Annotated in this window: 46 protein-coding genes and 2 tRNA genes (1 of these 48 cut by a window edge); 18 read left to right on the top strand and 30 right to left on the bottom strand. The window is 46.5% G+C overall.

Features of this window, described 5'->3' with window-relative positions; translation table 11 throughout:
- Positions 1 to 11: 11 nt before the first annotated feature.
- The 12 genes from ACXAH1_RS08395 to aspS form a co-directional block, all read right to left on the bottom strand.
- Positions 12 to 87, bottom strand: a tRNA-Lys gene (locus ACXAH1_RS08395).
- Between the two features lie 38 nt (positions 88 to 125).
- Positions 126 to 201, bottom strand: a tRNA-Lys gene (locus ACXAH1_RS08390).
- A 158-nt stretch (positions 202 to 359) separates the two neighbouring features.
- Complete coding sequence (ybgF, locus tag ACXAH1_RS08385; RefSeq protein WP_475195787.1) at positions 360 to 1,115, bottom strand: tol-pal system protein YbgF; 756 nt, start codon at positions 1,113 to 1,115, stop codon at positions 360 to 362.
- A gap of 16 nt (positions 1,116 to 1,131) precedes the next feature.
- Positions 1,132 to 1,665, bottom strand: coding sequence for a peptidoglycan-associated lipoprotein Pal (gene pal, locus ACXAH1_RS08380; protein ID WP_253044182.1), 534 nt, complete (start codon positions 1,663 to 1,665; stop codon positions 1,132 to 1,134).
- A gap of 41 nt (positions 1,666 to 1,706) precedes the next feature.
- The gene (tolB, locus tag ACXAH1_RS08375) at positions 1,707 to 3,065 is read right to left on the bottom strand and encodes a Tol-Pal system beta propeller repeat protein TolB (RefSeq protein ID WP_475195780.1); all 1,359 of its coding nucleotides are present in this window, start codon (positions 3,063 to 3,065) and stop codon (positions 1,707 to 1,709) included.
- A 9-nt stretch (positions 3,066 to 3,074) separates the two neighbouring features.
- On the bottom strand, positions 3,075 to 4,016 hold the full coding sequence (gene tolA, locus ACXAH1_RS08370; protein ID WP_138549815.1) for a cell envelope integrity protein TolA: 942 nt from the start codon (positions 4,014 to 4,016) through the stop codon (positions 3,075 to 3,077).
- A complete protein-coding gene (gene tolR, locus ACXAH1_RS08365) occupies positions 4,016 to 4,444 on the bottom strand; it encodes a protein TolR (RefSeq protein ID WP_138549814.1) in 429 nt (142 codons plus the stop codon). The genes tolA and tolR overlap by 1 nt, the downstream gene beginning before the upstream one ends.
- The gene (gene tolQ, locus ACXAH1_RS08360; protein ID WP_138544346.1) at positions 4,431 to 5,135 is read right to left on the bottom strand and encodes a protein TolQ; all 705 of its coding nucleotides are present in this window, start codon (positions 5,133 to 5,135) and stop codon (positions 4,431 to 4,433) included. Before tolQ ends, tolR begins: the two co-directional genes overlap by 14 nt.
- A gap of 1,010 nt (positions 5,136 to 6,145) precedes the next feature.
- Complete coding sequence (ruvB, locus tag ACXAH1_RS08355) at positions 6,146 to 7,156, bottom strand: Holliday junction branch migration DNA helicase RuvB (RefSeq protein WP_475195764.1); 1,011 nt, start codon at positions 7,154 to 7,156, stop codon at positions 6,146 to 6,148.
- Between the two features lie 21 nt (positions 7,157 to 7,177).
- Entirely contained in the window at positions 7,178 to 7,795 is a 618-nt protein-coding gene (ruvA, locus tag ACXAH1_RS08350; protein ID WP_138549812.1) for a Holliday junction branch migration protein RuvA, read from the bottom strand.
- A 2-nt stretch (positions 7,796 to 7,797) separates the two neighbouring features.
- Positions 7,798 to 8,319: a crossover junction endodeoxyribonuclease RuvC gene (gene ruvC, locus ACXAH1_RS08345; RefSeq protein WP_054014007.1), complete on the bottom strand. Its 522-nt coding sequence runs from the start codon at positions 8,317 to 8,319 to the stop codon at positions 7,798 to 7,800.
- A gap of 122 nt (positions 8,320 to 8,441) precedes the next feature.
- Positions 8,442 to 10,217, bottom strand: coding sequence for an aspartate--tRNA ligase (aspS, locus tag ACXAH1_RS08340; RefSeq protein ID WP_475195750.1), 1,776 nt, complete (start codon positions 10,215 to 10,217; stop codon positions 8,442 to 8,444).
- A 178-nt stretch (positions 10,218 to 10,395) separates the two neighbouring features.
- Between aspS and ACXAH1_RS08335 the strand changes: the two genes are divergently transcribed.
- A complete protein-coding gene (locus tag ACXAH1_RS08335) occupies positions 10,396 to 11,244 on the top strand; it encodes a DUF72 domain-containing protein (RefSeq protein ID WP_475195747.1) in 849 nt (282 codons plus the stop codon).
- Between the two features lie 67 nt (positions 11,245 to 11,311).
- Positions 11,312 to 11,473 (top strand): hypothetical protein, encoded by a 162-nt coding sequence (locus tag ACXAH1_RS08330; protein ID WP_171045361.1) that lies wholly within the window; start codon positions 11,312 to 11,314, stop codon positions 11,471 to 11,473.
- Positions 11,474 to 11,613: 140 nt separating this feature from the next.
- Here the strand turns inward: ACXAH1_RS08330 and ACXAH1_RS08325 are convergent, their stop codons facing one another.
- Positions 11,614 to 12,021, bottom strand: coding sequence for a GFA family protein (locus tag ACXAH1_RS08325; protein ID WP_475195742.1), 408 nt, complete (start codon positions 12,019 to 12,021; stop codon positions 11,614 to 11,616).
- Between the two features lie 71 nt (positions 12,022 to 12,092).
- Between ACXAH1_RS08325 and ACXAH1_RS08320 the strand changes: the two genes are divergently transcribed.
- On the top strand, positions 12,093 to 12,617 hold the full coding sequence (locus ACXAH1_RS08320) for a M48 metallopeptidase family protein (RefSeq protein ID WP_475195740.1): 525 nt from the start codon (positions 12,093 to 12,095) through the stop codon (positions 12,615 to 12,617).
- Between the two features lie 2 nt (positions 12,618 to 12,619).
- Here ACXAH1_RS08320 and ACXAH1_RS08315 read toward each other — a convergent pair whose 3' ends face one another.
- The 3 genes from ACXAH1_RS08315 to ACXAH1_RS08305 all read right to left on the bottom strand — a co-directional run bounded on the left by ACXAH1_RS08315 (position 12,620) and on the right by ACXAH1_RS08305 (position 15,144).
- Positions 12,620 to 13,417 carry a M48 family metallopeptidase gene (locus ACXAH1_RS08315; RefSeq protein ID WP_253044161.1) on the bottom strand — a complete coding sequence of 266 codons (798 nt, stop codon included), beginning with the start codon at positions 13,415 to 13,417 and terminating at the stop codon, positions 12,620 to 12,622.
- A 112-nt stretch (positions 13,418 to 13,529) separates the two neighbouring features.
- Positions 13,530 to 14,141: a nucleotide exchange factor GrpE gene (gene grpE / locus ACXAH1_RS08310; RefSeq protein ID WP_138549805.1), complete on the bottom strand. Its 612-nt coding sequence runs from the start codon at positions 14,139 to 14,141 to the stop codon at positions 13,530 to 13,532.
- 58 nt (positions 14,142 to 14,199) lie between these two features.
- Entirely contained in the window at positions 14,200 to 15,144 is a 945-nt protein-coding gene (locus tag ACXAH1_RS08305; protein WP_475195734.1) for an HrcA family transcriptional regulator, read from the bottom strand.
- Positions 15,145 to 15,236: 92 nt separating this feature from the next.
- Between ACXAH1_RS08305 and nadK the strand changes: the two genes are divergently transcribed.
- The 3 genes from nadK (at position 15,237) to recN (ending at position 18,524) form a co-directional block, all read left to right on the top strand.
- Positions 15,237 to 16,121: an NAD(+) kinase gene (gene nadK / locus ACXAH1_RS08300; protein WP_138549803.1), complete on the top strand. Its 885-nt coding sequence runs from the start codon at positions 15,237 to 15,239 to the stop codon at positions 16,119 to 16,121.
- 62 nt (positions 16,122 to 16,183) lie between these two features.
- Positions 16,184 to 16,759, top strand: coding sequence for a hypothetical protein (locus tag ACXAH1_RS08295; RefSeq protein WP_475195730.1), 576 nt, complete (start codon positions 16,184 to 16,186; stop codon positions 16,757 to 16,759).
- Positions 16,760 to 16,847: 88 nt separating this feature from the next.
- Positions 16,848 to 18,524 carry a DNA repair protein RecN gene (gene recN, locus ACXAH1_RS08290; RefSeq protein ID WP_475195727.1) on the top strand — a complete coding sequence of 559 codons (1,677 nt, stop codon included), beginning with the start codon at positions 16,848 to 16,850 and terminating at the stop codon, positions 18,522 to 18,524.
- 601 nt (positions 18,525 to 19,125) lie between these two features.
- On the opposite strand, the gene ACXAH1_RS08285 is transcribed toward recN, so the two are convergent.
- The 3 genes from ACXAH1_RS08285 to ACXAH1_RS08275 all read right to left on the bottom strand — a co-directional run bounded on the left by ACXAH1_RS08285 (position 19,126) and on the right by ACXAH1_RS08275 (position 25,884).
- Positions 19,126 to 20,541, bottom strand: coding sequence for an FAD-dependent oxidoreductase (locus ACXAH1_RS08285; RefSeq protein WP_253044153.1), 1,416 nt, complete (start codon positions 20,539 to 20,541; stop codon positions 19,126 to 19,128).
- Between the two features lie 8 nt (positions 20,542 to 20,549).
- On the bottom strand, positions 20,550 to 25,010 hold the full coding sequence (gene gltB / locus ACXAH1_RS08280) for a glutamate synthase large subunit (protein ID WP_475195720.1): 4,461 nt from the start codon (positions 25,008 to 25,010) through the stop codon (positions 20,550 to 20,552).
- A 526-nt stretch (positions 25,011 to 25,536) separates the two neighbouring features.
- Positions 25,537 to 25,884, bottom strand: coding sequence for a Grx4 family monothiol glutaredoxin (locus tag ACXAH1_RS08275; RefSeq protein ID WP_475195717.1), 348 nt, complete (start codon positions 25,882 to 25,884; stop codon positions 25,537 to 25,539).
- A 272-nt stretch (positions 25,885 to 26,156) separates the two neighbouring features.
- On the opposite strand from ACXAH1_RS08275, the gene ACXAH1_RS08270 reads away from it, so the two are divergent.
- The 4 genes from ACXAH1_RS08270 (at position 26,157) to ACXAH1_RS08255 (ending at position 31,957) form a co-directional block, all read left to right on the top strand.
- The gene (locus tag ACXAH1_RS08270; protein ID WP_054014023.1) at positions 26,157 to 26,738 is read left to right on the top strand and encodes a Fe-Mn family superoxide dismutase; all 582 of its coding nucleotides are present in this window, start codon (positions 26,157 to 26,159) and stop codon (positions 26,736 to 26,738) included.
- A 466-nt stretch (positions 26,739 to 27,204) separates the two neighbouring features.
- Entirely contained in the window at positions 27,205 to 29,127 is a 1,923-nt protein-coding gene (locus ACXAH1_RS08265) for a PrkA family serine protein kinase (protein ID WP_054014024.1), read from the top strand.
- Positions 29,128 to 29,150: 23 nt separating this feature from the next.
- Entirely contained in the window at positions 29,151 to 30,431 is a 1,281-nt protein-coding gene (locus ACXAH1_RS08260; RefSeq protein WP_253044146.1) for a YeaH/YhbH family protein, read from the top strand.
- A 14-nt stretch (positions 30,432 to 30,445) separates the two neighbouring features.
- A complete protein-coding gene (locus ACXAH1_RS08255) occupies positions 30,446 to 31,957 on the top strand; it encodes a SpoVR family protein (RefSeq protein ID WP_475195711.1) in 1,512 nt (503 codons plus the stop codon).
- Between the two features lie 185 nt (positions 31,958 to 32,142).
- Here ACXAH1_RS08255 and ACXAH1_RS08250 read toward each other — a convergent pair whose 3' ends face one another.
- Positions 32,143 to 33,114 carry a sensor domain-containing diguanylate cyclase gene (locus tag ACXAH1_RS08250; RefSeq protein WP_475195708.1) on the bottom strand — a complete coding sequence of 324 codons (972 nt, stop codon included), beginning with the start codon at positions 33,112 to 33,114 and terminating at the stop codon, positions 32,143 to 32,145.
- A gap of 4 nt (positions 33,115 to 33,118) precedes the next feature.
- Positions 33,119 to 34,123, bottom strand: coding sequence for a response regulator (locus ACXAH1_RS08245; protein WP_475195706.1), 1,005 nt, complete (start codon positions 34,121 to 34,123; stop codon positions 33,119 to 33,121).
- 203 nt (positions 34,124 to 34,326) lie between these two features.
- Here ACXAH1_RS08245 and tpx point away from each other — a divergent pair, with 203 nt between their 5' ends.
- Entirely contained in the window at positions 34,327 to 34,914 is a 588-nt protein-coding gene (tpx, locus tag ACXAH1_RS08240; protein ID WP_475195703.1) for a thiol peroxidase, read from the top strand.
- A gap of 80 nt (positions 34,915 to 34,994) precedes the next feature.
- On the opposite strand, the gene ACXAH1_RS08235 is transcribed toward tpx, so the two are convergent.
- On the bottom strand, positions 34,995 to 35,429 hold the full coding sequence (locus tag ACXAH1_RS08235; protein WP_475195701.1) for a GNAT family N-acetyltransferase: 435 nt from the start codon (positions 35,427 to 35,429) through the stop codon (positions 34,995 to 34,997).
- Positions 35,430 to 35,477: 48 nt separating this feature from the next.
- Positions 35,478 to 36,221 carry a sporulation protein gene (locus ACXAH1_RS08230; RefSeq protein ID WP_475195698.1) on the bottom strand — a complete coding sequence of 248 codons (744 nt, stop codon included), beginning with the start codon at positions 36,219 to 36,221 and terminating at the stop codon, positions 35,478 to 35,480.
- A 214-nt stretch (positions 36,222 to 36,435) separates the two neighbouring features.
- Here ACXAH1_RS08230 and ACXAH1_RS08225 point away from each other — a divergent pair, with 214 nt between their 5' ends.
- Both ACXAH1_RS08225 and ACXAH1_RS08220 read left to right on the top strand, forming a co-directional pair.
- Positions 36,436 to 38,007, top strand: a complete 1,572-nt coding sequence (locus tag ACXAH1_RS08225) for a cation:proton antiporter domain-containing protein (RefSeq protein ID WP_475195695.1) — start codon at positions 36,436 to 36,438, stop codon at positions 38,005 to 38,007.
- A 284-nt stretch (positions 38,008 to 38,291) separates the two neighbouring features.
- On the top strand, positions 38,292 to 38,576 hold the full coding sequence (locus ACXAH1_RS08220; protein WP_475195694.1) for a hypothetical protein: 285 nt from the start codon (positions 38,292 to 38,294) through the stop codon (positions 38,574 to 38,576).
- Positions 38,577 to 38,633: 57 nt separating this feature from the next.
- On the opposite strand, the gene ACXAH1_RS08215 is transcribed toward ACXAH1_RS08220, so the two are convergent.
- From ACXAH1_RS08215 to ilvY, 6 genes are all read right to left on the bottom strand, one after another.
- Positions 38,634 to 39,611: a sterol desaturase family protein gene (locus ACXAH1_RS08215; protein WP_475195691.1), complete on the bottom strand. Its 978-nt coding sequence runs from the start codon at positions 39,609 to 39,611 to the stop codon at positions 38,634 to 38,636.
- A gap of 108 nt (positions 39,612 to 39,719) precedes the next feature.
- Positions 39,720 to 41,948 (bottom strand): TonB-dependent receptor family protein, encoded by a 2,229-nt coding sequence (locus tag ACXAH1_RS08210; protein ID WP_475195828.1) that lies wholly within the window; start codon positions 41,946 to 41,948, stop codon positions 39,720 to 39,722.
- Between the two features lie 10 nt (positions 41,949 to 41,958).
- Positions 41,959 to 43,308 (bottom strand): imelysin family protein, encoded by a 1,350-nt coding sequence (locus ACXAH1_RS08205; protein ID WP_475195690.1) that lies wholly within the window; start codon positions 43,306 to 43,308, stop codon positions 41,959 to 41,961.
- A gap of 85 nt (positions 43,309 to 43,393) precedes the next feature.
- A complete protein-coding gene (locus ACXAH1_RS08200; RefSeq protein WP_475195689.1) occupies positions 43,394 to 45,196 on the bottom strand; it encodes a DUF4856 domain-containing protein in 1,803 nt (600 codons plus the stop codon).
- Positions 45,197 to 45,516: 320 nt separating this feature from the next.
- Positions 45,517 to 46,227, bottom strand: a complete 711-nt coding sequence (locus ACXAH1_RS08195) for a winged helix-turn-helix domain-containing protein (RefSeq protein ID WP_475195686.1) — start codon at positions 46,225 to 46,227, stop codon at positions 45,517 to 45,519.
- Positions 46,228 to 46,289: 62 nt separating this feature from the next.
- Positions 46,290 to 47,180 (bottom strand): HTH-type transcriptional activator IlvY, encoded by an 891-nt coding sequence (gene ilvY, locus ACXAH1_RS08190; protein ID WP_475195683.1) that lies wholly within the window; start codon positions 47,178 to 47,180, stop codon positions 46,290 to 46,292.
- Positions 47,181 to 47,307: 127 nt separating this feature from the next.
- Between ilvY and ilvC the strand changes: the two genes are divergently transcribed.
- The 4 genes from ilvC (at position 47,308) to ACXAH1_RS08170 (ending at position 53,176) form a co-directional block, all read left to right on the top strand.
- Positions 47,308 to 48,780 carry a ketol-acid reductoisomerase gene (ilvC, locus tag ACXAH1_RS08185; protein ID WP_253044118.1) on the top strand — a complete coding sequence of 491 codons (1,473 nt, stop codon included), beginning with the start codon at positions 47,308 to 47,310 and terminating at the stop codon, positions 48,778 to 48,780.
- A gap of 219 nt (positions 48,781 to 48,999) precedes the next feature.
- Positions 49,000 to 50,907, top strand: coding sequence for a methyl-accepting chemotaxis protein (locus tag ACXAH1_RS08180; protein WP_475195678.1), 1,908 nt, complete (start codon positions 49,000 to 49,002; stop codon positions 50,905 to 50,907).
- 192 nt (positions 50,908 to 51,099) lie between these two features.
- The gene (locus tag ACXAH1_RS08175; RefSeq protein WP_475195677.1) at positions 51,100 to 52,305 is read left to right on the top strand and encodes a tetratricopeptide repeat protein; all 1,206 of its coding nucleotides are present in this window, start codon (positions 51,100 to 51,102) and stop codon (positions 52,303 to 52,305) included.
- A complete protein-coding gene (locus tag ACXAH1_RS08170) occupies positions 52,286 to 53,176 on the top strand; it encodes a M20/M25/M40 family metallo-hydrolase (protein ID WP_475195674.1) in 891 nt (296 codons plus the stop codon). Before ACXAH1_RS08175 ends, ACXAH1_RS08170 begins: the two co-directional genes overlap by 20 nt.
- Here the strand turns inward: ACXAH1_RS08170 and ACXAH1_RS08165 are convergent.
- Positions 53,116 to 53,424, bottom strand: coding sequence for a GIY-YIG nuclease family protein (locus ACXAH1_RS08165; protein ID WP_475195672.1), 309 nt, complete (start codon positions 53,422 to 53,424; stop codon positions 53,116 to 53,118). The genes ACXAH1_RS08170 and ACXAH1_RS08165 overlap by 61 nt on opposite strands.
- 130 nt (positions 53,425 to 53,554) lie before the next feature.
- Here ACXAH1_RS08165 and ACXAH1_RS08160 point away from each other — a divergent pair, with 130 nt between their 5' ends.
- Positions 53,555 to 53,675: the 5' end (the start) of an outer membrane protein assembly factor BamE gene (locus tag ACXAH1_RS08160; protein WP_475195670.1), read on the top strand. 239 nt of this gene lie beyond the right edge of the window; only the first 121 of its 360 coding nucleotides appear in the window; its start codon is at positions 53,555 to 53,557; the stop codon falls past the right edge of the window.

Below are 53,675 nucleotides of genomic sequence, written 5' to 3'. Positions count from 1 at the left end.
CCAAATTTGAATGGTGGGTCATGATGGACTCGAACCATCGACCAATGGATTAAAAGTCCACTGCTCTACCAACTGAGCTAATGACCCGCTCTGGCTTTACTTAAAGTAAAAATAACAAATTTGAATGGTGGGTCATGATGGACTCGAACCATCGACCAATGGATTAAAAGTCCACTGCTCTACCAACTGAGCTAATGACCCACTAAATTGTTTCGCTGCAAGATGTGTGTAACACTATCGGCTGCTGCGGGCGCTTATAATACTTATTTAAAAATCTTGTGCAACCGAAATTGCCTGTTTTTTTCAAATTTCGCGTCTAAGCGCCTAATTTTAAATCATTCTGAGAAAATATCAGCCATTTATATTTTGCTCAGTCGCTCCGTTGCCAATTTTGCAGCCGTTGTGCTGGGATATTCTTTGATTAGATTCTCGAACAAGGTTTTTGCTTGTGCAGATTGTCCTGTCTTCTGGAGCAAGGTTCCCAGCTTTAACATCGCATCTGGTCGCTTATTTGAATCAGCAAACAGATCTACCACAGTACGGAAGTGCACCATGGCCTGAGTGTCTTGATTCTTGATAGACTGTAGCTGACCTAACCAATAGTGTGCGTTAGGTATATAGACGGAATTGGGAAACTGCTTAAGGAAGCCTTCGAATTCAGGGATAGCCGCATCGTAGCGCTTATCTTTCATAATCAACGCAACGGCTCTGTCGTACGCTTCATTTTCCGACAAGTCAGTGCTCACGGCCTGCGCAGTTGCACTGTCAGATGTCACTGCGGGCGCTAGCTGCTTGCTCTGCTCATAAACCTGCGTGACTCGCGTTTCTATTTCCTGATAAAGCTCACGCTGGCGCTGTAACACTTTTTCGAGCTTGTAACTTTGCTCTTCCGTTACACCACGGATCTGGCTCACTTCGTCCTGTAGTTGGTCAAGTTGCGTTTGTAGCTCCGCCTGGATCAAGTTGCGGTTTCGCATCAGGCCCTCAAGCGCAGACAAACGTTGTTCAATAGTTTGGTTAGAACCAGCAGCATCAGATACAGCAGCGGGAGCTGCCCACAATTGGGAGCTCCCGCTGACTAAGATGATCGCTGCCAAAAAAGTATTCGGCTTCATAGCATCTCTTTAACGATTAGTATACCAGTACCGCGCGGCGGTTCTTAGCAAAGGCTTGTTCAGTGCGCGCTTTGTCCATTGGCTTTTCTTCACCATAACTTACAACAGACATTTGGCTGTCAGACACACCCAGGCTCTGCAGATACTTAGCAACCGCTTTACCACGGCTTTCACCTAGTGCGATGTTGTACTCAGGCGTACCGCGCTCATCAGCGTGACCTTCGATCAGTACTTTAACGCTTGGGTTTTTAACCAGAAAGTCAGCGTGTGCTTGCAGAAGCTCTACGAACTCGCTGCGAACAGTAGACTTGTCGAAATCGAAGTATACGATTTGCTCTTGACGCAACGCTTCATACTTTTCTTTCAGTAGCTCTTCAGCTGTTTTCTGACGTGTAGCTGTGTTCACATCAACGTTGCTGCCATTGTCCGCAGTTGCTGCGTTTGTTTCGCTGCCAGCGCCTGCATCAGTGCCCGATGAAGAGCTACATGCAGCCAGCGTCATCACAGGCAACGCGACCAAAAGGGCCTTGAGAGTTTTGTTAAGTTGCATCGAGTATATTCCTATATCTTTTATAAGTCTTACCAGCAAAATTACTGTAAAAATGGCGACCAAGCTGGTGCCTTAACCTGTCCGTCTAACACCGGCAGGCGGGCCTTAAAGCGGCCATCCATCGACACCAACGCCAGTACCTGCTTATTATTATGCAAGGTACTATAAATAATCATAGAGCCGTTCGGCGCAATACTCGGTGATTCATCGAGTCTGGTGCGCGTTAATACCTGAAACAGCCCAGAATCCAATTCTTTCTTGGCAATATGGTAACGACCCAAGGTACGATTTACCATTACCAATTGTTTACCATCTGGCGTTATCGACCCGGCTAAGTTCATGTCGCCGTCGAAAGTTACACGCCGTGATCTTCCTGTATCTAAATTTAACTTATAAATCTGGGCATTACCACCCCTTTCAGATGTATAGACTATTTCTTTGCCATTTGGATGCCAAGTTGGCTCAGTATCTATACTACGGTGCTTAGTCAGACGCCTCTCTTTGCGCGTTTCCAGGTCAATTAAATACACTTCGGTTGCACCGCCTTTGTCTTTAGACAACACGATCAGCATTTGTGTACCATCCGGCGAAAACTGTGGTGCGCCATTGATCCCCGGGTAACTGGTTAAGATCTCACGCTTACCCGTATAAATATCCTGAATATAAATTTGTGACTGACGATTTTCGAACGTCACATATGCCAGTTTATTACCATCAGGTGACCAGGCCGGAGACATTAACGGCTCTTTAGAACGCAATAGTACCTGCTCGTTATAACCATCATAGTCAGCAACAACCAACTGATAAGGTTTGTCCTGCTCTTCACGTACAATCACATACGCAATCTTGGTGCGAAACGCCCCTTTTTCACCTGTCAGGGCTTCATAAACCACATCGCTGATCTGATGTGCGTAATAACGAAAGCTTTGAGCATCAATCACACTTTGACGTGCTTCCAAAACGTGATCCTGACTCTTCATCAACTGGCCGTTAGTCATCATGCGGGTCTCACCACCGGTGATCTGCGCACGGATGACATCAATCAGCTCATACTTGATAAGATAGCGATTCGCTGGCTGCTGGGTAATGGTCCCGACAACAACAGCTTCCACACCTAACTCAACCCAGGCATCGTAATCCACTTCTTCATCGGTTGTGGGTAACTGAGGCATTTGCTCTTCTGCTACTGGCTTGAACTTACCACTGCGGATCAAGTCCGCCGCAATCACTGAGCTTATTTCGGCTGGCGCTTCGCCGTTGCCAATGTATTTAAACGGAGCTATCGCGATAGGTCGGGCACTGTCGACCCCTTCTGTTATCACGATCTCCAATGCTGCGTAGGCGACCCCTTGCGCAGCGAAAGCCAGAACCAAGAGTAAATTTCTTAAATGGTTGTACATGGTCTTCCTTTATAGAGTTGGTTTTATCGTCAGGTTAATGTTTTTAAGCTGTTCGAAAACATCTTTATTCTCAGAAACAGGCAAGGTATCTGCCATTCGCACAGCACGCAAAGCGGCTTCACACACCAGCTTATCACCACCCAGTGACTCCGCTTGTGTCACCAGGCCATTAAAGCCCAGGCGAATATTCAGGCGACATTGCTTCCCTTTCATTTTCTCATCAATTAACAAGTTAGATTGGATCCGCTGCATAATCAGCGCCTTATACTTGTCAACTTCGGTCAGGACCTGCTGCTGGCGAATTTTCGCTCTCGCCGCTTGTTCCTGAGCCAGTTGCTCCTGGAGAAGTTGCTCTTGCAAAGCTTTCTGACGCGCCTCTTCGGCAGCTTGTGCTTTGCGCTTAGCTTCTTCCTCTTGCTGTTTACGTTTCGCCTCAGCCTGCCTCAGCCTGTCCTCTTCTGCTTTACGCTTCTGCGCAGCAGCTTTGGCAGCCTTTTCAGCAGCAAGCGCTTCCTGGCGCGCCTTTTCGGCTTGCTGGCGCTCTTTGTTTTGAATTTCTTGTGCGCGTTTGGCTTGCGCTTCAGCTTTACGTTTCTCTTCCAGCTTAGCAAGACGCTGTTGTTCCAGTTTCTTGATCCGTCTGGCTTCAGCTTCACGATCCTTTCGGGCCTGCACTGCACGGCGCTCTAAATCGCGTATCCTTTGCTCTTCCGCACGCTTCTGCTGCGCTTCTTTTTCGCGTAGCTGGGCAATTTTGCGCTCGACCGCCTGCTCGTTAACTGAGATAGCTGATACCGCTTTTACTTCTTCAATTTCGTTAATGGCAGGATTAAGCTGAACTTCCATTACAGTGGGACTGGAAAACTGAAAGTTGGCAGTCGCGAACAGTAGTCCGGCTATAGCGAAATGGAGTAAAAACGACTTTAATATTCCGCTGGTTAAAGCATCCATTAACTGTCCTCAAACGATTTTGTCATTAGCCCGACCGACGGTACGCCCGCATTTTTCAAAAAGTCCATTAATAAAAGTACTTCCTGATATGACACACGACCAGACCCTTTTATCATTACGGGGGTATCGGGGTTTTGCTGTAACTTAAGCTTGATGACCGCAGCCACTTCTACCGCATCCATTGGCGCTTCTGGGTCGGTTCCTACCGAAACATAGTAGCGGCCTTCAGCATCGATAGTAGCGATAATGGGTGGTGCATCTTTGGTCTCTACCAAATCCGACTCTTCCATCTGCGGTAGGTCCACTTTAACACCATGTGTGATCAGCGGTGCCGTTGCCATAAAGATGATTAACAACACCAGCATAACATCAATGTATGGCACCACATTGATCTCTGCGACAGGGCGGCGTCTCTTATGCTGGTACATTTTGCTTGGCCTCAGTTAAGCTGGCAGCCTGGCGATGCAGAATATTGGCGAACTCTTCCATAAAGTTGATGTAGTTTGATTCCAGTTTTTCTACATTTTTAGCAAAACGGTTGTACGCCATGACCGCCGGAATCGCCGCAAACAAACCCATTGCCGTTGCTATCAGAGCTTCGGCGATACCTGGTGCAACCATTTGCAGTGTTGCCTGCTTAACCTCTCCCAGGGCAATAAATGCGTTCATGATCCCCCAGACCGTTCCAAATAGTCCGATGTAAGGGCTGATGGAGCCAACGGTTGCCAAAAAAGACAACCCAGATTCCACTTTCTCCACTTCACGGGACAGGGCAACACGCATAGAGCGGTGTGTACCTTCTATTATCATGCTCGCCGAGCCTGTGTTTTGCTTCTTATGCCTTGCAAATTCCTTAAAGCCGGATACAAATAAGGCTTCTAAGCCACTTGAGCTACCGGCTCTTGCAGTAATTTCATTGTATAGCTTACCTAAGTCCATCCCCGACCAGAACTTCTGTTCAAATTTTTTCGCATCTGCCAGAGATTGCGCCAATATACTGCGGCGCTGAAAGATAATCGCCCATGACGCAACCGACATGCCGACCAGTGTCAACATAACAAGTTGTACAAGGATACTGGCTTCTAAAATGAGATCTATGAAATTAAGTCCCGATTCCACGTTGTTATACTCCTAGAAAATAATTGTGTTCTCGGCCAAGGCAGCCTTCACCGTATTGACTGTAAGCCAGCAAAAAGGTTCAGGTAGTTTAACCACACTAATAAGGGCTTACAATCTCAATGCCGTAAAATTCACTTAAATGCCGATAATTCGCACATTAAGCTACTTGACCTCTAGTTTTGACTCGATTGACACGCCCCGGCTCTATATTAAAAGTGAGTTGATTTCACGTAATATCCTGCCTAAATAGCCCTTTTATACCGCAAAAACGATCTGTACCCACGCGTAGATTGCAATGAAACATACAGCCTGGTGCGTATATGTGACAGAAATTTACTGTGGTCGGAGCTGTCTAACCTTCACGGTGTTTATTTATTTATGCAACCTGCATAAAAGCAATGTTTTATTCACTCTGATAGAATAAACCCTCAAAACTCGATTGGTAATACCAATTAACAACAAATAATCTAATATTCACAAATTGCGCATAATAAAGACAACTCCATATTTTACAAACACTTAAAAATATAACTATGCTTACGATTTGTGCAAAGGAAATCAACACAAAGCCTTCGGATTAGTTTTTTTTATAGCAAAACTGTAATTTTTCTAGTTTGATTAAATGCCCGACTGGCCTTATTATACTCCCCGTACTGAGCGAGCAGCATCTCTCAATGCAAATGCACAGTTACTTAGGCCGCAGAAGTCTGATTTATTCTGCAGTCATGATGAGAAACTTTTGGATAACACCTTAACGGACTCATCAGTTCCCTGGATTACTTCCTTCAACTTGTTGTTTTCGCCCGCACACTGTGCGGGCTTTTTTTTGCCTGTAATCTGTTCATTTATGGCTCACTCTCCTCTAAATGAAGACACAAGCTCTTGCGCTAACGTAAATGAAATAAAATGAGCGTTGAATGAATGGGTAGGGAAATAGAAGAAGTGTAAAAAGCAAAGAAGCGCTTTGGCAGCGCCTCTGTCTGATCAGTATATATGCCTGTCGGCCACCTTCATTCTGATGGCTTGGTTAAATCGAAATGCAAATAGGCTCTGTCAGAAACAATCCGTCCCCTCGGAGTTCGCTGGATAAACCCTTGCTGGATCAGGTAAGGCTCGATAACATCTTCTATGGTCTCTCGCTCTTCACCAATTGCAGCCGCCAGATTATCCAAACCGACAGGACCCCCAGTGAACTTCTCTATAATAGCAAGTAAGTACTTACGATCCATATAGTCAAAACCGCACTTATCGACGTCGACCATGTCTAGTGCCTGGCTGGCGATCTTCTCATCTACGCTACCATCTCCTTTTACCTGAGCGAAATCTCGGACCCGTCTGAGCAAACGATTGGCAATACGGGGAGTACCTCGCGCACGTTTCGCCACCTCTATCGCACCCGCATCACTGATCTCGAGATTCAAAAAATGTGCAGAGCGCGACACAATCGATGCCAGCTCAGACACAGAATAAAACTCCAGACGCTGTACAATACCGAAACGGTCTCTCAAAGGTGAGGTCAGTGAACCAGCACGGGTCGTTGCGCCCACCAGCGTAAAAGGTGGCAAATCAAGCTTAATTGAACGAGCTGCCGGTCCTTCGCCTATCATAATATCGAGCTGATAATCTTCCATCGCAGGATAGAGGATCTCTTCAACCTGAGGGCTCAGGCGGTGTATTTCATCAATAAATAACACATCCCCCTGCTCTAGGTTGGTCAGCATAGCGGCAAGGTCGCCGGCTTTTTCCAGCACAGGGCCAGAGGTGGTTTTAATATTCACACCCAGCTCATTCGCCACGATATTGGCCAATGTGGTTTTACCCAGCCCTGGTGGACCGAATATCAGCAGGTGATCGAGTGCTTCTTCACGACTGCGCGCCGCTTCAATGAAGATTTCCATTTGCTGTTTAACATGCTGCTGGCCGGTATAATCTGCCAACAGCTTAGGGCGTATTGCTCTGTCAACGGCCTCTTCATTATTGCCTTGCACTTCCGGCTCAATGAGTCTGTCTGCTTCTATCATAATTTACTTTATCAGCCTTTCTTACATCATAGATCTCAGAGCTTCTTTGATCAGCCCTTCGGTATCCATACCTGGTTTACTAACGGCTTTCAAAGCTTTTTGCGCCTGTGCAGGTTTATAACCCAATGCCAGCAGCGCAGCCAATGCGTCGTCTTCTGGCGTATTCGCCACGGTGGGATCTTCCTGAGGTGCCAAAATGGCATCATCGCTGAATGGGGTCAGCAGATCATGACCAAAGTTTTTCAACTTATCTTTCATTTCCAGTACCAGACGCTCAGCTGTTTTCTTGCCAACACCGGGAATTTTCACCAAAGTAGATGCATCTCCCTGATTAACACAGTGAACAAACTGCTCTGCTGACATACCCGACAAAATAGCCAGTGCCAGCTTGGGACCAACACCATTCGCCTTAATTAGCTCACGAAACAGTGCTCGCTCGGTTTTATGGTTAAAGCCAAACAATAGTTGTGCATCTTCTCGCACCACAAAATGAGTATAGATGGTTGCCTCATTACCCGCCTGAGGTAACTCATAAAAACACGTCATCGGCATTTGTACTTCATAACCGACGCCACTGACGTCTAACAGGATCTCTGGTGGCTGTTTTTCTACCAGAATACCTTTGAGTCTGCCTATCATAATTACCTCAATCTTCCTCGTACGGTTTTTTTCGCGTTGCCAGCCAGCTTGATCAAGTTTTGCTCGGAGTGCGCATGGCAAATTGCGATGGCCAGCGCATCAGCGGCATCGGCCTGGGGTGTGCCCGGGAGCTTTAATAATCGCTTAACCATTTCCTGAACCTGCGACTTATTCGCCCCACCGGTGCCAACAACCGCTTGTTTAACCTGCCGGGCTGAATATTCAAACACCTCAATCTCTTTCATTGTGGCTGCGACGATAGCTGCCCCCCGCGCCTGACCAAGCTTTAAAGCGGAATCTGGATTATGTGCCATAAAGACTTGCTCAATGGCAAACCCCTGTGGATTAAACTGTTCGATGATCTGGCTAACGCCCTGATAAATCATCTGCAATCGTTGTGGAAATGGCTTATCACCAAGCCGAATACAACCACTGCCCAGATACTGAAACTGGCTACCCTGACGTTTAACGACGCCATACCCTGTCAGCCTGGAGCCTGGATCTATGCCTAAAATTACTGCCAAGGCGCATTCTCTCGTTGTTTTTTCGCTATCATGCCAAAATACTGTATGAATTTCCAGTTATCTAGGATTTGCAGAATAAAAAAAGCGGCGCAATCGCCGCTTTTTCATTCTTTTCGCTGTCGTTACTCAGCGTCTTTTTGCTGTGCAGTCACTGTTACCGCAAGCTCCTTTAACGCATCCGGGTTAGCGACACTCGGTGCGTTGGTCATCAGACACGATGCCTGTGTGGTTTTCGGGAAGGCAATCACATCACGGATGTTGTCTGTGCCACACAGCAACATCACCAGGCGGTCAAGGCCAAACGCCAGACCTGCGTGTGGTGGCGTACCATACTTCAGAGCATCCAGCAGGAAGCCAAACTTATCTTGCTGCTCTTGTTCATCAATGCCCAGAATACGGAAAGCGGCTTGCTGCATATCGTTGTTGTGGATCCGCACCGAGCCACCACCGACTTCGTAGCCGTTCAGTACCATGTCGTACGCATCTGAAATAGCGCCAGCAGGATTGGCTTCCAGCTCTGCCGCTGAAATGTCTTTAGGTGCGGTGAATGGGTGGTGAACTGCATGCAGGTTACCTTCGTCGTCTTCTTCAAACATTGGGAAGTCAACAACCCACAATGGTGCCCACTGACCAAGGTTGGTCAGCTCAAGGTCCAGGCCTACTTTCAGGCGTAATGCACCCATTGCTTCGTTAACCACGTTGCGCTTGTCAGCACCGAACAAAATGATGTCGCCGGTCTGTGCGTTAGTGCGTGCAAGAATACCTTTGATCACTTCTTCATTCAGGAACTTAGCAATTGGCGACTGAATACCTTCAAGGCCAGCGTCCAGGTCGTTGACCTTCATCCAGGCCAGGCCTTTTGCGCCATAGATGCCAACAAACTTGGTGTATTCATCAATTTGCTTACGAGATAGTGATGCACCACCCGGTACAGTCAATACCGCCACGCGGCCTTTTTCATCGTTTGCAGGGCCTGCCAGTACCTTGAACTCAACGTCCTTAACCAAGTCAGCAACATCAATAAGCTCAAGCGGGTTACGCAAGTCAGGCTTGTCTGAACCATATCGACGCATTGCTTCTTCGTAGCTCATTACCGGGAACTGACCCAGATCTACCTCAAGCAGTTCCTGCCACATTTCGCGGATCAAACGCTCTGTGATATCACGCACCTGATCAGATGTCATGAACGACGTCTCTAAATCGATTTGTGTGAATTCAGGCTGACGATCCGCACGTAAATCTTCGTCACGGAAACATTTCACGATTTGATAGTAACGGTCAAAACCAGACATCATCAGCAGCTGTTTAAACAGCTGAGGCGACTGTGGCAACGCGTAGAAGCTGCCTTTGTGCACACGGCTTGGTACCAGATAGTCACGCGCACCTTCTGGGGTTGCTTTCGTCAGTACCGGCGTTTCGATGTCCAGGAAGTCATTGCTATCTAAGAAGCGACGGACAAAGCTGGATGCTTTTGCACGCAGTTTAATGCGGTCGCTCATTTCCAGACGACGTAAGTCAAGGTAGCGATAAGTCAGGCGACGCTCTTCCGAGTTTTCCTGGTTAAAGTCCAGAGGCAAAGGTTCCGCACGGTTGATGATTGTCAGGCCAGTGCCCAAGATCTCAACTTCACCAGTTGCCATATCCTGATTGATTTGGCTCTCAGGGCGCGCACGGACAGTACCGGTAACCTGAACGCAGAACTCCTGGCGTAAAGTGTTTGCAACATCCATCAGGCCTTCTACTTCAGGATCAAACACGACCTGGACCAAACCTTCGCGATCTCGCAGATCAATGAAGATCAGGCCACCCAGATCACGACGTTTGTTGATCCAACCACATAGCTCCACTTCCTGACCTACATGGTCCTTGTTTAATTTTCCGCAGTATATTGAGCGCATAATAATCCTATTTGCCTACTAACTCTTAAGGGCATAATGAATGATAAATTTAATCGCCAATTATATAAAATTGCCACGCTTTGTCATCCCACAAAGCGGGGATTCTTTCGCAGTTACGATTTTTTCTCCATCTGGACTTTGTTAGACTCTTCTCCAAGTCAGTTAGGGAGCAAATTTCATGCTGTATTTGGGGTGTCCTCAGTGGAGCTCTGCACACTGGAAAGGTCGGTTTTTCAGCAGCGACTGCAAAGCCGCGGATATGTTGAGCGAATATGCACAGATCTTTAACAGTGTTGAGGGTAATACCAGCTTCTATGCCAGCCCAAAACCAGAAACCATCACTGCCTGGTCAAACGCAGTGCCCGACACTTTTCGCTTTACCTTTAAGATACCCAAAAAGATTTCTCACGAGCTGGCATTGAATCAGTGTCAGCAAGAACTTAAGCAATGGCTTGAGCTGTTTTCGCCTTTATTTTCAAGGTTGGGGATGGTGTTACTGCAACTGCCTGCCAGCTGTAGCCCTCAATATCTCGGCCGGATAGCCGACTTTATTGCACAAATACCCGAGGAGCTGACGCTGGGGATTGAAGTCCGACACAGGGAGTTTTTTGCCAAAGGTGATGCTGAGAAGCGTTTTAACCAGCTGCTGATACAGACCGGAGTGAATCGCATCATCATGGATACTCGCCCTCTGTTTAGTGAGCCGGCCAGTACTCCAGCCATTATTGATGCACAGCAAAAGAAACCGCGCGTGCCGGTCAATGTCATTGCCACCGCTCAGGCTCCGATGTTGCGCTTTGTTGGGTGCTCAGATCTGGCTGCAAACCGCACCTTTTATGCCCCCTGGCTTAACAAAATTCGTGGCTGGCTGAACGAGGGGCGTACCCCTTATGTCTTCTTTCACACCGCCGACAACTATGATGCGCCTCTGCTCGCCAGGCAGTTCATTCAGGACTTAGGGGTTGCTCATCAGGTGCTTGCTCCGTTTCCGGCTGAGTGCCAGCCACAGCAACACACATTAATTTAGCCACTTGACAGCGTTAAAGTTTTACAGGATGTTAGAAGGCGAATAAAACAACAATAAGGAAAATACTATGTTATTAAAACTCACTAAAAAACCTGTAAAACAACTCTCTGATGACCAGTCTGCGTTACCTGCCAAAGCGACCCGTGCCGTCGGCGCAGGCAGAGCAGAGATTCAGAAAAGCGGTGGTAATTCTCGCGCCTCTGATTGTTGTGCGATGACAGACAATTAAAACCAAGTGCACTTAATACGTGTTCAAACTGAAGGCACCAATATGACTGAAGCTGTGTCATATTTGCTTCAAAATGGCACACTTAATTAAGTACAATGGAATAAGTTAAAAGAATCGGGGCCAAAATATGGTCCTGTTTACTATTCCCTGCCCGGCTCTTTCCCCTCATAGTGAGGTAGCTTGGCATCTAATTCTTCCCAATTTGCTTTTGAGGTCACGTAATTGTGTGACATTGGCCGCTCCGTTATATCAGAGTCGAGTATACCGAGTCGTAGCCTGAGTTTTTCAGGGTCATCCTGATTAGAGCTATATAAAGGAGAGGCACACACTCCACAGAAGTGACGTAACCTGCCAGGTTTAAACGCGTAGTGACGGACAAGCTCCTCTCCGGCAACGATCTGCAGATCGTCACGATCGACAAATCCATTCGTCGCATATGCAGTACCAGATGACTTACGGCACAATGAACAGTGGCAGTGGATGATACTGGAAATGGCTCCGTGCAATGTCAACTTGACCGCACCGCATAAACAACTTGCCTGATACATTTATTGTTATTCCTGTTATGATCTTAAGTACACCAGCTTAGAATTTCCGTATCAGGATTACTACCGTCAACATGAATTATTTGCCGTATTTTCAGCACTACCCTCCTGCGTTGCAATCCCAGATTAAAACCTTGCTGGAACCTGATAAACTTGCAGCTTATTTCAAAAGTAAATATCCGCAGGGTCATCAGCTCCAGAGTACACAAGCACTTTATGATTACTGCCACGGCTACAAAAACAAATATCTTAAGAATGTGCCTCGTCTGCATAAGGTAAGCTATGCAAAGGGCCGGGATCTGATGACGGGAACATTAGGGCATCATAGCCAAACACGTAAACAGCACGGCGGAAAAGTAAAAACTCGCTATGAAATTGCCCTGTCTCAGCAGTTAAAATATGCGCCTGAAGCCGTTTTACGTGCTTTGGTTGTTCATGAACTCGCGCACTTCAAAGAGCTGGATCACAACAAAGCCTTTTATCAGCTCTGTTGCCATATGGAGCCTGAGTATCATCAGCTGGAACTAGACCTCAGGCTGTTTATTGTGCTCAATAAGCTGGGCGCAAGCTTTTATGAGCACCCCGCCCAACCAGGTTAAATTTATTGACAGGCAGGACTACGACCCTGGCGGTTAGCGTCCTGCGCAAGTGTATTGGCCTGCGCCATTTTGCTTTGCAGCAGCGCAATGCGGTTTTGCGGAGACGGGTGAGTCGACAAAAACTCCATCGGCCGCTCTCCCCCAGCTTTTTCCATGTTTTGCCACAACTCGACGGCTCCCTCTGGTTTAAAGCCCGCTTTGGCCATTAAGTCGAGACCAATGACATCCGCTTCACTTTCATGACTGCGGCTAAATGGCAGTGCAATTCCGTACTGTGCCCCTAGCCCTAAGCCCTGCATGATGGCATTACGATACTGCACATTGCCCATTTCAAGTGCCGCATTGCCAGCTTGCAGACCCAGCTGCAACAGGCTATTTTGAGACACCCGTTCGTTGGCATGCTCAGCGATAACGTGTCCCACTTCATGCCCCATGACGGCAGCGAGCTGGTGTTGGTTTTGTGCTACCTTCAGCAGCCCGGTGTGCACCCCTATCTTGCCACCGGGCAAAGCAAAGGCATTTGCGCTGGGGTCCTGAAATACTACCACTTCCCATTGCTGCTGTGCATACTGCGCTGGAAGCTGCGCAATCAGGGCATCTGCTATGCAGTTTACGTAGCCGTTGATCTTGGCATCATTTTCTATCGTTTGCTCCTGCTTCATTTGCTCGAAGCTGGCAACGCCCATCTTATCCATTTGTTGTTCTGAATACAGGGCTATTTGGGTACGTCCGGTAGGAGAGGTTTTGCAGCCAGCCAGAGTGATGGCTATAGCAGCAATAGCAAGAAGTTTTTTATTCATGGACTTATGCCTAAGTGATTTCACTGTTTTTATTTTAAAAGGTGACTCGGACTGATGCAAATCAGATCAAAAAAGCCCGCTGTCGCGGGCTTATAAATCAGGTAGTTACAGCTTATTCAGCTGCTTTTGACACCATAACCATTGCTGGGCGCAGCAAACGGCCGTTCAATGTGTACCCTTTTTGCATTACCGCTAAAACGGTGTTAGGCGAGACATCGTTGCTAGGTTGCATTGACATTGCCTGATGTAGCTCTGGGTTGAACGCTTCACCTTGCGGGCTCACAGCCTCAACACCAAACTTCGCCAGCGCATCGTTAAATGACTTCAGCGTCATCTCAATACCTTCAAGGATTGACTTGGTCGCTTCATTGTCTTTGTCAGCAAATTCAATTGCACGCTCCAGGTTGTCGACCACAGGGAGCAACTCATTAGAAAACTTTTCTAATGCAAACTTCTGCGCTTTCTCAACATCTTGCGCTGCACGACGACGGACATTCTCGGCATCTGCGGCTGCACGGATCACGCTGTCTTTCTGACCTTCAATTGTTTGCTTAGCTGCTTCCAGTTCTGCATACAGGCCTGCAATCTCTTCTTCTGGGCTCAACTCAGCTTGCTCAGTCTGTGCACTCTCCTGCGCTTGTTCAGCTTGCTCTGCAGCACTTTCCTGTACGTCTTCTTGCACTAACTCTTGTTCCTGCTCTTGGGCTTTTGTCTGCTCAGACATGAAAAATTCTCTCCGATTCTTTACAACTGCCGTAATTATGGGGATTCAAATTTGTTATTCAAGCATCTTTTTTTGGGATTTGTGTAAATTCACCGATTATTGCCTCAATCGGCGCATCAGCGGGACAAATCACGCAAAAACGACTCTGGTACTCGCTCGACGTAAAGTAAGGTACACTCAAGACCACAAATCGCTCCAGATTCAGATAACTCAGCTCACTGCCCAGCAACACCGACAGGCCATTCTTTAGCGCTAACTGATCTTCCACCTGATGTAAAAAGCTCACCCCCAGATTAAGTTCGTTATTTCCTTCCAGGCGGTTATAAAGATAACGCTCTCCGACTACTATGCTATTGTCGGTTCCCAGCTGCAGGCTTAACTCGCGGCTCCACTGCATTAAAGAACCACGGCAATCCGCCATCGCACTTTTCGCCATAGCGCGCATTCGGTGCAACCCTTCTTTGAGCGTTTGCGCACTGAATACGGTGTTCATCCAGGCCGCAAACTGGTATCTGACCTGGTCAGAATTGGATTCAGGCTTGTTGATAAGAATATTATTGGATTGACCGGTTCTGTCTATCAGAAGTACCAACCAGTGTTTGCGATCAAAATCCAGTACCTCAACCCGAAATATGGTTTGTTCACTCACCTGCGGCAAACCAACGATACAACACACCTGATATGTCTGGCTGAGAGTATGCGCAAAACCAGTCAGTTCTTCGCGCTCTGGCTCCCAGTAAGGAGCAATGTCTTCTAAGCCAAAATACTCCTGTAACCAATACTTAATTCCCTGATCAGAGGGCACACGCCCCGCCGAAGTATGCGGTGAAAAAAGCAACCCCTGGTTTTCCAGACGTGCCATGGCATTACGGACCGTGGCAGAGCACACCGCCATGCCTTTTAATTTTGCTATCTTACTCGATGCCACAGGATGCCCTTCACCATTACAGTAAAGACTCATTACAGCAGAGAAGACTTGTTTATCACGTGCACTAAGTTTCATAACATCATAAATAAGGTTAAATTTGCGAGTTTCAAGCGAATTCATTTTAAGATAATCTTGGCAATAGAAATTTTGCCAAGGAAACTCACTGAATGAGCGCACCATTTAAAACCATCGGCCTGATTGGTAAACCAAACCATGATGGCGCCGCCCTGACATTACAACGCCTGTATACATTTTTGCAAGCACTTGGCTATGAAGTTTTTGTTGAGCAACGCGTTGGCAAACAAATCACTGAGCTGCCTGAGACAAACATACTCGATGTTGTGGCTCTGGGAGAGCGCTGTGATCTGGCTGTGGTGGTCGGCGGTGATGGCAATATGTTGGGGGCTGCCCGTGTACTGGCCCGATTTGACGTTGCCGTGATAGGTGTTAACCGGGGTAATTTAGGATTTCTGACCGATTTAGACCCCGACGGTTTTGAAGCAGAACTTGAGCAGGTTCTGAGTGGCAAGTTTGTAGCAGAACAACGCTTTTTGCTTGAAGTTGAAGTGTTCCGTCATGCAGAACTTAAAAGTGCCAACCTGGCAGTAAATGAAGCGGTATTACACGCTGATAAAGTCGCCCACATGATCGAGTTCGAAGCTTTCATTGACGATCAGTTTGTTTTTTCTCAGCGCTCTGACGGCCTCATTGTCACCACACCAACCGGTTCAACGGCTTACTCTTTGTCCGGCGGAGGTCCCATTTTGACGCCTGAGCTAAACGCGATGGCTCTGGTCCCCATGTTTCCGCATACACTGTCTAGCAGACCTTTGGTCGTTGATGCAAATAAGCAGGTCAAACTGAAGCTCAGCCCCGAAAACACGGCAAGCTTGCAGGTAAGTTGTGACAGTCACGTCGTGCTCGCGTTGCTTCCGGGTGATGAAGTGGTCATAAAAAAAGCAGAAAAAAAACTACGTTTGATCCACCCTGTCAGTTATTCCTACTACAATGTTCTGAGACAGAAATTAAATTGGGGCAGCAGGCTTTACTAAGCGATCGAAGTTCAGCAAAATAAGTAAAATTTATTTTCTATTTTAGGGAAAAGTAAACCAACATGAGCTACGTTGTTTTCGTATCTATTACCTTATTGATCACCATTTTGGGGGTTTATGTGGTGATTGAGAATAACCGTAAAAAAGCACGCGAAGCCGAAAAGCGGGTGTTCAATGAACGTCTGAAAGAGATCAGCAGTCACTTCAAAAGTAAAATTAGTGAATTCGTAAGTTACAAGCTGATCCGCCCCAAGCACGCGCCTCAATTTAACGCCATTGTCGGCAATTTCTTTGTTGTGCAAGCCCACAATGACGAGAACCTGGAAGCATTGGAGCGTGTTACTGATCATTTGCTCGCCACAATTGGCACTGAACTGAATAAGTGTCGTGAAAATGGCAATTTGGAGCTCTTGGCCGACCAGCTATTTATGTTTGTCAGCGAGCTTCCCTCTGCCGGGATAGCTTATAACAAGGCATTTTACAGCGAAATTTTACCTGCGTTGATTTCACGGATCCAGACACCAGATACACCTGTGCAAACCGACACGCAGGAAGCTGGCCAGAGTGAGGAAGAAGCGTCAGCTCAAACCGAGAATGACGACCCCTCGGGACAGCAACAAAAAGCCGCCGCCCTGTAAAAACCTGGGTAACAAAACGCAATTTCAAGTTGCATTTCTCAATGATGCTGTATAAATTAACAGTAATTATACTGTTTGGATATACAGCATGCTTCTTAGTCTGCAAATCAAAAACTTTGCCATTGTTAACGAATTAACCATTGACTGGCGATCAGGTATGACTGCCATCACCGGCGAAACCGGTGCAGGTAAATCCATTGCAATCGATGCACTCTCTTTGTGTCTGGGTGAACGGGCAGACGTTGCCAGTATTCGCCCTGGTGCGACCAAAGCAGAGATAACTGCTCAGTTTGATATCAGGCAACTTCCCAATGCTCAGCAGTTTTTGAACGATTTAATGCTGGACGATGAAGAGCAAAACTGCATTTTACGTCGTGTTGTTATGCAAAATGGCCGCAGTAAAAGCTTTATCAACGGCAACTCTGTAACGGCTGCGCAATTAAAAGAACTCGGCCAGCGACTCATTGCCATTCATGGTCAGCACGCCCACCAGCTACTACTTAAGCCCGAGCATCAGCTGGGTTTACTGGATGCCTATGCAGGTCACGATAACCTGTTGCACGCCGTACGTGCTCAATATCAACATTATCATACGCTACAAAAAGAGCACGCAGAGCTCATAAAACAACAACAGGCGCAGGCGGCCAAAAAACAATTGCTTGAATACCAAGTTCAGGAACTGGATGAGTTTGCGCTGGAAGAAGGCGAGTATGAGCAGATTGAAACTGAGCATACACGATTGAGTCATAGTCAGACGCTGGCTGAAAGCTGTCAGCGTGAACTGATGTGCCTGTCTGAGCAAGATGACCAGACCGTATTAGGGCAACTTCAACACAGCGTACAAACCTTTATTGAACTAAGCAATTATGACCCTAAACTGCAGGAGATCAGCCAACTGCTGGGGGAGGCTGCGGTGCAACTCGAAGAAGGCTGCCGAGAACTGCGTGCCTATGGTGAAAACATCGAGCAAGACCCGGAACGTCTGCAGGCTGTCGAAGACAGGCTGGCACAAGCAATGACCTTATCACGTAAACACCAGATCAGCCCCGAGTTGCTGCATCAGCATCATCAACAGCTGCACCAAGAGCTAGCATCTATCTGCTCTAACAATGAGCGCATCGAAGATCTGCAACACGAAATAGCAGAGGCACTACACGCCTATCAAATCTCAGCGGCACAGCTTAGCGAAAGCCGTGCGCAAGCTGCACTGACTTTGAATGATTTAATCAGTGAAAGCATGCATGAACTGTCAATGGAAAACGGCCAGTTTGCTATTCAGCTTAGTCAACATGAAGACAGACGCCCCAATGAGCTGGGCATGGATAAGATCGAGTTTCTGGTTTCGACCAACCCGGGCCAGCCTCTGCAAGCGCTGGCCAAAGTAGCATCGGGTGGTGAACTATCACGGATCAGCCTGGCTATTCAGGTAATTATCGCGAACCGAGTTACCACCCCTACTCTGATATTTGATGAAGTAGACGTTGGTATTTCGGGTCCCACGGCCTCACAGGTTGGGAAACAATTACGCCAGCTTGGTAACTCAACCCAAGTGATCTGTGTGACTCACTTGCCCCAGGTTGCCTGTAGTGGTCATCATCAGTTCTTTGTTTCCAAGCGTGTTGAAGACGGTGAAACCTTTACGTCTATGCTCCCACTAGTTCAGGAGCAACGCATTGATGAAATCGCCCGCTTGCTTGGTGGCGACAAAATCAGCAGCACCACACTTGCCAGTGCTAAAGAGCTGCTTGAGGTACAGGGGGCGTAACATCAGGCGGGAGCGGCTCAATAAAGCATACCTGAGTGCCGAAGCTTCTGCCCTTATTTAATGTTGTTGATACTTCGATAATAGCTGTTTAGGGGTTGGTTGTCCGCTCAGTACCTATGGAAAGGTACGAGCGGGCCAGGTGTCAAAAGCATGCACAATACTTTAAATTATGCCCGGTGTTTGACTTCATATCCCAAAGTTAGCCGCTCTTACTAGGGCAGATTCTGCGCCTTAATGCTATCTTACCTTGTGAGATTTCGTGTGCTCTGAGAAACGAATTTATCAGACCGCACAGGTACAGCCTTTAACTCATAACATAATACCCGCGATTTTCACTCTACCTCCCTATAAGGGGTTACTCCATCATTAGCGATTCGTTTTCCTTCAGCCAGTAGACTATTTGTTCATTTGCTCGATAGTTCATAATTCCTTCAAATGTAACCAAACTCCATGCTTAGCCCGAGCCTACCCTAGTTAGTGATTTAATCCAAGTGCTGTATGAATAGGTACACCCAAAAAGCAAAAAGCCCGCGATTAACCAAAATGGTTAACTGCGGGCCAATTTTTATGATGAAACCATACTCAGCCAGAGTAAGCGACTTTACACTCCTAGATAATCCATGATCCCTTCTGCTGCGTTACGGCCTTCAAAGATGGCGGTAACCACCAGATCAGAGCCGCGAACGGCATCGCCACCAGCAAAGATTTTCTCATTGCTGGTTTGGTGTGTAAATGCGCCCTTTTCTGGCGCTACAATACCGCCCCACTCATTGATGGCAACGTCATAGGCTGCCAGCCAGTCAAGATTGTGGGGTTTAAAACCAAACGCCATGATAACGGCATCGGCTTCAATCAGGTGTTCGGATCCTGGCACCTCTTGTGCACGTCTGCGACCATTTTCATCCGGGTCGCCCAGCTCAGTCCGCACCATGCGAACACCCGCCACCTGACCATGTTGATCGAGTTCAATGCCTTTAGGCTGAACATTGAAGCTAAACTTAACGCCCTCCTCTTTGGCATTCTTAACCTCACGACGCGACCCCGGCATGTTGGCTTCGTCCCGGCGGTACGCACAGGTCACAGACTGTGCGCCCTGACGCACAGAGGTACGCACGCAGTCCATTGCAGTATCACCACCGCCCAGTACCACCACCCGTTTACCAGCCATATCTATGTACGCCTGTTTGCTTTCGTCATAACCCATGACCCGATTAGTGTTACCAATCAAAAATGGAAGCGCATCATATACATGCTCAGCATCTTCATTGTCCAGTCCGGCGCGCATGTATTGGTAGGTACCGACCCCAATAAATACGGCATCATATTGTGCGAGTAGCTCATCCATACTGATATCTTTGCCAATCTCAGTATTAAGGCAAAACTCCACACCCATTTCCGAAAAGATCTCGCGGCGCTTCTCCATCACCGATTTTTCCAGCTTGAATGACGGGATGCCAAACGTCAGTAACCCCCCAATCTCCGGGTTACGATCAAACACCACAGGTTTCACCCCGTTACGCACCAAAATATCCGCACAACCAAGTCCGGCAGGACCCGCACCGATAATGGCCACCTTTTTGTCAGTCCAGGTGACATAAGACATGTCGGGTTTCCAGCCCTGTGCAAATGCGGTATCCGTGATGTACTTTTCAATATTACCGATAGTCACGGCACCAAACTCGTCATTAAGTGTGCATGAGCCCTCACACAACCTGTCCTGTGGGCAAACCCGACCACACACTTCAGGCAGGCTATTGGTCCGGTGCGACAATTCCGCAGCTTCGAGGATCCTGCCCGTACGGATCAACTTTAGCCACTGCGGAATATAGTTGTGCACCGGACACTTCCACTCGCAATAAGGATTACCGCAATCTAAGCAACGGTCGGCCTGAGAGCTGACCTGCTGCTTTGAAAACGGTTCATAAATTTCGACGAAAGAGCTCTTGCGTGTCGTGATAGGCTTCTTTCTCGGGTCGATGCGCTGTACATCGATAAATTGATAGACATTTTCGCTCATACTTCCCCCTATTGTGCCTGTACGCGCAATTCAGCACTGCTGCGTGCACGGTGCCCCAGCAAGCTCTTTACATCGCTCGATTTTGGTTTTATCAGCCTGAACATAGGCACATACAACTCAAAATTAGCCAGGATCTGCTCCGCTCTGCAAGAGGCTGTATTATCCAGGTGCTCAGCAATCAGGCCTCGTAGGTGCTCCTGCATGGTTTCTAGCCCTTCCAGAGAAAGCACTTCAACTAGCTCAGGGTTGTAGCGCTTGTCAAAATCTCCGGCTTCGTCCAGTACATAGGCAAAACCGCCAGTCATTCCGGCGCCAAAGTTAACGCCAACCTGACCTAACACACAGACAACACCACCGGTCATATATTCGCAGCCGTTATCACCTAATCCTTCAACAATCGCTTGTACTCCTGAATTACGTACGGCGAATCGCTCTCCGGCGCGCCCGGCAGCAAACAGCTTGCCACCGGTTGCACCATACAAACAGGTGTTACCCGCAATAGTAGCCTGATGTGTCAGGAAGCTAGAGCCTACAGGTGGCCGTATGACCAACTTGCCACCAGCCATGCCCTTACCCACATAGTCGTTAGCATCACCAACCAGTGTCATTTCAAGGCCACCTGCATTCCATACACCAAATGCCTGCCCTGCAGTGCCGTGTAGTTCGATCACCACAGGATCTGCCGCCATACCTTGGTTGCCGTGACGAGAAGCTATATATCCAGACAACATAGCGCCCACAGAGCGGTCAGTATTTTTAATACGACTCACCAAAGAGGTACCGGTTTTATCATCTATCGCTTGTTTCGCTTTCTCAAGCAAGCTCTCATTGAGTTGACCCTGATAGTGCGACGTGTTCGGCGCACTGCAATAGAGTGTTTCGCCCGACGGATTCGCCGGTTTTGCCAGCAAAGGTTGTAGATCAAGCTTTTGCTGTCTTGCGGTTGTTCCATCCAGCACCTCGAGTAAGTCCGTACGCCCGATTAAATCGGTCAACTTGTTTATGCCCAGCGACGCCATGATCTCGCGAGCTTCCTGAGCAATAAAGCGGAAGTAGTTCATCGCCATTTCTGGCAGGCCATGGTAGTGCTTCTGGCGCAGTGTCTCATCCTGAGTAGCGACGCCGGTCGCACAGTTATTCAGGTGACAAATACGCAGATATTTACATCCCAGTGCAACCATAGGCCCTGTTCCGAATCCAAAGCTTTCGGCGCCCAAGATTGCCGCCTTAATAATGTCCAGGCCAGTCTTGAGACCACCGTCAGTTTGCAGTCGGATTCGGTGACGCAGGCCATTTTCTACCAATGCCTGCTGCGTCTCAGCCAGGCCAAGCTCCCAAGGGCTGCCAGCATACTTGACCGAAGTGAGCGGGCTTGCCCCCGTTCCACCATCGTAACCGGCGATCGTAATCAAGTCCGCATAGGCTTTCGCAACCCCTGTTGCAATCGTGCCTACACCAGGTTCCGACACCAGCTTGACGGAAATCATTGCCTTGGGGTTGACCTGCTTAAGATCAAAGATCAATTGCGCCAGGTCCTCAATCGAATAGATATCGTGGTGTGGCGGTGGCGAAATCAAAGTAACACCAGGCACAGAATATCTCAGTTTTGCGATGTATGGTGTCACCTTTTCACCCGGCAACTGACCACCTTCACCTGGCTTGGCGCCTTGCGCAACTTTTATCTGGATCACATCCGCACTTTGCAAATAATGGGGAGTTACACCAAATCGGCCGGAGGCAACCTGCTTGATACGTGAATTTTTCTCGGTACCAAAACGTAACTTATCTTCGCCCCCTTCACCGGAATTAGAGCAGCCTCCCAACCGGTTCATAGCAATCGCCAGTGCTTCATGCGCTTCCGGTGATAAAGCACCAATACTCATCGCTGCAGAGTCGAAACGCTTGTATAATTCAGTAGCAGGCTCTACGTCATCAATATTAATGGCTGTGCAATCCGTTTTCAGCGCCAGCAGGTCTCGTAGATTAGTTACCGGCCGATTGTTCACCAGACTGGCATACTTTTGATAATCCTCGTAGTTTCCTGAACGCACAGCAACCTGCAAAGACTGAACTACGTCCGGGTTATAAGCGTGATACTCACCACCATGAACAAATTTCAGTAAACCACCGTGAGAGAGCAGCTTACGCTTACTGTACGCCAGTTTATGCAACTGTTTACCGTCTGCTTCAAACTCAGCAAAACCAGCTCCCTGGATACGACTACTGACGCCGTTGAAGCACAGTTCAACAATTTCATCAGACAAGCCCACCGCTTCAAACAACATCGAACAGCGATAAGAGGCAATGGTACTGATCCCCATTTTGGACATGATCTTGTACAAGCCTTTATTAATCGCATTGCGATATGCCAACGTTACTTCGCGATAAGTTTTTTCAATCACTTTGCTGTCACACAGCGCAACCAAAGTCTCGTAAGCCAGATAAGGGTATATCGCTGTTGCGCCGAATCCGAGTAACACTGCAAATTGATGCGGATCACGTGCACTGCCCGTTTCAACAATAATGTTAGAGTCACAGCGTAGATTCGTATTCACCAACCTATGTTGTACGGCCCCTACTGCCATTGCTGAAGGTATGGGCATAGTATCCTGAGTGATATCACGATCACTTAACAACAACATCACACATCCGGATGCAGCTTTATGCTGAGCTTCATCACAGACCCGCTCAATGGCGCTTTTCAGGCTTTCTGCCTGTGGATTGTAATTCAAAGATATGCGGCACACACTATAGTGATCATCATCCGCCGCCAACAGTTGTTGAATGTCAGAGAAGGTCAGGACTGGTGAATCAAATTGCAGACGTTTGGCGTGGCCAGTTGTCTCGTTAAACACGTTCTGCTCACGACCGATGCAGGTTGCAAGCGACATCACGTGATTCTCGCGCAAGGGATCGATAGGCGGGTTGGTTACCTGAGCAAATTTTTGCCTGAAGTAGTCGTACAGCGAACGTATTCCTTCAGAGAGCACTGCAAAAGGCGTGTCGTCTCCCATAGAGCCGGTGGCTTCCTGACCATTTTGGCCCATCACACGGATCACCTGATCGACCTCTTCGTTGCTGTAGGCAAACAGCTTTTGATAGACGAGTAATGTCTCATCATCAAAATCACGCTGACCCGCATCCGCTTCGTTAAGCGCTTCAAATGGCGTCAACCGTTTAACGTTTTGTTCCAGCCAGGTTTTGTATGGATGTCTGGCTTTCAGATCTTCATCAATTTCGTCAGACTGCCAAATCTTACCATGCAGTGTATCCACCACCAGCAACTCACCCGGTCCAACACGCCCTTTCTCAACCACTTCATCGGGCTCGTAATCCCATATGCCCACTTCAGAAGCCAAAGTGATGAACCCGTCCTGCGTAATGACGTAACGCGCCGGACGCAGACCATTTCTGTCGAGGTTGCAGGCCGCAAAGCGACCATCAGACATAACGATGCCCGCAGGTCCATCCCAGGGTTCCATGTGCATCGAGTTAAAATCGTAAAATGCTCTGAGCTCATCATCCATTGCACGGTTTTTCTGCCAGGCAGGTGGCACCAGCATACGCATAGCGCGAAAGATATCCATACCACCAGCAAGAAACAGCTCCAGCATGTTATCCAGACTGGATGAATCTGAACCGCTTTCGTTTACAAATGGTGCCGCATTTTGTAAGTCAGGCAACAGAGGCGAGGCAAACTTATATGCACGCGCTTTGGCCCACTGCCGGTTTCCGGTAATAGTGTTTATCTCACCATTGTGTGCCAGGTAGCGAAAAGGTTGAGCCAGTGGCCAACGCGGTTGCGTGTTCGTCGAAAAACGCTGGTGAAACACACAAATAGCACTGGTCATTCGGATGTCAGCCAGATCAAGATAAAAATTAGGCAGATCCGCTGGCATCATCAGACCTTTATAGATGGTTACCAGACCCGACAAACTCGCAATATAAAAGTCTGGATCTGACTCCAGCTGCTTCTCAATACGACGACGTGCGATATAAAGTCGGCGTTCCAGGTCTTTTGGACGCCATCCTTCCGGCGCAGACACGAAGACCTGTTCAAACAGGGGCAATTGCTCCGTTGCGATAGGACCAAGCATGCCTGGGTCGGTAGGGACAGTTCGCCAGCCCACCAATGTCAGGGTTTCTTTTTCTAGCTCGTTGTTGATGATGTCACGGGCTTGTTTGGCAAGCGATGGATCTTGGCTAAGGAACACCATACCAACCGCATAATTTTTGCCAAGATGCCACTCGTTTTCAGCCGCTACAGCTCTGAAGAAGCTGTCTGGCTTTTGTAATAATAAACCACACCCATCCCCAGTCTTCCCATCCGCTGCGATGCCCCCGCGGTGCTGCATTCTGTCCAGACCGGTAATTGCCGTGCGGATCAGCTTGTGGCTGGCCTGACCTTGTGTGTGCGCGATCAAACCAAAACCACAGTTTTCTTTTTCTAATGCCGAGTCATATAACATGGACTCCTCCCCTTGCTACAACTGCCAGCCGGTAATTTCAGACGAATTACTGGCAGATAATCAAAGCTAGCCCTGATTAGTATTCGAGTCAATACAATAAAGAATAGTTATTCACATACATGAATATTTCTCATAAAAAAGGTACTTAAAAAACGCCCTGGTAATTTACAAATATTTCAACACACGTAGAGAAACACAAAATGACACCGGTATCAAACCAAAAAAGTGATAAATAACACCTGTAAAAAGGGAAGTTTACGTTAACGTAATACCCAACATAACACTGAATAAATATTCATTATTTCGAGTGTGAATTTGGCAACCCCTTAATCTATGCAGGGTTAATGCTTGACGCATGCGTAAACTTGGTGTTGCAAAAGCTAGAATAGGCCGTGAAATTAGCGAAAAGATCTCAATGATTAGAAGCTGTGTTCGCAGGTATAAGCAGACATGAATGAAAAACAATGGCACATAAAAAAAGGCATGCAACTAACGCTGACATGCCCCAAAACGACTGCAAACAGAATTACTCTGTTTTTTCAGCGTCGTCTTCTTTATATTTTGCAGCCGTTTCTGCGATCAGCGGTTGCAACTCACCTTTTTGGAACATTTCAATGATGATGTCGCATCCACCAATCAACTCACCTTCAACCCAAAGCTGCGGAAATGTTGGCCAGTTGGCATAATGAGGCAGCTCAGCACGAATGTCTGGGTTAAGCAGAATATCGACGTAAGCAAATTGCTCGCCACACGCCATCAGCGCTTGAGATGCCTGCGAAGAGAAACCGCAGTTAGGTAACTTGGGCGATCCCTTCATATATAGGATGATCGGATTTTCTGCGATTTGCTGTTTAATCTTTTCAATGGTTTCCATTATTTACCTCAAAATGACGATAGCATAGCTCAGCATATCATCCACTTTGCCAGTCAACCTCTTCTTTTGTCAGTTAGCCCGTACAAAATGAATGCAATCTAAGCCATTCATTCTACAAGTCTTGGCTATTGCCATTGCTGTTTGCCAAAACTTGAGTAAAATACTCAGGAATTATAGTATCACTATATGCCGTCAAATCGTATAGAAATGTAAGCTAAGATAGAGATTGCTTCTATTTGCTTTGGCAATTTAACAACGAAATGGAGATTAACATGGCTTTTGAACTACCGTCACTTCCGTATGCAATCAACGCGCTTGAACCGCATATTTCTCAGGAAACGCTTGAGTTCCACCACGGTAAACACCACAACACGTACGTTGTAAAACTGAACGGCCTTATCCAGGGCACAGACCTTGAGAACAAATCTTTAGAAGAAATCGTATGTAACTCTGAAGGCGGCGTATTCAACAACGCAGCGCAGATCTGGAACCACACTTTCTACTGGCACAGCCTGGCACCAAATGGTGGTGGCGAGCCAACTGGTAAAGTTGCTGACCTGATCAATGCGAAATGGGGCTCATTCGCTGCATTTCAGGAAGCATTCAACGATAAAGCAGTTAACAACTTCGGCTCAAGCTGGACTTGGTTAGTGCAGCTTGCTGACGGTTCTTTGGACATCGTCAACACCTCAAATGCGGCAACGCCACTGACAGAAGAAGGCGTAACGCCAATCATTACTGTAGATCTGTGGGAACACGCTTACTACATCGATTACCGCAATGTGCGTCCAGACTACCTGAAAGGCTTCTGGGCACTGGTTAACTGGGATTTCGCAAACGAGAACCTTGCTTAATTTCAGACTGTGTAAAAAGGCGCTTTTCAGAGCGCCTTTTTTAGCGCCTTTCTCTCTTCGACTCCCTCCTGTGGCATATATTTCAGCCGTTTGTTCGTTTCTTTACAGTTATAAATCGCCATACAACGATCCACTTAGTCAGTGTCGGCAAACCATGCATTTTGTTGTATTGCCTGTGTGAGCAAACTAGCGCTTATATCAGACTAAATAGCAATTAAAAACTACATTCAGAGTGCACGAATTAGCTTAGAGAAGGCGACTTTGTGCTCCTAATTTGACCATTTGTTTGAAAAACTCGATTAAATGCACTGTAAAGATCAATTGATGAGAAAATTTCACACCTGTACAGTAAGTTTGGTGAACATTAAATTACTGGAATTTTTGGGCAAATTTTAAATATCCCGACTAAACTTTAGATAGCCTTGCATTAAGAGACCGCATCATCAACAGGTTATTGGAGTTCATTATGAGTATATTTGAGCATTACCAGTCCAGATACGAAGCGTCCCAAGAAGAAGAGTTCACCATAGCGGAATATTTGGAAATATGTAAAGAAGACAAAGCAGCTTACGCCAGTGCACCGGAGCGTTTGCTTATGGCAATTGGTGAACCAGAAATGGTCGATACTTCTACGGATGCTCGGCTTAGTCGCCTGTTTTCAAACCGAGTCATTGCTCGCTACCCTGCATTTCATGAATTTTACGGTATGGAAGACGCCATTGAACAAATAGTGTCTTATCTCAAACATGCCGCGCAGGGCCTTGAAGAATATAAACAAGTACTTTATTTGCTCGGTCCTGTCGGGGGGGGTAAGTCATCCATTGCGGAAAAACTCAAATACTTAATGCAGCAAGTACCTATTTATGCGATCAAAGGCTCCCCCGTAAACGACCATCCTCTGAGCCTGTTTAACCCACTGGAAGACGGCGAATTACTGGATAAAGAGTACGGGATAAACAGCCGTTACTTGCGTACCGTGATGTCTCCCTGGGCGACCAAACGATTGCATGAATTCAACGGCGATATTTCTAAATTTAGAGTCGTAAAACGGTATCCCTCGATCTTGGACCAGACTGCCATCGCAAAAACAGAACCGGGTGATGAGAACAACCAGGATATTTCAGCACTGGTTGGTAAAGTCGATATACGAAAACTAGAGCATTATGCCCAAAATGATCCTGACGCCTACTCTTATTCAGGGGCTTTGTGTCTGGCCAACCAAGGGTTGATGGAATTCGTGGAAATGTTTAAGGCGCCCATTAAAGTTTTGCACCCTTTGCTCACTGCAACACAAGAAGGAAATTATAACGGCACAGAAGGGATTTCCGCCCTTCCCTTTAACGGCATCATCCTTGCTCACTCCAATGAATCAGAATGGCAGTCGTTCAAAAACAACAAAAACAACGAAGCATTTTTGGATCGGGTTTTCATTGTTAAAGTGCCCTATTGCTTGCGTGTTTCTGAAGAAGTTAAAATCTACAAAAAGTTGATTGAAAACAGTGAGCTCAGAACTGCACCATGCGCACCGGGCACGCTTGAAACACTTGCGAAATTTTCTACGTTGTCACGTATCAATGAGCCCGAAAACTCCAGCATTTACTCAAAAATGCGCGTCTATGATGGCGAAAGCCTCAAAGACACAGACCCTAAAGCTAAGTCTTATCAGGAATATAGAGATTATGCCGGTGTGGATGAAGGCATGACTGGCCTCTCTACCCGTTTTGCCTTCAAGATATTATCTCGGGTCTTCAACTTTGACCACGCTGAAGTCGCGGCAAACCCAGTTCATTTGTTCTATGTACTGGAACAACAAATTGAACGTGAACAGTTCAGCGCAGAAATTCAGGAACGCTACTTAAGCCACCTTAAAGGCTATTTGATTCCACAGTATGTTGAATTTATCGGCAAGGAACTACAAACTGCGTATCTCGAATCTTATTCAGAATACGGACAAAACATTTTTGACCGCTATGTCACTTATGCCGATTTTTGGATTCAGGATCAAGAATACCGGGATCCGGATACTGGCCAGCTATTCGACAGAGCTGCACTCAATGCCGAACTTGAGAAAATAGAGAAGCCCGCAGGCATCTCAAACCCCAAAGATTTCCGGAATGAAATCGTCAACTTTGTATTGAGAGCTCGCGCTCATCATAATGGTGCAAACCCAGTCTGGACCAGTTATGAAAAGCTCAGAACCGTAATAGAGAAGAAAATGTTCTCGAACACGGAAGAGTTGCTGCCGGTTATTTCTTTCAACGCAAAAACCTCAGCCGAAGATCAGAAAAAACACGAAGACTTTGTCAATCGAATGATGGAAAAAGGCTATACCCAGAAACAAGTCCGGTTGCTATCTGAGTGGTATTTACGAGTTAGAAAATCTCAATAACATTAGCGGTTGGAGGGTGTTCTATGGCACATTTCATCGATCGTCGACTGAATGGCAAGAATAAAAGTACGTTGAACCGTCAACGCTTTATCAGACGCTATAAAAAGCAGATAAAAGAAGCGGTTTCAGATGCCATCAACAAAAGAAGTGTTACTGATGTCTCCAGTGGAGAGAGTATTTCTATTCCGCAAAGAGACATCAGTGAACCCATTTTCCATCAAGGGAAAGGGGGTAATCGAGAGCATATTCACCCCGGCAATGACCAATTCACGACCGGAGACAAAATTCAGCGTCCCCCCTCAGGTCAGGGTGGCGGCGCCGGAGAAGGCAACGCGAGCGACCAAGGTGAGGGTCAGGACGATTTTGTGTTCTCAATTTCAAAAGACGAATATCTGGATCTCTTATTCGAAGACCTGGAGTTGCCAAACCTGCAAAAAAGTCAGCTCGACAAGTTAGTACAAATGAAAACGCACAGAGCTGGCTTTTGTAACGATGGTATGCCAAGTAACTTGGATATCGTAAGATCGTTGAAAGGCTCAGTGGCCAGGCGCATTGCTATGACCGCAAGCAAAAGAAAACAGCTCAAAGAGCTAGAAGAGCAATTAGCGGCTTTGCTTGAAGAACCTGTACCAAAGCAAACGCAAATTCAGCAACTTGAACAAGAAATAGCAGAGCTTAAACGCAAGATAGACGCGGTTCCTTTCATTGATAACTATGACCTGCGGTTCAGAAATTATGAAAAGCGCCCGCACCCTACAAGTAAAGCTGTCATGTTTTGCCTGATGGATGTATCTGGCTCAATGGATCAGGCAACCAAAGATATGGCGAAGCGGTTTTATATTTTGCTTTATCAGTTCTTAACACGAACCTACAAAGATATCGAAGTTGTCTACATCAGGCACCATACACAAGCGAAAGAAGTCGATGAGCAAGAGTTTTTCTATTCTCAGGAGACTGGCGGTACCATAGTGTCCAGTGCGCTTAAGCTGATGGATGAAATCATTGCAGACAGATACGCACAGGGAGACTGGAACATCTATGCCGCACAGGCATCTGATGGTGACAACTGGGCAGATGATTCACCACACTGTACCGACATACTAACGAACAAGCTGTTAAAAGTGGTGCGTTACTATGCCTATATCGAAATCACGACACGCGCACATCAGAGTCTTTGGCGCGAGTATCAGGGCATTGCGGATACATTTGACAACTTTGCAATGCAACACATTCGTTCTGTCGAAGACATCTATCCGATATTCAGAGAGTTGTTTAAGAAAAACCGACAACAAAACGCAGCCTAACTGGGGGAGTGCCTATGACATATAACCCGCTAAATGATGGCCCGGACTGGACGTTCGACTTGCTTGAAGAATATCAGGCTGAGATTGCTCGAGTTGCGGCCCACTACAGACTGGATACTTATCCGAATCAGATTGAAGTGATCACCGCGGAACAGATGATGGACGCTTACTCCAGCGTAGGCATGCCTATTGGCTATGCACACTGGTCTTACGGTAAAAAGTTTATCCAGACGGAACAAACCTACAAACGAGGACAGATGGGCCTCGCTTATGAAATTGTGATCAATTCAGACCCGTGTATCGCCTATCTGATGGAAGAAAATACCATGCCAATGCAGGCATTGGTAATGGCACATGCTTGCTACGGTCATAATTCATTTTTTAAAGGGAATTATCTTTTCAAAGCATGGACGGATGCATCATCGATTATCGACTACCTGGTCTTTGCAAAAAACTATGTCGCCAAGTGTGAGCAAAAATACGGCATAGATGAGGTCGAAAACCTGCTCGACTCCTGCCATGCATTGATGAATTACGGGGTAGATCGCTATAAACGCCCACAACAGATCTCCATGTACGAGGAACAAAAACGCCAAAAAGAACGGGAAGATTATCTACAGTCTCAGGTCAATGAACTTTGGCGAACAATCCCCAAAGGGAAACAACAGGATGAACGCGAAGACGTAAAGTTTCCATCTGAGCCTCAGGAAAATATCCTGTACTTTATTGAGAAAAACGCCCCACTACTTGAGTCTTGGCAACGTGAGATCATTCGAATAGTACGTAAAGTATCTCAGTACTTTTATCCGCAGAGACAGACTCAAGTGATGAATGAAGGCTGGGCCACGTTTTGGCACTATACAATATTGAACCACCTGTATGACGAAGGTAAGCTGAGTGACGCATTTATGCTAGAGTTCCTGCAAAGCCATACTAATGTCGTGTACCAACCACCTTACAACAGTAAGTTTTACTCTGGCATAAACCCGTATGCGCTGGGTTTTAATATGATGGTGGATATCCGCAGGATCTGTGAAGACCCAACTGACGAAGACAAGTACTGGTTTCCAGAATTTGCCGGTAAGGATTGGCTCGATACACTCCATTTTGCCATGGAGAACTTCAAAGATGAAAGCTTTGTTAGCCAGTTTCTGTCGCCTAAAATCATGAGAGATTTCAAGTTATTTACTATCATTGATCAGGAGAAATCGCCTCACCTGGAAGTAGGAGCCATTCACAATGAATCTGGCTATCAGAAGGTCAGAAATAGTTTATCTGCACATTATAACCTGAGTAATCACGAACCCAATATTCAGGTGTACAACGTGGATATACGAGGCGATCGCTCGCTTACATTAAGGTACGTTCCCCATAACAAGGTACCCCTTGCAGATTCGAAGAAAGAAGTACTGAAACACCTTTACCGACTGTGGGGGTTTCCAGTTAAACTGGAAGAGCAACAGGACGACGGTACAGTGAGCATTTTGGGTCAGTGCCCTCAGGAAAATAAAGAAGATTCCATTTAACAAGAAGCCCTTATAAAAGGGCTTTTTGTCATTTAAAGGAACACCTAACTGATTTAGGGAGCGATGGTACCGGTCAATCTAGGCACCATACTATGTCATTCCCTGGAGTAGGCTGTCATTTCATATCTAGTTACATAAATTCGGCGCCTGATTACACGCACTGATATTGCACAAACCTATGCAGCTTAATGTGTCATAGACGGATCATACACAGTGACTATGTTCCGTCCATTTTCCTTAGAGTGGTAAAGCGCGGTATCAGCTGCCTCTATCCATTGCTCGTATTTTTCAAAATTATCATCGCAACAAGCAATACCCAAGCTCACAGTCAACTTAATCTCTTTGTCGTCATAATAAATTACTGAGTTTTCAATCAGGCTACGTAACCTTTCGGCAAATACCTTGGCACCTTCAGCGTCGGTATCAACCAAAGTTACAGCAAACTCTTCACCGCCGTAACGCCCCGCTACGTCGGTTTCACGTAATGTCTTTTGCAATAGATCAGAGATGTGGCGAATGGCCTCATCACCACCACTATGACCATAGGCGTCATTGATACGTTTAAAAAAGTCGATGTCGAACATTAACAAACAGCTGCTACCGTGGCTTCGCTGTAAACGCTTGAACTCTGTTCTTAGGCTTTGCTCCCAATAACCACGATTCGCAAGCTTAGTGAGGCTATCTGTGCGACTCATTTTTTCCAGCGTTTTATTCACCTTTTCAAGCTCAAGCTTGTTCATTGCCTCATCTGTCACATCGTAAATAATCACACAAATGTGGGCTACTTCACCTGTTACAGTCGTCAGTGGGATAAAGGTTGCATTCTGGTACATATAATCAGCCTTTCCTGTGATAGGCCGATAATTTTTAAAGCGAAAAATATAGGGCTGCTGTTCCCAAATAGTGAAAGACCGGTTTTTGAGTACAAATACAGGTTCTGATTTGCTTTTAAACCAGGCCTCATCAATGCTGGGAAACAAGTCAAAAACATCTTTGTCTTTTACTGCACTTGGCAACAGACCTGAGTGGTTTTCCATAAACCCGTTCCAGACACACACTCGATAGTTCCTGTCCAAAACGACCAGGCCGACATCAACTGTGTTAAACATATCCATTAACCAATGGATCTCATTCATGTCAAAATCAGATGCTGGCATAATTCTAATCTTCTAACAGGTACTCAACTTTATATTTGAGTGTTTTAAGTGAGTCTTCAGTAAACAACAACATTAAATCGCAGTTGATGTCGTGGTCTTCAATTCCGTAACTTATTTCTATCGCTAGTGTACGTTGCCAGCGGTCTTTGTTCGCCTTAACGAGCTCAGAGACTTCACAATGTTGTCCTAGCACGACCGGGTGCCCCTGGCTAAATGGCATGTCTAACTGCTTTGATAAACCCGTTAGGATAGCACCAATCAGGATATTACTAATGTCCATAAGCAGCTCAAGTTCAACTTTTTGATTGAGTTCACCCGTATAGCTCATCAATGATGCAATTTCCTTGAAGCTGGAGTCGTTGAGTAGAAGCAAGGCTTCTCCCGATACTCCACCTCCAATAAACCCCTGACATACACCCGACGTCGTGGCACTCGCATCAATCGCTTGCAACGCCATGTGCAGCTCATTGACCTCGAGCACGTTTACATTCGGAATAGGTAATTCAACGAATACATTAAGTAACCGAGCGAGCAAGTCACCTGCCTGCCCCATCGCTACGTTCGTAATTTCCTGATAAATATCTCGGATCTCAGGCTCAAGTTGCTCACCGAGCTTATGCACCAGATTGGCACGAATGGCCTTGTCTTTGATCCCATGATGCGTAATGATTTCTTCTAGCTTTGCAGCATCACAGGGTTTACGTATAAAATCGATCGCACCTAATTCTATTACTCTTTGATGCGCATTTGGCTGGATATCTCCAGAAACGACAACTGTCAAAACATTCAATCCTTGTTCGTTTATTGCTTGCAATACCTCATATCCATCCATGTGAGGCATATTTAAATCTAAAAAGAGAATCTCGGGTGAGACCGCTTTAATTTTTTCAATGCAATCCAGGCCATGCTCTGCAAATTCTACTTTAATATCCCAGTCGTCTGGCAATGATCGCGCCAGTTGCCGGCGTGCCAATTTAGAATCATCGCATATCAGGACAGGTGTTGACATAAAAGCTCTCTTCGCATTTCCGGCTAAATAGTTGTAAGAAGCCGAGAATTTTCTATTTATAGTTATGACATAGCAGCATTTTAGGATTTACATGGTAATCAAAGCTTAACCGATTTACAATCCAATTTACTGCAAAGGTTGGTTATATAATTCCAGTATAATACACTGACGGGAATTGCGAAAAATTAAAAAGGGAATACGTTATGCGAATCATATCCTTGCTTACAGCATCACTGTTGACGTTGACCAACCCAGTCTATGCCAGCGAACTGCAAGAAAACCAGGTTGATGCAGGAAAAGTCAGTGCACAGGGTAAGCCTGTCACTCTATTAGGCCAAGGCGTCAAGGTAGGCGACTCAGCCCCCGATTTCAAAGTTGTTGATGGCAGCTTTGTGCCAGTTACATTAGCCAATTACGTGGGTAAACCCGTTTTGATTAGCGTTGTGCCGAGTCTGGATACTGGGATCTGCTCTTTGCAGACTAAGTATTTTAATGAAAAAGTGGCCAAGGAATTTTCCGATGTCGCAATGCTTACTATCAGCGCGGACCTGCCCTTCGCTCAAAAGCGCTTTTGTAAAACAGAGAACATTGATCAGATTGACACACTGTCAGATTCTGTCTGGCGCGATTTCGGTGCCAAATATGGCCTCTACATTAAGGATATGGGCCTGCTGAGTCGAGCGGTGCTGGTACTGGACAAAAATCATAAGGTAGTATACAAGCAGCTTGTTAGCAATCTGGCCAGTGAACCTGATTATCAGGGCGCGATTGAGGCGTTGAAGCAACTTTAGTTCTCAAAGACTTAATCGACTTTGACGGTGCACAGATGCAAGTGCAGGGTTACCTTCACATCTATGCGCCGTTTCATATCTTAAGAAAGTACCATATCTATGTGTTCAATACCGTCCTCCAGATAAGCCTGACTACATATTTCAAACCCTAAAGACTGGTAAAATTGAGTCAGATAAGTTTGCGCCGAGATATGTATGGGTTGCAAGCCGTAATGTGTACGACAAACTTCTATTGCCCGGTCCATCAGAGCCTGCGCTATACCCTTACCGCGACAGTTTTGTGAAACCAGAACACGGCCAATTGCACTGCAATCCGACGCTGATTTGTAGCACCTGGCATAAGCCTGTAACTCACCTTCCTCAATTAAAAAAACATGTAAGGTGTCTGACTTTTTATCTGTTTCGTCAATTTCCTGATAAGCGCAGGCTTGCTCTACAACAAACACAGCAATACGAGTCTGAAAGATACTAAACAGCTCGTCGTGAGAAAGTTCGTAAAAGGTTTTAACTTGCATGGATTTATCACTTGAAAAGGAACGCCCCTGGCGAGGCGTAATAATGGTTTAGGCGAATAGCCTTTCCAGTTGGTCACATAACTGCGATAAGTTCACTTGGTCATGCTCAATAGTCAAATCAACATAGCCATCGCCGCGAAACGCCCTGTCCAGCTCAATCAGTACATGCGTTCGATGTGCTTCAGGGACAAAAGATAGTTCGACCTCCTGAAGACCAAACAAAGAGGTGTTAGCCGGACGATATTCTATTTCCTGATAACACCCAGAAACAGACTGAAAGTTAGACGCCTTGAGGTAGCCTCGTTCAACATCCGCCTTCACCATTCTAAAACCAAGTTTATCCATCGCCATCAGACAATTCTTGACGGCTTCATTAGGATAGACATGTAGCAGATCTTTGTCGCTTGGGTCCATGGCCAAATCAATGTCCAGCCCCGTTTCCAGCCATACATAGCTGTGATTATATGGTGCATTAATTTCGGTAATCGGGGTTTCAGAGTGCAAACGGGCCTCAAATGGGATCACCTTCTTCTCGCCCGGCGCAATTGTGAACTTACTACCAACACGCCATTTCTCGATTACCTGATTGGCATAATACTCGCCACTGTCACCTTCAACCTTCACTTTTGTCATCAAAGCCAGCTCTAGGCCACTCACTTCTTGCTCTACATCACCACCCAACACAACTATCTGCGCCTGGAATTTTTGACCTGGATGCAAATGTTCTGTTTCTAAAATTGTATCTACTTTTGCGGCACCAATACCTACGGATGCCAAGAGCTTTTTAAACATCTTATCTCCTCTCGAGGATGTCCCCTTATCCGCATCTTAACCACATTTTTTCAGGTTTGTCAGCGAAAATTTATAGCTATCATATAAATAGTTGACATCAAATCCTCAAACGGTCCCTTTGAGGCTTTTATTAGTTACTCAATGTGCTAATTTTTCATTTATAAATCAGTTTGTTTTGTTACACTGCTAGCACCTTCGACTTGACTGAATCACTATGGAATTACTGTACTTCGCCGTTGCCTTTGCCTGTGGCTTTTCCGTCTATCAACTTAAACTCCCACCATTAATTGGCTTTTTGTTGGCGGGCTTTGTGCTCAACCTGTTGGGGCACAGCAGTACCGACTTACTCACCCAACTGGCTGATTTGGGTGTCACTCTACTGTTATTCAGTATTGGCTTAAAACTGAAAGTATCCAATCTGGTTAAGCCCCAGGTGTGGGCACCTGCCAGCTTGCACCTGATCACCAGCATTGCTTTTTTTGCCTCTTTATTACTGATGTTGGGCGCATTTGGCTTGCCGTTATTTGTCGATTTGTCCTGGCAAAGTGCCTGCCTGGTTGGTTTTGCTTTTAGTTTTTCCAGCACCGTATTTGCGGTTAAAGTGCTGGAAGAACGAGGAGAGATGGCCAGCCTGCATGGTAAAATTTCCATCGGGATCCTGGTTATGCAGGATATATTTGCTGTGATCTTCCTCGCCATCAGCACTGGCAAATCGCCTAACTTATGGGCACTTGCCTTGCTGGTTGGTTTACCACTCTTGCGACCGTTGCTGTTCTGGATACTTAACCGTTCTAAACATGGCGAACTTCTGCCATTGTTCGGTTTTTTCTTTGCCCTGGTACTTGGCTACCACGGATTCGAGTTGGCGGGTCTGAAAGGTGATTTGGGCGCCCTGATCATCGGAATGATATTTGCGCCACATAAAAAAGCGGGTGAACTGTCTAAAGCACTGCTCAACGTCAAAGATATCTTATTGGTTGGCTTTTTCCTTAACATTGGCCTCAACGCCAATATCTCTCTCGAAGCCGTGCTTATTGCCGTATTACTTGCAATTGTACTGCCTGTGAAAGTCTTCATTTACTACCTCTACACCAACATGTTCAGACTACGTGCACGGACATCACTGCTTAGTGCATTTACCTTGTCCAATTACAGTGAGTTTGGCCTGATCGTCTGTGCGGTTGCTGCCAGCAGTGGCATGATCACCGCTGACTGGCTTGCCGTGGTTGCACTGGCTGTGTCAGTCACTTTTGTACTGGCTACCCCCTTGAATAAAAAAGCCAACGAAATATACGTTAAGCTTGAGCCGTTGCTCGTCAAGTTTGAAAGTGATAAACGACTTGAAGAAGAGCTGCCTGTTAATCTGACAGACACACGGATCGTGATATTTGGTATGGGCAGAATTGGTACCGGTGCCTATGAGACCATTCATGCCTCTCACCCAGGTGCCGTTGCGGGCGTCGATATCAAACCAGAGGTGGTGGAAAAGCACATTAGTCTTGAGCGCCGGGTACTGCTTGCGGATGCGACTGACCCTGACTTCTGGCAACGGGTAAACCACTCCAATGTCGATATGGTTATGCTGGCTATGCCTAAGCATATGCAAAATATCTATGCCCTGGAGCAACTCAAAGCGTCTGGCTTCTCAGGTCAGGTCACCGCCATCGCAAACTATCCAGATCAACAAAAAGAGCTGGAAGATTTGGGCGTACACTCTACCTATAACTTCTATTTAGAAGCGGGTAGCGGCTTTGCCGAACACGTTAAAGAAAAATTATTTTCATAGCCTGCAAAATAATTCTCAGTATCAATAGGGGTACTGAGAATTATTTCTAATTCCGCATCATACACTTACATCTAGACGTCTAAATATCAGGCACACAATCATGGCATCTTTGTAACTATACGATTTACAAAGCTTTACATCATCGTTGGTAATTGCCCCTCAATTCGAAGTAAACTGGCTTCAGTAGGTTAGTTGCACTAATCAATTTTCTCAATTTAAATCTGATACTTATACCCCTCAATCAGGAACATTGAGTGGGGACTCTAATATTCGAGAGGGCAAGCATGTTAAAAAATAAATCAGCTTCTTACTTTCCTGCAGCGGTGGATGATAAAAATGCAGGCCCGCTCGCAAAATTGCAAGCACAGCTGGATGCTATTCAAGATTCAGGAATGACAGCGTTGACAATTAGGGACATCCTTTTCCAAAAGATGTTGGATATGCATTCTGTTCCTAAGGAGCATTTTTTACGTGAGCAGGATACGCCAGACAGACTTGATGACCCGGCAATCGTTGAGCAGCTGAATGCACTGGGTTTCTATCGCACCGCACAAGGTCAGGTGCATTAAGATACAGTTTTATGGGAGCCTACTCTCCCTCATAGGCTGGCAATGCCCGTCGCCAGCCTATTTCTCTCTCTTTAAAACAGCACTGATCCGCTTAGGTAACAAACACCGCGCAGCTTCTCTGAGTGGTTTAAGGTAAATGGCAACTAAACTGTCATGTCCGGCATCATAACGACCAACTCCGATTTCAATTTTCTCGACTTGCGACGCACGGATCAAAGAACGGCCCAGCCTGTCCCATATTGCTAATGCAGAGCCCAGATTGGTATCAAAATGGGCTGGATCAGCACTGTGATGAATTTGATGCTGTGCCGGACTGATAAACCAGTTTTCTACCCTGTCTCCCCAGCTAAACCAGATATGTGAATGACGTAAATTTGAGCCAAAAATATTAAATAAGAAAACGAAGGCATTGGCCCCAAGAATATCGAACATGCTCAACGCCGTACCAAACAAGAAATACCCTAACCCCACGACAAAACCTTGCGTTAAAGCCATACGACAAGCGTACAAGTAGCTCTCTACCGGATGTGAGCGATAGATAGTAAATGGAGTCAGCACTTTTGCTGAGTGGTGTACTTTGTGGAACTCCCACAGGAACGGAATCTTGTGTAGCGCAAGGTGTAACAGATACCGGGTAAAGTCATCCACCAGAAACAGCATCAGCGTGAACAAAAAAATCACCACCGAATCATCCCAGGCTAGATGCAGCGGTGCGCCAAACAACCACTCGAGACCATCAGAAATTGCAATGGCAACAGGCACCATAGTCAATACGATGGGAGCAAAGGTGAGTGCTTTTATTAATTTGTTGGCAATAAACAATCCGTAATCCAGTTTTGCACTGTCAGATAGCCAGACGTCACGCGGGAACAAAAACCCTATGAACCCTTTGAGCGAACGCGGGCCATGTAGTTTACTGTATACCAGACCCGCCATCGCGACGGCACTGAGAAGATACAGCCAATAGATTCGTTTATTCGCATCCAGTAAATAACCGGGCAAAGAGGACAGGCTTTGCCAGAGCGTTTCGATCATAAAATGGACAGACTCCTTTAAAAAAGGCCACTGATTAGCGGCCCTGTAAGTATACTAAATTTCAACAAATGCGCAGCTAGCTACGCACTTGTGATTGGATTACACGGTTCAGAACGAATATTTATAACCCAGTGTAAATTGACGAGGCTTGCCCGGGCGCGCGCCATAAGGGCGGCGACTCACGATCTTAGTCTCATCCAGCAGGTTATCAACCTTAGCATACACCTGACCGTATTTGCCCAATTCATAGACAGCTGACAAGTCAATGGTTGTAATCGCAGACACTTCTTTGCCCTCTAGTACCAGATCATAGCTGCCAGTGGGTGCATTGGGATCTGTGCTGCTGTCCCAACTGCGACCTGCAGCTTCTGACATAGAGCCAACGTACTTCACCGCCAAAGATACACGCCAGTCAGGGGCAGAAACACCTATATTAAAGCTGGCCTGATGCTCAGGTAAATACGGGAGTTCATCGCCGCTTTTTACATGGCCCCATTGTGCGAAATTGGTGTACCTGTCATTTTTGAATTCCCCTTTGGTATAGGTGTAAACAAAGCCATAAGGGATGTCAATTTGCAGGTTCAACGGATAACGCTGGCTAAACTGAGCTTCCAGTCCATATACGTGCGCCTCGCCACCATTAAACTCCTTGCCAACTTCCAGTGCCCCACAGTTAGACTGACCACAACTTTCTTTCAGGTTGCTGTAGTCATTGAAGAAGCTAACCACCTCCAGCTGAGTCACGCCATCGTTAAAGCGACCACCAAATTCATAGTTCGTGCTTTTCTCAATTTCAATATCAACCGATTGCTGCGGCGAAGCAGGCGAAAACCCTTGGTGTACACCGAACAGAATGCCTGAGTCTTCAGATAGCTGATAAAAACCACTCATACCTGGCAGCCAGATACGTGTCGTTTTGTTCTGCCAGTCATCCGCATCCACCGTATTCTGGTAGGCCATGTCCATGAGTTCACCACGAATACCCAAGCCAAGCGTCAGCGCATCAATCGTCACTTTGTCCTCGACATAAACAGACCAGGCCTTGGTATTTTCGGTGTTTTGATCGGTATAGACTTTGTCCAGCCCCAGATTAAACGCACTGCCATCTTTCATGCCGTAGGTTTCAGTGAAATGTTTACGCTCAATCTCGTCTTCATGAAAGCGCACGCCAAACGACAAGGTATTCTCATAGCCAGCGAGATTAAACTTGGCAGAGCCATCAACCTGAATGCCCTGAGAGAAATACTCACGGTCATTGGTACCCATAGTCAGAAAGTTCGGCCGCCCACTGAACGGGATAGAATCTTCTGTACCACTGAGCACCTGATACAGGCGCTGATACTTTTCATCTTCCGGATTTGCCAGTATCTCTGGCAAAGTCGCGTCAGTGTTCGTCAGGCCATTTAGCTTAAGCCAGGCACGTTCATAGTCGTTACGATACACACGCGAAGTCAGACTAACGTCCTGATATTTAAGGTGGTGTAAAAACATCACCTGACTGTGTTTGGTGTCCATATTGTCAGGCTGAGACGCAGCGTAACGACGATAAGGGGTGGCGTCAAAATCCGCATCAGTCAGACCCAGATAGGTTTCGTTCGACAACTCATCCGCGTAACTGAGTTTCAGCCCAAACGTGTGCTCAAACTCACCTTGCTGCATCTTATAGTTAAACTTGGCCAGTAAATCATTTTTCTCAAATCCAGTGTCTGCCCCACCATCCAGGTCTTTAAACCCGTCCGCTTGCAGATTTACGCCTTCGAGTAAGAAGCCAACATTATTGACCACTGAGCCAAAATACGCGTGTGCTTTGGTATAACCATCACTGCCCGTTGCCAGATCAATGGCCCCTTCTGAAAACTCTGGCACCGCACGGGTCACCAGGTTCAGTGCACCCGCAACCGACTGAGGGCCATGTTTAATAGCGGCCGGACCTTTGAATACTTCAACGGCTGTCATGCGGGTTGTGACTGGGAAATAATAAGCTGCGGGGGCTGAATATGGTGCCGGACCAATCAACACCCCGTCTTCCATGATGGTGATTTTTTTGCTTCGTTCAGGTGTTACTCCGCGAAAGCCGATGTTTGGGCGCAGGCCATAGCCATCTTCCTCACGGATATTAACACCCGGCACCGATGACAAGATACGGTGAATGTCATCGTATTCAAATTCTGCTAACTGCTCTTCACTTAGCAAGGTCGCAGAGCCTGCTTCAGTGCGAAGCTTATCGTAATGGCTCAGGATCTGAATGTGTTCCATGTCGTCATTTTTTGCGTCATCATTTGCCAGTGCCTGAGGTGCAGCCAGCGCCACAGCCACGGCCAACACAGTTCTTTTCATCATGGGTCCTTTAGTCATTGTCACCTGCCGATGTTTTTGGAAGTTCCAGAGCCAGCTTTTGGATGAAATCATTTTTAAGCTGATCAGTGACGTCTTTAACCTTTGCGTGTGTATTTGTCACACCCGCAGCGTCTTCATTCAACGCTTGCTGCAAGTTATCACTCAGTGCTGCAGTCGCGGCTTTCGCATTTGCGATACCCTGGATCATAACGTCTTTGGTTTGACTGGCAGATTGATTGTCCAGAAAGTCATCAAAACCCGTTGTATCTGCACTGTCCGTACCCTGTCCAAGAAAGATCTGCTCAAATGCAGCAATATTAGCCTGAATGTTTTCGATAGAGTGCTTAGCATAACGTGACTCAACTGCCTCAGGACACACCTCAGTACCACACTGGTTGGCAAACAGGCCCAACGGAGTGGCCAATTTGTAATCCTTTAGTTCTTCAGTCATGTAGAACAGTGCGTCAGAAATACGATTCACAGCCTGAGTAACAGTATCAAATTCACTGCCCGATTCACCGGCATTTTTCAATTTAGCCGCATAGCCTTGATCACCCGCCCACTCAAACATCAAGCGCTCTGCGGTTTCTTTGAGATCTTTTGATACTTCAACGGCATATTGACAACGCATCGAACGACGTAGCTGTTCATCCTGAGTGTTCCACTGCGCCAAAATATCTCCTGCTGCTGCAGCTGAACAACTGTGGTCTAGATTACTGTTAAAGAGTAAATACTCCATTGCATCTAAACCACGACGTTTATCACTGCGCTTGCTGATATCGTAGGGCACACCATTAATATTGCCCTGCGCAAAGTAAGCCACATCCTGATCAACATTACAGTAGTTGGTATCTGGCCACGAATAAATGTCTTTACGAAGAGCCTTATCATCGGCCAACAAAGGGCCCACAATCATCAGCTCGGCATGTTGCCAGCTCACCATCGTCTCTTTCCAGCTATTCTGTGCCGTAAGCAGTGCTTCATCCCGTGCCGCTTTTGCTGCCTCATCCCCCAGTGTCGGATCAAACGCAGTTTCTAAATCACAGTACGCTTTAACTATGTCAGGCTGTGTGCTCGCTTTGTTGGCAAATTGCTGGAAAGTCGGGGTAAACACATTGTCAGTCAGGTTTGCAATTAACTTTTTCTGGCTGAAAGTGCCCTGGTTGCTATCCTGACCTGAATCTGGTGTTTCAGAGCCGCCATTGGATGAGTCCTGGTTATCGTTACCGGTATCTTGGTTATCGTTCGGATTCGCTTGTTTATAGCCAGGACCGGCAGAGCTGGACGTACTTTCGCCACACCCGCTTAATGCCAAACCAATGGCCACTGCCAATAAAATAGGTCTGGAGTGTATTCTCATTATGTGCCTCAAATGAATAGTCTAGATACGCAAAAGGCTAGCAAAACTTGCTAACCTTTTGACAGTTCAAAGAATCGTTAATAACTTACCAGTTGGCAACGTTCTCTGCATCAAAGCCGTAGACTTCCTCAAGGATGTCACGAGCGGCTTGCAGATCTGCTTTATAAGCTGCGATGGCATCTGCGGTAATCGCAGGCTGAGTCCCCATCAGAGCGTGCATTTGTTCAAACTTACCCACGTTACCTTCTGCATAGAAAGGTGAGAAACGATTAAACTGGAAGTTTAGTGCAAAACCTTTCATTTCTGACCAGTGCTTAGCCAGCGTAGCAAAGTCAGAAGCAGTGTACTCTTCCTCAGCTGTACCGGCCAATTCTGCTGCCAGCAAATCTAAATCTTTTTGGGTGTCATTGATGTAGTGAACAACCGTCGCAGCAATGGCTTTTTCCCATGCCAGCAATGCGTCTTTGGCGTGACCTTTCAGGGTCTCCATTTGCGTTTCGCTTAGCGCACCTTCTGTCGAGTTAATCAGCTTACGACCGTTGTAGAAAGCCTCAAAAGCCTCTTTGCTCAGGTCTGTTGGATTTGTATTGTTTACAGTACCACGGTCACGTTTAGCTGCATTGGTAGAATTGCCAAAGTTATACTCTGAATTGAAGTCAATTGTACCGTCAGCATTTGCATCGTTGTAACCTGCTTTGAAAGCATCTCGGCCGCCTTTACCCGCAATTTCGTCATCCGTGTAGCTCATGTAGTTACGTGCTGCACCAAAATAACCGAAACCTTCATCCCACTGATGCTCAAGGTTAGTATATGCTTTACCTTCAACTGCTGCAGTGTTGTCAGTCATCAGGCCTTTGCCTTCTGTGTCGTAATCCAGGTAATCATCAGCTGCTTGTGAAAACGCCACTGCACCGTAGAGGAACTTCTGAATTAACTGGTTAAGATCAACACCATTTTCAGCAACGTAGATAGTATCGATCTCGTTGCCACTAGGGTCTAGCGGAGCCTCAGCCAGTGCACGTTCAGCCAGCTGGTCAAATAACTGCTTTACGAACAGCTCAGGAATAGGTGTTTTGCCGTCGGCTGCAATTGCAGTCCAGCCTGCGAAGCTACCATCTTCGGTCCAGTCTTTATACTGGCCTTTTGCATCGTTACCAGCAATTTTACCAGTGAGGTCTTTGTGCGATGAAGAAATCTCAGTCAGTTTAGTTTGCGCAGCAGGATCAGTGACGATTGTCAGGTCACGCTCACCCCAAACGTTGCTATATTGTTCTTCAGAAATAGCGTAGAAGTTATTTATCGCAGTTAACAAGGTTTCTTTTGTTGCGTTCGTATCTTTCGCATCGGTAACAAATTGAGCACTACCGATATAGTTAAACAACTCTTTAATCAACACATGGCGCGCAATCTGCCCTGAGTAAGCAACACTGGATTGCCCTTCTTCGAAACGACTAATGAAGTCATAGTCCATCTCATCCAGTACTTTGAATACGATCTCAAAGCTTTGCTCATTATCAGCACTGTCTTTTACGGTGACAGTTAATTTAACTTCCTGCTCCAGTTCATAGTTCAGGTGCTCACCGGCTTTTAATTTCAAAACGCCATTTGCAACTTCAAAACGCTCGTCAGACACGGTGAAAGTGTGGCTGTCATCGTCACCGTCTGTAACAACCAAGGTGCCAATCTCAATCGCCACCATGTTTTCAGTTACAGTCACTTCAGTTGCGTCAGAATCCTGGCTTTTTAGCGTCAGTGCTGTAGGCGCTTCGTTTGTCTTTGGATCAGGCGTCTGAGTATTGTTGTCATTGGAGCTTGAACCACCACAGGCAGTCAGACCCAAAGTAGCAACGAGTATAGAAGTAGCAAGCAGAGATTTTTTAAAAATCATTGAGCATTCCTTAATAAAGCAATGTTAAAAATTATTCTTAGTCGCGTTAAGTATACACCGCTTTAAATAGCAATCAATTCTATTTACGTTGCTAAATGCACGATTTAGATCAAGAAACATGCGATCTTTTTTACTTAAAAATACACAAGGGTATTGGACGCGCAAACAAGATCAAAAATAAGCCACTGATAAGTAAAACTTATTATTGATGGTATGGTAAAAAAGTGTGGGGCGATTTATGACGTATGTACAATCGAGAACGAATGGATAGTTCGAATAATTGGAACTATCCGACATGGAAGTTTCGTCAAAGTATGACTTTAATTTAGGGTGGACCACGCTTCCTTTACAAAAAGGTAACCTTTACGCCAAACAGTCTTAATTTTTTCTGCACCGACGGCTGTATCACCCAACTTTCTGCGCAGACATGACACGCGTACATCCACTGTCCGGCTATTTGCCTGATAGTGCTGTCCGACAACCTTTTTGTAGATATCCTCTCGACTGACCACTTCCGGTGCTCTCGAAGCCAGCAACCACAACAACTCGAATTCATGGCTGGTTAAATTAACCGGCCGTTGCGCCAGTGACACACTCCGCTCATTAAAGTTTAAGTAAAGTTCTCCAAAGTGGAGTTCATGCGGTGTGTCTGCATAAGGTACCGAGATGGCCGGATGCTTACGAGCCAGCGCGTCCAGACGAGCGCGCCAGAGCCGGGGTTTAGCCATACAGGGGATCACGTCGTCCGCGCCCAACTCCAGCATGAGGCTTTGCAAATCCTCATTGTCTTCATCAAGAGACACTATCAGGGGGGCGTCGAAACACGTTTTGAGCACGTTAATAGTGTCGTATTGCGCACTGGTTGCCAGAGCCTGGCCAATCACAATACTGTCTACCTGCTGAATAGCATAACCCTGTCTGGTTGCGTCATGGATGTTGATGAACCGCATGGTGTAACCATGCTGTTGTAGTGCCTCGAAAGGCGCGATGCTGTGTCCTTTTTCATCTTGTGCGATTAATACCGTTGACACGAAAAAGCCTCGTTCGAACTATGTGTGAGGGTTAGTCTAGTGACGTTAGCTGAACAAACGCTTTACGCAGCAAACAAACGCTCAGCAACACGAAACAAGGCACTCACGACCGGGTCCTGCAGGCGTTTCTTTTTGCACACCAGACCGATTTCAATTTCTTCACTTTGTAAGCCCAATGTCTGAACCTGATTTCTGAACGGGCTTTGCTCAAGCACAACCTCAGGTACATAGGCAACGCCAAAACCCAGACTGGTCAACGCCACCATAGCCTCATGTCCAGAAACATGCGCATAGATTTTTGGCTGCAGTACTTTTTTCTTGAAAAATACATCCAAGCGTTCTTTCAATACACCGTGCTCTGGCACAATGAAAGGCACCTGTTCCCAGGGCAATTCCCCCCGATGATGCTCGATCAATTCACTCAGCGGGCACTTCATCGTTGGGGCTATAAACAACAACCTGGAACGACCTATACTCAGGTATTCGAGCCCCTGGGGAAGAGTACGTGGCCTTACTGCGACCGCCACATCAACGACTTCTCCTTGCACCTGTGCAATGGAGTTTGCCGGGTCACCAGTCAGTAAGTTCAGTTCAACCTGCGGAAAATCCTGACGATAACGCGCAAACAAATCATAAATAAAGCTGTACGACGCGGTTACCGAGCAAAACAGGCTCAGCTCCCCACTCAGTGGCTTGTCCTCATCCAGACATTCGCTCTTAAACTGACGCCAACTTGTTAACGTGGCTTGTGCATATTGAATGAATGCCTGCCCTTGCGGGGTCAGTGCGACACTGCGATTGTCACGAATAAACAAAGGCGCCCCAACCTCCTCCTCTAATTGCTTAATCTGGCGGCTTAGCGTTGGTGGGCTAATGTAGCAACGTTCGCTCGCCCGAGAAAAATGTAAGGTATCCGCCAGTGCGAGGAAATACTTTAACTGTTTATGGTCCATGTTGGTGACGCTCAGTGTGTTTCATTATGTGAAATACAATAGTTTAAATATATCATTTTACGCAACTTAAACTTACTACTAGGCTAGACCCTATACTTTATTCCAGAAGAATCAAACAGGACAAATCATGGCGAACTATTTCAATTCACTGCCACTACGCGAGCAACTTGCCCAACTGGCTCAATGCCACTTTATGGACCCTAAAGAGTTTGAGGACGGCGTGAACGTTCTGCTTGGTAAAAAGCTGGTAATTGTTGGGTGTGGTGCTCAAGGTCTCAATCAGGGCCTCAACTTACGTGATTCAGGTCTGAATGTAAGCTATGCGCTACGTCAGTCAGCTATAGATGAAAAGCGTCAGTCATTCCTAAACGCCAGTGACAATGGCTTTGAGGTCGGTACCTATGAAACACTGATCCCACAGGCTGATCTGGTACTGAACCTGACACCCGACAAGCAACACTCAGCGGTTGTTGAAGCGGTCATGCCGCTAATGAAGCAAGGTGCCACACTGGCATATTCACACGGCTTCAATATTGTCGAAGAAGGGATGCAGATCCGTGATGATATCACCGTCATCATGGTCGCGCCTAAGTGCCCGGGTACCGAAGTACGTGAAGAATATAAGCGGGGCTTTGGTGTGCCAACGCTTATCGCTGTTCACCCTGAAAATGATCCACAGGGGCATGGTCTCGCTCAGGCAAAAGCCTATGCAGCAGGCACAGGCGGACACCGCGCAGGAGTACTACATTCATCCTTCATTGCTGAAGTGAAGTCTGATTTGATGGGCGAACAGACCATTTTGTGTGGCATGCTGCAAACTGGTTCTTTGCTGTGCTACGACAAAATGGTCGAGCAGGGTATTGAGCCCGGTTATGCCTCAAAACTCATCCAGTACGGCTGGGAAGTGATCACCGAAGCACTCAAGCATGGTGGCATTACCAACATGATGGATCGCCTGTCGAACCCGGCCAAAATCAAAGCATTTACACTGAGCGAAGAGCTCAAAACCATTATGCGTCCGCTGTACAACAAGCATATGGATGACATTATCAGTGGTGAGTTTTCTCAGGGGATGATGGCAGACTGGCATGAAGACGATGCCAAGCTGCTGAGCTGGCGTGCTGAAACCGCAGAAACAGCGTTTGAAAAACAGGCCAATTGTGAGCAAGAAATTGCAGAGCAGGAATTTTTTGACAATGGCATCTTAATGGTTGCTATGGTCAAAGCAGGTGTAGAACTGGCGTTTGAAACCATGACTGCCGCTGGCATTATCGAAGAGTCTGCTTACTATGAGTCTTTGCATGAAACGCCATTGATTGCCAACACTATTGCCCGCAAAAAGCTTTTCGAAATGAACCGCACCATTTCAGATACAGCGGAATACGGTTGCTACTTGTACAACCACGCCTGTTTGCCATTACTCAAGCCGTTTATGGAGAAAATCGGTACAGACGTTATTGGTAAAGGGTTGTCACAAAGCTCAAATGAGGTAGACAATCAGGCACTGATAAGCGTAAACGATGCCATCCGAAATCACCCGGTTGAAATAGTTGGCAATACTTTGCGTGGTTATATGTCCGCCATGAAGAAAATAATCTAAACCATTAAATATTAACAACTTTAATAAGATTAAAAGTTGTTAACCAAGCAAATTTGCCATTTTAGTTCGCTTGTTAGAAACCAAGGCCCACCTGCTATGCAGTGGGCTTTTTTGCCCTCCAAAATATGACAGTATTATGACAGCGACTTTATACCTATAGGTGTTAATTATTGACCATGCTAAAATTATGAGTCACGGGATCAAAAAGTAGTAAGTTTAATGCATAACACTGGTTTAACAATTACACAACGAATTACTCTGCTGGGCAGTTTAATCGCGGTTGTTGTCGCTTGTCTGATCGGCTTTATTTCTACCTATCAGGCCAAGTCTATGATCGAAACCCGCATGCTGGGATCAGAGCTACCCAGCAAGGTTGAGAGCATCAACAAGTCGATTAGCCAACAAATTGGCCAGCTTAAGAGTGCAGCAAAGCAACTTTCAAGCAATCAGTTTTTGCTTGATTCGGTCAACAAAGGCCAGCTAAATGAGCAGGTACTGCTCAGGGAGTTGGCCCGCGTGCAAAATCAATACGCACTGGTCACCGCTTCCTGGGCCAACAGGGAGACGCGACAATACTGGAATCAGAACGGATTCTTGCGGGTGCTCAATCAACAACAAGATGGTTGGTTTTTCCAGTTTACCCAAAGTAGCGAAGAATACTCCATCAGCATCTATCAGGAAGCACCTGGTGATGTGAAAATGTTCGTCAATCATCAGCAAACCAATGGTATTGGCTTGGCCGGGCTGGCAAAAAGTATCGATGCGATGCAAACCATGTTGGCCAATATGAAAATTGAGCAGAGCGGATTTGTATTCGTTGTTGAAAAATCTCAAGGTGTTGTCCAGCTTCACCCCGATGCCAGCAAGGTTGCCAAAACAAAACTTGCAGATCTTTACGGCACACAAGCTGCCGGGCAGTTGCGTAATAGCCGGGATTTTGTGGTACTTGATCTAGACGCTGATGGCGTCTCTTCCCTGGTCGCAGCCAGCCCTATCGAGGGTACTGAGCTTTTGGTCATTGCACAGGTACCCAAAGCTGAGGTATTTGCTCAGGTGTCTTCGTTACAATGGCAAATTATCTTCTGGGCACTGATCGTGGTGATAGTGGTATGTATTGCCAGCATGCTTATGGCACGTAACCTCAGTGCACCGTTACTCAAAATGGCCGACGTGTTCCGCCAACTGGGCAGCGGCGACGCAAAACTGAATTATCGCGTTCCTAATGCAGAGCAGCCAGAATTACAAGCGCTGGGTCAGGGCTTTAATCAGTTTATCGAAAAAATTGAAGCCGCAATTTGTAATGTCGCAAAAGAAAGTCATGATATACGTGTTGCCAGTGAGCATGTATTTGCTCAGGCGAAGAAAAACTCATCGTCACTGGATGAACAAAAATCCCAGACTTTATCTGTAGCTGCAGCCATAAATCAGATGGCTGCCACCGTGCAGGAAATAGCCGGAAGTGCTAACAATACCGCAAAACTTACCGACGAAAGCCGCGAGCATACGAAACACAGCCATAGCTGTGTACAGCAAAGTCAGACGACCCTGCATCAGCTCGCTCTGGATATTCAGCAAATGGCAGATCAGGTGGCTACATTGGCCAGCAAAACTCAGTCAATTGCCAGTATTTTAGACGTAATTCGGGGTATATCGGAGCAAACCAACTTACTGGCGCTCAATGCTGCTATCGAGTCAGCACGTGCAGGTGAACATGGCCGGGGTTTTGCCGTTGTAGCCGATGAAGTGCGGGCGCTCGCCAGCAGAACTTCTCAGTCAACTGATGAAATTCAGGCAACCATTCAGGAGCTGACTGCTGCATCAGATTCAATCGTGACACAAATTGCTCAATCTTCTGAGCAAGCGCAGCAAAGTGTTGATAACATGCAGACATCGGTCAAATTAATGAACACCATCACAGAAACAGCGGATCAGATCAATGATATGACGACCCTGATAGCCACTGCAACGGAGCAGCAAAGTAATGTTGTTGCAGATGTTGGACGCAGCATCGAGCAGATCAGCGTGATCAGTGACGGCGTGATGGGTGAACAACTCGATACAGAACAAGCTATTCAGCAATTAGCCAATTCAGCCAAGGCACTCGACAAACTGGTCGCCAGTTTCTAACTTGACCAGGGTGGCTAACCGCGTGTAGCCGCCCTGCCCCCCCAATTAGATACCTTACACTACACGACCATGTTAACCCGCAGAGGCGCTCCCATCTGTGTTTATTCGCAATGGATTGTAACAATTTTCGCTTCCTTAACCGGTCAAAATAGCTACACTAAAAGAAAGCTGTAGAATTTAGGAATGTTCCCTATGACCTGTTACACTCACTTCGCACGACGTTATCTTTGCCCTATTCTGACCGTCTCTGCTTTGCTGCTCGGTGGGTGTCAATCAACCCGGGTTCAGCCTGAAGTCGAAATGCTACTGCTCGACAACGCTCCTTTCACTCAGCGAGAAGTTGAATCACAGCACGCTATTTTTGCATTGGATGCAAACATTCGGGCGACTTTGGACCGCTATCTGGCTCGCCACAATGGCTCCAATATTAAGGTTGCTGAACAGTTACTTCAGTTTTTAGTAGAAAATGGCGACTCAAGTTTGTCTTACATGCGCGGGGCGAACCTCAGCGCAACAGAAACATTCTACGACCTGAACGCAAACTGTCTGTCGCTTTCTATTCTCGCCTACAGCTTGTCAGAGCACCTGGGCTTCAAAGGTCAGTTCCAGCGTGTTCATATCCCTGAATACTGGGCACAAACCAGAGGTTATAGTCTGCTGACTGGCCACGTCAATTTGGTGGTTACACAGGATAACTCAGGTGCCAGGAAGAACAGTGATAACCGCGAAGTCGTGTATACACGGCCTGCAAGCGTGATTATAGATTTTGACCCCAACAGCCGTGCTCAAAAGTTTTCAACTTCAAAAATCAGCAAAGATCGTATCACCGCAATGTTTTACAGCAACAAAGGCGCGATGCATATGATCAACAAGGAGATGGACTTAGCATTTAGCTATTTCAGGGCGGCCATCGACATCGATCCCCTCTATTCCGCAGCATGGGGAAATTTAGCAGTGCTATTTCGGATCAATGATCACATGACTCAGGCTGAAGCGCTTTATAAGCAGGCATTGCTGATCAATGACGAAAATAAGACAGCTCTGGGTAATCTTGCGCTGTTGTACGAAATTACAGACAGGCAACAACAGGCAAAGGATATCAGAGCTCAACTCCATTCCCTGCGTAAAGACAACCCTTACTATCAGATAGCACTTGGCGATGAGGCGTTTGCAAATGAAGACTATGACAAAGCGCTGAAACACTATCGCACCGCAAATAAATTGTCTAACTCCCTGCATGAAGGCTACTTTGGGTTAGCTAAGGTTTATTACATTCAGGGGGAGCTTGAGCTGAGCAGAACATATTTGAATCGCGCTCTTAATCACGCAAGTTTTACTCATGACAAGAAGCGCTACCGGAACAAACTGGAATGGTTGAGTGCAACTGCTAAGAATTAGCCTTCTCTGGTTGAGTTGTGTTACTTCAGTTGCGCAGGCTGCCAGCGAGCTTGAGATCGATCTGAAGACGCTTACTAGTAAGGCGCACGCTGGTCGGGAATCTGGCGATGCTGAATTTAACAAAAGTGCACGTTACATACATTCACGTTTTGCTGAAACCGGCGTAGACGTCTATTACCAGTCATTCCGCTTTCGCCAAGGCTTCGGAAAACTGGGATACGGGCACAATGTTGTCGCAACCTTACCGTGCAATACCCCTTCCTGTGAGCCTGCAATTGTTATCAGCGCTCATTACGACCATTTGGGTAGTAAGGGGACACGTTATTATCCAGGTGCCAATGATAATGCGTCAGGGGTTGTCGTCATGCTGGATATAGCACGCCAGTTAATACCACAAACACGACACAGAGATATTATTTTTGTCGCAACCGATGCCGAAGAAAAAGGCTTGTATGGGGCACACTTCTTTGCTGCAACCCTTAGCCCCGAGCGTGTTGCTTTAAATGTTAACCTGGACATGCTCGCAGTGAATAGAAAAAACCGTCTGTATGTTCTGACCTCAAAACAAGCAAAGGCTTATACCCAAGCCATTACGCAAGCATTTAATCAAGAGATCCGCGCTCTGGTATTTACCTCAACAGCACGCATGTCACATCGCCTCGATACCCCAAGAGTTGACTGGTTGAGAGCCAGTGACCATTACGCTTTTCATAAGGTCGGTATCCCCTTTGCTTACTTTGGAGTTGGCACAGATCCCTTTCATCACACTCACAAGGATCAATTCGACAAAGTGGACATACCTAAATTAGCTCAGGTTTCGGCACATATTAATGCTTTTATTTCCGCATTATCAGTGTCGGCAGCCCCCTGAACCAGAGCCATTTTGCGAGCCTTTGATAACCGTTTAAATTGCCATTCCAGTCTGGCAGCTGTACGCTTGTCTTCAACAGCCAATGTATAAACTAGTTTAAGCGGGCCCTTTCCTCGTAAGCTTTTAGCACCTTTACCAGCAACATGCGCTGAAAAGCGCTTTGTGACATCGTTGGTGATCCCGGTATACCAATGACCAAATTTATTTTCAATTACATACAGGTGCCAAGGTGACCGTGCGTTACTCATGCCCGTGACTACTCTTTAGATCGAATGGAACTATTTTAACTGCGAATGGTCGAAACTTACCAATAATTCTACTTTACCTTCTTTATCCATTCTGTATCATTCATACAACCAAAAATAAGGATACACATACATGCAGTTAAAAAAGCGCCTTTTTGTTTGGCTTAGTATTATTCTTGCGACGACCATGCTATCCGCTTGCTCCAGCTGGGTATACCGGATAAACGTCCCTCAGGGTAACTTCCTGGAGCAGT

The sequence above is a fragment of the Pseudoalteromonas sp. AWH4_217 genome (assembly GCF_056161105.1).
The sequence above is the reverse complement of the archived record's forward strand: the minus strand, read 5'-3'. Positions and strand labels throughout refer to the sequence as shown.

Coding starts and splice junctions, on each gene's coding strand:
- ybgF (WP_475195787.1), bottom strand. CDS start 1,115: ATGAAGCCGAATACTTTTTTGGCAGCGATCATCTTAGTCAGCGGGAGC.
- pal (WP_253044182.1), bottom strand. CDS start 1,665: ATGCAACTTAACAAAACTCTCAAGGCCCTTTTGGTCGCGTTGCCTGTG.
- tolB (WP_475195780.1), bottom strand. CDS start 3,065: ATGTACAACCATTTAAGAAATTTACTCTTGGTTCTGGCTTTCGCTGCG.
- tolA (WP_138549815.1), bottom strand. CDS start 4,016: ATGGATGCTTTAACCAGCGGAATATTAAAGTCGTTTTTACTCCATTTC.
- tolR (WP_138549814.1), bottom strand. CDS start 4,444: ATGTACCAGCATAAGAGACGCCGCCCTGTCGCAGAGATCAATGTGGTG.
- ruvB (WP_475195764.1), bottom strand. CDS start 7,156: ATGATAGAAGCAGACAGACTCATTGAGCCGGAAGTGCAAGGCAATAAT.
- ruvA (WP_138549812.1), bottom strand. CDS start 7,795: ATGATAGGCAGACTCAAAGGTATTCTGGTAGAAAAACAGCCACCAGAG.
- aspS (WP_475195750.1), bottom strand. CDS start 10,217: ATGCGCTCAATATACTGCGGAAAATTAAACAAGGACCATGTAGGTCAG.
- ACXAH1_RS08335 (WP_475195747.1), top strand. CDS start 10,396: ATGCTGTATTTGGGGTGTCCTCAGTGGAGCTCTGCACACTGGAAAGGT.
- ACXAH1_RS08330 (WP_171045361.1), top strand. CDS start 11,312: ATGTTATTAAAACTCACTAAAAAACCTGTAAAACAACTCTCTGATGAC.
- ACXAH1_RS08325 (WP_475195742.1), bottom strand. CDS start 12,021: ATGTATCAGGCAAGTTGTTTATGCGGTGCGGTCAAGTTGACATTGCAC.
- ACXAH1_RS08320 (WP_475195740.1), top strand. CDS start 12,093: ATGAATTATTTGCCGTATTTTCAGCACTACCCTCCTGCGTTGCAATCC.
- ACXAH1_RS08315 (WP_253044161.1), bottom strand. CDS start 13,417: ATGAATAAAAAACTTCTTGCTATTGCTGCTATAGCCATCACTCTGGCT.
- grpE (WP_138549805.1), bottom strand. CDS start 14,141: ATGTCTGAGCAGACAAAAGCCCAAGAGCAGGAACAAGAGTTAGTGCAA.
- ACXAH1_RS08305 (WP_475195734.1), bottom strand. CDS start 15,144: ATGAAACTTAGTGCACGTGATAAACAAGTCTTCTCTGCTGTAATGAGT.
- nadK (WP_138549803.1), top strand. CDS start 15,237: ATGAGCGCACCATTTAAAACCATCGGCCTGATTGGTAAACCAAACCAT.
- ACXAH1_RS08295 (WP_475195730.1), top strand. CDS start 16,184: ATGAGCTACGTTGTTTTCGTATCTATTACCTTATTGATCACCATTTTG.
- recN (WP_475195727.1), top strand. CDS start 16,848: ATGCTTCTTAGTCTGCAAATCAAAAACTTTGCCATTGTTAACGAATTA.
- ACXAH1_RS08285 (WP_253044153.1), bottom strand. CDS start 20,541: ATGAGCGAAAATGTCTATCAATTTATCGATGTACAGCGCATCGACCCG.
- gltB (WP_475195720.1), bottom strand. CDS start 25,010: ATGTTATATGACTCGGCATTAGAAAAAGAAAACTGTGGTTTTGGTTTG.
- ACXAH1_RS08275 (WP_475195717.1), bottom strand. CDS start 25,884: ATGGAAACCATTGAAAAGATTAAACAGCAAATCGCAGAAAATCCGATC.
- ACXAH1_RS08270 (WP_054014023.1), top strand. CDS start 26,157: ATGGCTTTTGAACTACCGTCACTTCCGTATGCAATCAACGCGCTTGAA.
- ACXAH1_RS08265 (WP_054014024.1), top strand. CDS start 27,205: ATGAGTATATTTGAGCATTACCAGTCCAGATACGAAGCGTCCCAAGAA.
- ACXAH1_RS08260 (WP_253044146.1), top strand. CDS start 29,151: ATGGCACATTTCATCGATCGTCGACTGAATGGCAAGAATAAAAGTACG.
- ACXAH1_RS08255 (WP_475195711.1), top strand. CDS start 30,446: ATGACATATAACCCGCTAAATGATGGCCCGGACTGGACGTTCGACTTG.
- ACXAH1_RS08250 (WP_475195708.1), bottom strand. CDS start 33,114: ATGCCAGCATCTGATTTTGACATGAATGAGATCCATTGGTTAATGGAT.
- ACXAH1_RS08245 (WP_475195706.1), bottom strand. CDS start 34,123: ATGTCAACACCTGTCCTGATATGCGATGATTCTAAATTGGCACGCCGG.
- tpx (WP_475195703.1), top strand. CDS start 34,327: ATGCGAATCATATCCTTGCTTACAGCATCACTGTTGACGTTGACCAAC.
- ACXAH1_RS08235 (WP_475195701.1), bottom strand. CDS start 35,429: ATGCAAGTTAAAACCTTTTACGAACTTTCTCACGACGAGCTGTTTAGT.
- ACXAH1_RS08230 (WP_475195698.1), bottom strand. CDS start 36,221: ATGTTTAAAAAGCTCTTGGCATCCGTAGGTATTGGTGCCGCAAAAGTA.
- ACXAH1_RS08225 (WP_475195695.1), top strand. CDS start 36,436: ATGGAATTACTGTACTTCGCCGTTGCCTTTGCCTGTGGCTTTTCCGTC.
- ACXAH1_RS08220 (WP_475195694.1), top strand. CDS start 38,292: ATGTTAAAAAATAAATCAGCTTCTTACTTTCCTGCAGCGGTGGATGAT.
- ACXAH1_RS08215 (WP_475195691.1), bottom strand. CDS start 39,611: ATGATCGAAACGCTCTGGCAAAGCCTGTCCTCTTTGCCCGGTTATTTA.
- ACXAH1_RS08210 (WP_475195828.1), bottom strand. CDS start 41,948: ATGAAAAGAACTGTGTTGGCCGTGGCTGTGGCGCTGGCTGCACCTCAG.
- ACXAH1_RS08205 (WP_475195690.1), bottom strand. CDS start 43,308: ATGAGAATACACTCCAGACCTATTTTATTGGCAGTGGCCATTGGTTTG.
- ACXAH1_RS08200 (WP_475195689.1), bottom strand. CDS start 45,196: ATGATTTTTAAAAAATCTCTGCTTGCTACTTCTATACTCGTTGCTACT.
- ilvY (WP_475195683.1), bottom strand. CDS start 47,180: ATGGACCATAAACAGTTAAAGTATTTCCTCGCACTGGCGGATACCTTA.
- ilvC (WP_253044118.1), top strand. CDS start 47,308: ATGGCGAACTATTTCAATTCACTGCCACTACGCGAGCAACTTGCCCAA.
- ACXAH1_RS08180 (WP_475195678.1), top strand. CDS start 49,000: ATGCATAACACTGGTTTAACAATTACACAACGAATTACTCTGCTGGGC.
- ACXAH1_RS08175 (WP_475195677.1), top strand. CDS start 51,100: ATGACCTGTTACACTCACTTCGCACGACGTTATCTTTGCCCTATTCTG.
- ACXAH1_RS08165 (WP_475195672.1), bottom strand. CDS start 53,424: ATGAGTAACGCACGGTCACCTTGGCACCTGTATGTAATTGAAAATAAA.